Source organism: Streptomyces actuosus (genome assembly GCF_016921115.1).
In the GTDB taxonomy this organism is placed as follows: Bacteria; Actinomycetota; Actinomycetes; order Streptomycetales; family Streptomycetaceae; genus Streptomyces; species Streptomyces actuosus_A.
Genome location: NZ_JAFFZS010000028.1, coordinates 57672 through 109529, shown reverse-complemented (window position 1 = coordinate 109529; position 51858 = coordinate 57672). Strand labels below are relative to the sequence as shown.

General features: G+C 73.3%; 46 protein-coding genes, 1 pseudogene and 1 riboswitch (1 of these 48 cut by a window edge). Of the genes and pseudogenes, 39 read left to right on the top strand and 8 right to left on the bottom strand.

All coding sequences use genetic code 11. The features are described 5' to 3' along the window. The first annotated feature begins 234 nt into the window (after nt 1-234). From JS756_RS27210 to JS756_RS27175, 8 genes are all read left to right on the top strand, one after another. Nucleotides 235-1341 carry a quinone-dependent dihydroorotate dehydrogenase gene (locus JS756_RS27210; RefSeq protein WP_205385861.1) on the top strand — a complete coding sequence of 369 codons (1107 nt, stop codon included), beginning with the start codon at nt 235-237 and terminating at the stop codon, nt 1339-1341. After that, entirely contained in the window at nt 1338-2183 is an 846-nt protein-coding gene (pyrF, locus tag JS756_RS27205; RefSeq protein ID WP_205385860.1) for an orotidine-5'-phosphate decarboxylase, read from the top strand. Before JS756_RS27210 ends, pyrF begins: the two co-directional genes overlap by 4 nt. Nucleotides 2184-2460: 277 nt before the next feature. Continuing rightward, nucleotides 2461-2784, top strand: coding sequence for an integration host factor (locus JS756_RS27200; protein WP_026246651.1), 324 nt, complete (start codon nt 2461-2463; stop codon nt 2782-2784). Nucleotides 2785-2845: 61 nt separating this feature from the next. After that, nucleotides 2846-3439: a guanylate kinase gene (gmk, locus tag JS756_RS27195; RefSeq protein ID WP_205385859.1), complete on the top strand. Its 594-nt coding sequence runs from the start codon at nt 2846-2848 to the stop codon at nt 3437-3439. Nucleotides 3440-3489: 50 nt separating this feature from the next. Next, nucleotides 3490-3762: a DNA-directed RNA polymerase subunit omega gene (gene rpoZ / locus JS756_RS27190; protein ID WP_205385858.1), complete on the top strand. Its 273-nt coding sequence runs from the start codon at nt 3490-3492 to the stop codon at nt 3760-3762. A 106-nt stretch (nt 3763-3868) separates the two neighbouring features. Continuing rightward, on the top strand, nt 3869-5071 hold the full coding sequence (gene coaBC / locus JS756_RS27185) for a bifunctional phosphopantothenoylcysteine decarboxylase/phosphopantothenate--cysteine ligase CoaBC (protein WP_205385857.1): 1203 nt from the start codon (nt 3869-3871) through the stop codon (nt 5069-5071). Nucleotides 5072-5309: 238 nt separating this feature from the next. Continuing rightward, nucleotides 5310-6533 (top strand): methionine adenosyltransferase, encoded by a 1224-nt coding sequence (gene metK / locus JS756_RS27180; RefSeq protein ID WP_205385856.1) that lies wholly within the window; start codon nt 5310-5312, stop codon nt 6531-6533. Between the two features lie 277 nt (nt 6534-6810). Continuing rightward, the gene (locus JS756_RS27175; protein ID WP_205385855.1) at nt 6811-8961 is read left to right on the top strand and encodes a primosomal protein N'; all 2151 of its coding nucleotides are present in this window, start codon (nt 6811-6813) and stop codon (nt 8959-8961) included. Between the two features lie 74 nt (nt 8962-9035). Here the strand turns inward: JS756_RS27175 and JS756_RS27170 are convergent, their stop codons facing one another. Beyond that, nucleotides 9036-9578, bottom strand: coding sequence for a hypothetical protein (locus JS756_RS27170; protein ID WP_205385854.1), 543 nt, complete (start codon nt 9576-9578; stop codon nt 9036-9038). Between the two features lie 210 nt (nt 9579-9788). Between JS756_RS27170 and fmt the strand changes: the two genes are divergently transcribed. Next, a complete protein-coding gene (fmt, locus tag JS756_RS27165) occupies nt 9789-10721 on the top strand; it encodes a methionyl-tRNA formyltransferase (RefSeq protein WP_205385853.1) in 933 nt (310 codons plus the stop codon). Between the two features lie 515 nt (nt 10722-11236). Continuing rightward, a complete protein-coding gene (locus tag JS756_RS27160; RefSeq protein WP_205385852.1) occupies nt 11237-12673 on the top strand; it encodes an RsmB/NOP family class I SAM-dependent RNA methyltransferase in 1437 nt (478 codons plus the stop codon). Here the strand turns inward: JS756_RS27160 and JS756_RS27155 are convergent. Then, on the bottom strand, nt 12654-14792 hold the full coding sequence (locus JS756_RS27155) for an MMPL family transporter (RefSeq protein WP_205385851.1): 2139 nt from the start codon (nt 14790-14792) through the stop codon (nt 12654-12656). The two genes, JS756_RS27160 and JS756_RS27155, sit on opposite strands and share 20 nt — an antisense overlap. A 116-nt stretch (nt 14793-14908) precedes the next feature. Between JS756_RS27155 and rpe the strand changes: the two genes are divergently transcribed. The 5 genes and pseudogenes from rpe to JS756_RS27130 all read left to right on the top strand — a co-directional run bounded on the left by rpe (nt 14909) and on the right by JS756_RS27130 (nt 19790). Continuing rightward, entirely contained in the window at nt 14909-15595 is a 687-nt protein-coding gene (gene rpe, locus JS756_RS27150; protein WP_205385850.1) for a ribulose-phosphate 3-epimerase, read from the top strand. 113 nt (nt 15596-15708) lie between these two features. Beyond that, complete coding sequence (locus JS756_RS27145; protein WP_205385849.1) at nt 15709-16752, top strand: sugar-binding transcriptional regulator; 1044 nt, start codon at nt 15709-15711, stop codon at nt 16750-16752. 539 nt (nt 16753-17291) lie between these two features. Beyond that, nucleotides 17292-18743: a GuaB1 family IMP dehydrogenase-related protein gene (locus tag JS756_RS27140; protein WP_205385848.1), complete on the top strand. Its 1452-nt coding sequence runs from the start codon at nt 17292-17294 to the stop codon at nt 18741-18743. 392 nt (nt 18744-19135) lie between these two features. Beyond that, nucleotides 19136-19327: pseudogene (locus JS756_RS27135) on the top strand (amino acid permease C-terminal domain-containing protein); the annotation flags it as partial. A 10-nt stretch (nt 19328-19337) separates the two neighbouring features. Beyond that, complete coding sequence (locus JS756_RS27130; protein WP_205385847.1) at nt 19338-19790, top strand: Lrp/AsnC family transcriptional regulator; 453 nt, start codon at nt 19338-19340, stop codon at nt 19788-19790. A 132-nt stretch (nt 19791-19922) separates the two neighbouring features. On the opposite strand, the gene JS756_RS27125 is transcribed toward JS756_RS27130, so the two are convergent. Beyond that, on the bottom strand, nt 19923-20663 hold the full coding sequence (locus JS756_RS27125) for a GntR family transcriptional regulator (RefSeq protein WP_205385846.1): 741 nt from the start codon (nt 20661-20663) through the stop codon (nt 19923-19925). Between the two features lie 304 nt (nt 20664-20967). On the opposite strand from JS756_RS27125, the gene JS756_RS27120 reads away from it, so the two are divergent. The 12 genes from JS756_RS27120 to JS756_RS27070 all read left to right on the top strand — a co-directional run bounded on the left by JS756_RS27120 (nt 20968) and on the right by JS756_RS27070 (nt 33752). Next, nucleotides 20968-22122 (top strand): ABC transporter substrate-binding protein, encoded by a 1155-nt coding sequence (locus JS756_RS27120; RefSeq protein ID WP_205385845.1) that lies wholly within the window; start codon nt 20968-20970, stop codon nt 22120-22122. After that, the gene (locus JS756_RS27115) at nt 22119-23024 is read left to right on the top strand and encodes an ABC transporter permease (RefSeq protein ID WP_205385844.1); all 906 of its coding nucleotides are present in this window, start codon (nt 22119-22121) and stop codon (nt 23022-23024) included. Before JS756_RS27120 ends, JS756_RS27115 begins: the two co-directional genes overlap by 4 nt. Beyond that, entirely contained in the window at nt 23012-23821 is an 810-nt protein-coding gene (locus JS756_RS27110; protein WP_205385843.1) for an ABC transporter permease, read from the top strand. The genes JS756_RS27115 and JS756_RS27110 overlap by 13 nt, the downstream gene beginning before the upstream one ends. Before the next feature lie 2 nt (nt 23822-23823). Beyond that, on the top strand, nt 23824-24900 hold the full coding sequence (locus JS756_RS27105) for an ABC transporter ATP-binding protein (protein ID WP_205385842.1): 1077 nt from the start codon (nt 23824-23826) through the stop codon (nt 24898-24900). Between the two features lie 73 nt (nt 24901-24973). Beyond that, nucleotides 24974-26422: an HAD-IA family hydrolase gene (locus JS756_RS27100; RefSeq protein WP_205385841.1), complete on the top strand. Its 1449-nt coding sequence runs from the start codon at nt 24974-24976 to the stop codon at nt 26420-26422. Nucleotides 26423-26542: 120 nt separating this feature from the next. Continuing rightward, complete coding sequence (locus JS756_RS27095) at nt 26543-26809, top strand: hypothetical protein (protein ID WP_205385840.1); 267 nt, start codon at nt 26543-26545, stop codon at nt 26807-26809. Nucleotides 26810-27011: 202 nt separating this feature from the next. Continuing rightward, complete coding sequence (locus JS756_RS37615; RefSeq protein WP_275892736.1) at nt 27012-27134, top strand: hypothetical protein; 123 nt, start codon at nt 27012-27014, stop codon at nt 27132-27134. Between the two features lie 105 nt (nt 27135-27239). Next, nucleotides 27240-30029, top strand: coding sequence for a sensor histidine kinase (locus JS756_RS27090; RefSeq protein WP_205385839.1), 2790 nt, complete (start codon nt 27240-27242; stop codon nt 30027-30029). Further along, complete coding sequence (locus JS756_RS27085) at nt 30019-30438, top strand: roadblock/LC7 domain-containing protein (protein WP_205385838.1); 420 nt, start codon at nt 30019-30021, stop codon at nt 30436-30438. Before JS756_RS27090 ends, JS756_RS27085 begins: the two co-directional genes overlap by 11 nt. A 7-nt stretch (nt 30439-30445) precedes the next feature. Further along, a complete protein-coding gene (locus tag JS756_RS27080; protein WP_307791094.1) occupies nt 30446-30820 on the top strand; it encodes a DUF742 domain-containing protein in 375 nt (124 codons plus the stop codon). 363 nt (nt 30821-31183) lie between these two features. Next, entirely contained in the window at nt 31184-31972 is a 789-nt protein-coding gene (locus JS756_RS27075; protein ID WP_205385837.1) for a carbon-nitrogen hydrolase family protein, read from the top strand. 67 nt (nt 31973-32039) lie between these two features. Then, nucleotides 32040-33752 (top strand): flavin monoamine oxidase family protein, encoded by a 1713-nt coding sequence (locus JS756_RS27070; protein ID WP_205385836.1) that lies wholly within the window; start codon nt 32040-32042, stop codon nt 33750-33752. Nucleotides 33753-33758: 6 nt separating this feature from the next. Here JS756_RS27070 and JS756_RS27065 read toward each other — a convergent pair whose 3' ends face one another. Beyond that, entirely contained in the window at nt 33759-34688 is a 930-nt protein-coding gene (locus tag JS756_RS27065; protein ID WP_205385835.1) for an LLM class F420-dependent oxidoreductase, read from the bottom strand. 79 nt (nt 34689-34767) lie between these two features. Continuing rightward, the gene (locus JS756_RS27060) at nt 34768-35454 is read right to left on the bottom strand and encodes a DUF5995 family protein (protein ID WP_205385834.1); all 687 of its coding nucleotides are present in this window, start codon (nt 35452-35454) and stop codon (nt 34768-34770) included. 280 nt (nt 35455-35734) lie between these two features. Between JS756_RS27060 and JS756_RS27055 the strand changes: the two genes are divergently transcribed. Further along, complete coding sequence (locus JS756_RS27055; protein ID WP_205385866.1) at nt 35735-36865, top strand: glycoside hydrolase family 6 protein; 1131 nt, start codon at nt 35735-35737, stop codon at nt 36863-36865. Between the two features lie 174 nt (nt 36866-37039). Continuing rightward, a complete protein-coding gene (locus JS756_RS27050) occupies nt 37040-37501 on the top strand; it encodes an acyl-CoA thioesterase (protein ID WP_205385833.1) in 462 nt (153 codons plus the stop codon). Here JS756_RS27050 and JS756_RS27045 read toward each other — a convergent pair. Next, entirely contained in the window at nt 37458-38672 is a 1215-nt protein-coding gene (locus JS756_RS27045; RefSeq protein ID WP_205385832.1) for an MFS transporter, read from the bottom strand. The genes JS756_RS27050 and JS756_RS27045 overlap by 44 nt on opposite strands. Before the next feature lie 152 nt (nt 38673-38824). Between JS756_RS27045 and JS756_RS27040 the strand changes: the two genes are divergently transcribed. Continuing rightward, on the top strand, nt 38825-40144 hold the full coding sequence (locus JS756_RS27040) for an ROK family transcriptional regulator (RefSeq protein ID WP_205385831.1): 1320 nt from the start codon (nt 38825-38827) through the stop codon (nt 40142-40144). Nucleotides 40145-40552: 408 nt separating this feature from the next. On the opposite strand, the gene JS756_RS27035 is transcribed toward JS756_RS27040, so the two are convergent. Further along, the gene (locus JS756_RS27035; protein ID WP_205385830.1) at nt 40553-42934 is read right to left on the bottom strand and encodes a chitinase C-terminal domain-containing protein; all 2382 of its coding nucleotides are present in this window, start codon (nt 42932-42934) and stop codon (nt 40553-40555) included. A 214-nt stretch (nt 42935-43148) separates the two neighbouring features. Further along, nucleotides 43149-43279: riboswitch (FMN riboswitch) on the top strand. 147 nt (nt 43280-43426) lie between these two features. Here JS756_RS27035 and JS756_RS27030 point away from each other — a divergent pair. The 9 genes from JS756_RS27030 (at nt 43427) to JS756_RS26990 (ending at nt 50931) form a co-directional block, all read left to right on the top strand. Next, nucleotides 43427-44053, top strand: coding sequence for a riboflavin synthase (locus JS756_RS27030; protein WP_205385829.1), 627 nt, complete (start codon nt 43427-43429; stop codon nt 44051-44053). After that, nucleotides 44050-44691, top strand: coding sequence for a nicotinamide mononucleotide transporter family protein (locus tag JS756_RS27025; protein WP_205385828.1), 642 nt, complete (start codon nt 44050-44052; stop codon nt 44689-44691). The genes JS756_RS27030 and JS756_RS27025 overlap by 4 nt, the downstream gene beginning before the upstream one ends. After that, nucleotides 44688-46076 (top strand): bifunctional 3,4-dihydroxy-2-butanone-4-phosphate synthase/GTP cyclohydrolase II, encoded by a 1389-nt coding sequence (locus JS756_RS27020; protein WP_240204426.1) that lies wholly within the window; start codon nt 44688-44690, stop codon nt 46074-46076. The genes JS756_RS27025 and JS756_RS27020 overlap by 4 nt, the downstream gene beginning before the upstream one ends. A gap of 25 nt (nt 46077-46101) precedes the next feature. After that, complete coding sequence (gene ribH / locus JS756_RS27015; RefSeq protein ID WP_205385827.1) at nt 46102-46587, top strand: 6,7-dimethyl-8-ribityllumazine synthase; 486 nt, start codon at nt 46102-46104, stop codon at nt 46585-46587. Nucleotides 46588-46621: 34 nt separating this feature from the next. Next, complete coding sequence (locus JS756_RS27010; RefSeq protein WP_019983911.1) at nt 46622-46894, top strand: phosphoribosyl-ATP diphosphatase; 273 nt, start codon at nt 46622-46624, stop codon at nt 46892-46894. A 57-nt stretch (nt 46895-46951) separates the two neighbouring features. Further along, on the top strand, nt 46952-47800 hold the full coding sequence (hisG, locus tag JS756_RS27005) for an ATP phosphoribosyltransferase (RefSeq protein WP_205385826.1): 849 nt from the start codon (nt 46952-46954) through the stop codon (nt 47798-47800). 11 nt (nt 47801-47811) lie between these two features. Then, nucleotides 47812-48318 carry a PH domain-containing protein gene (locus JS756_RS27000; RefSeq protein ID WP_205385825.1) on the top strand — a complete coding sequence of 169 codons (507 nt, stop codon included), beginning with the start codon at nt 47812-47814 and terminating at the stop codon, nt 48316-48318. A gap of 223 nt (nt 48319-48541) precedes the next feature. Further along, the gene (locus JS756_RS26995; RefSeq protein ID WP_205385824.1) at nt 48542-49876 is read left to right on the top strand and encodes a hemolysin family protein; all 1335 of its coding nucleotides are present in this window, start codon (nt 48542-48544) and stop codon (nt 49874-49876) included. Beyond that, nucleotides 49873-50931 (top strand): hemolysin family protein, encoded by a 1059-nt coding sequence (locus JS756_RS26990; RefSeq protein WP_205385823.1) that lies wholly within the window; start codon nt 49873-49875, stop codon nt 50929-50931. Before JS756_RS26995 ends, JS756_RS26990 begins: the two co-directional genes overlap by 4 nt. 384 nt (nt 50932-51315) lie before the next feature. On the opposite strand, the gene JS756_RS26985 is transcribed toward JS756_RS26990, so the two are convergent. Continuing rightward, on the bottom strand, nt 51316-51858 hold the 3' end of the coding sequence (locus JS756_RS26985; RefSeq protein ID WP_205385822.1) for an AAA family ATPase. It continues 1314 nt past the right edge of the window; the window shows 543 of its 1857 coding nt (coding positions 1315-1857); its start codon lies off the right edge, out of view — the gene reads right to left on this strand; the stop codon is at nt 51316-51318.

The window sequence follows — 51858 nt, the reverse complement described above, 5'->3', positions numbered from 1 at the left end:
ACCGCCGCCGTCGCCCGCTCCGTCCCCTGCCTCACCACCGTCCAAGCCCTCGCCGCCGCAGTCCAGGGCATCGACGCCCTCAACCACGGCGACGTCGACGTCCGCTCCCTCCAAGAACACGCCGAGCATCTGAACGCGGCCCGCGACTAGCGGCCGTCGAGGGGGACACCGTCGGACGGTGTCCCCCTCTTCATGAGGCCCGAACCGTTCACGAGGTTTGTCGAGGACACACTGATGTACAAGCTCTTCTTCCGGCTGTTCTTCCAGCGGATGGATCCCGAGCAGGCCCACTACCTGGCCTTCCGCTGGATCCGCACGGCGGCCCGCGTCCCGGTGCTGCGCACGTTCGTGGCGGCCGTGCTCGCCCCCCGCCACGCGGAGCTGCGCACCGAGGCCCTGGGACTGCGCATGCACGGGCCCTTCGGCCTCGCCGCCGGCTTCGACAAGAACGCCGTCGCCGTCGACGGGATGTCGATGCTCGGCTTCGACCACGTCGAGATCGGCACGGTCACCGGGGAGCCGCAGCCGGGCAACCCCAGGAAGCGGCTCTTCCGCCTGGTGTCCGACCGCGCGCTGATCAACCGCATGGGCTTCAACAACGAGGGCTCGCTGGCCGTCGCCGCCCGCCTCGCCTCCCGCAGGCCGGTGTTCAGGACGGTCGTCGGCGTCAACATCGGCAAGACCAAGGTCGTCCCCGAGGACGAGGCGGTGCACGACTACGTGAAGTCGGCCGAGCGGCTCGCGCCGCACGCCGACTACCTGGTCGTGAACGTGTCGTCGCCGAACACGCCCGGCCTGCGGAACCTGCAGGCGGTCGACCACCTGCGCCCGCTGCTGACGGCCGTGCGCGAGGCCGCCGACCGCGCGGTCACCACGCGCCGCGTGCCGCTGCTGGTGAAGATCGCGCCGGACCTCGCCGACGAGGACGTCGACGCCGTCGCCGACCTGGCCGTGGAACTCGGCCTGGACGGGATCATCGCCACGAACACCACCGTCGCGCGCGAGGGACTCGGCCTGACCTCCCCGCCCGACCTGGTCCAGGAGACCGGCGGGCTCTCGGGCGCCCCCCTGAAGGAACGCTCCCTGGAGGTCCTGCGCCGCCTGTACGCGCGCGTGGGCGACCGGATCACCCTGGTGGGTGTCGGCGGCATCGGGGACGCCGAGGACGCCTGGCAGCGCATTCTCGCCGGAGCGACGCTCGTCCAGGGCTACAGCGCCTTCGTCTACGAGGGCCCGTTCTGGATGCGGGCCCTGCACAAGGGGCTCGCCGCCCGCCTGCGCACCAGCCCGTACGCCACCCTCGCCGACGCCGTCGGCGCCGACGCAAGGAAGGCCGCATGACCCCCTTCGAGCCCTTCGGAGCCCGGCTCCGCCGCGCCATGGACGAGCGGGGCCCCCTGTGCGTCGGCATCGACCCGCACGCGTCCCTGCTCGCGGAGTGGGGCCTGAACGACGACGTCGCCGGCCTGGAGCGGTTCAGCCGCACGGTCGTCGAGGCGGTCGCGGACCGCGTCGCCGTGCTGAAGCCGCAGAGCGCCTTCTTCGAGCGGTTCGGCTCCCGCGGCGTGGCCGTGCTGGAGAAGGCGGTCGAGGAGGCCCGGGCGGCCGGGGCGCTCGTCGTCATGGACGCCAAGCGCGGCGACATCGGCTCCACCATGGCCGCCTACGCCGAGGCCTTCCTGCACAAGGACTCCCCGCTGTTCTCGGACGCGCTCACCGTCTCCCCGTACCTCGGCTACGGTTCGCTCCGCCCGGCCGTCGAGCTGGCCCGCGAGACCGGCACGGGGCTGTTCGTGCTGGCGCTGACCTCCAACCCGGAGGGCGGCGAGGTGCAGCACGCGGTCCGCGCGGACGGCAGGAGCGTCGGCGCGACCGTGCTGGCCCACCTGGCGGCCGAGAACGCGGGAGAGGCGCCCCTGGGCTCCTTCGGGGCCGTCGTGGGCGCCACGCTCGGTGACCTGTCCTCCTACGACCTCGACGTCAACGGCCCGCTCCTGGCGCCCGGCATCGGCGCGCAGGGTGCGACCCCGGCGGACCTGCCGCGGGTCTTCGGCTCCGCGGTGCGCAACGTCGTGCCGAACGTCAGCCGGGGTGTGCTGATGCACGGTCCCGAGGTCGTCGCGCTGCGTGACGCCGCGGACCGCTTCACGGAGGAGGTCCGGGTCGCGGTCGCGGGCCGCTGACCGTCCGGCGGGGCTGCCTGCGGGCCTTCCGGGGCCTGATCTCGGCCGACGCGGGTCTGGATACATTCTCAAATCAAGGGCAATATGTCTTAAATGTCCGGCCTGACGGAGGCTGACCAGGACTTTTCCTCTGTTCTCGCTGACTCCGGCGGACTTGACCGCTAGTCTCCGACGTGAGTGAGCGGGCAAGCGTGTTGCTCGTGGCTCCCCTGGTGTGGGGCGACTAGGTTCCTCACCGGTCCGTATCCGACAGTTCGACATCCGAGGTGACGTAGGCGTGGCTCTTCCGCCCCTTACCCCCGAACAGCGCGCAGCCGCGCTCGAAAAGGCCGCCGCGGCTCGCCGGGAGCGGGCCGAGGTCAAGAATCGACTCAAGCACTCCGGCGCCTCCCTGCACGAGGTCATCAAGCAGGGTCAGGAGAACGACGTCATCGGTAAGATGAAGGTCTCCGCCCTGCTCGAGTCCCTGCCGGGCGTGGGCAAGGTGCGCGCCAAGCAGATCATGGAGCGACTCGGCATCTCCGAGAGCCGTCGCGTGCGCGGCCTCGGCTCCAACCAGATCGCCTCCCTGGAGCGCGAGTTCGGCAGCACCGGCGCCTGAGTCCGGGACCCTGCCGGGAAGGGAGTCCCGGGCACTCCGGGATTGCTGGAATAATCGCTGCATGGCTGTAACACCCCGGGGGACGACCCCCGAGCCCCCGGACGCACGTCCGCGGCTGACCGTGCTCTCCGGCCCCTCGGGGGTCGGCAAGAGCACGGTCGTCGCCCATATGCGCAAGGAACACCCCGAGCTGTGGCTCTCGGTGTCGGCGACGACCCGCAAGCCCCGCCCCGGTGAGAAGCACGGAGTCCACTACTTCTTCGTCACCGACGAGGAGATGGACAAGCTGATCGCCAACGGCGAGCTGCTGGAGTGGGCCGAATTCGCCGGCAACCGCTACGGCACGCCGCGCGCGGCCGTGATCGAGCGGCTGGAGTCGGGGGAGCCCGTCCTGCTGGAGATCGATCTGCAGGGCGCCCGGCAGGTCCGCGAGTCCATGCCGGAGGCCCGGCTGGTGTTCCTGGCTCCGCCCTCCTGGGAGGAGCTGGTGCGCAGGCTCACCGGCCGGGGCACCGAGCCCCCCGAGGTGATCCGGCGCCGCCTGGACGTGGCGAAGGTCGAGCTGGCAGCCGAGCCCGAGTTCGACGAGACCCTGGTCAACACCTCCGTCGAGGACGTGGCGCGCGAGCTGCTAGCCTTGACGGACGTTGTGTGATCAGAGCTGGTCACTCCGACTGTTCTTTCCCATCCATCGGAAGGTAGAGCGTGTCCTCTTCCATCTCCGCGCCCGAGGGCATCATCAACCCGCCGATCGACGAGCTCCTCGAGGCCACCGACTCGAAGTACAGCCTCGTGATCTACGCGGCCAAGCGGGCCCGCCAGATCAACGCGTACTACTCGCAGCTCGGCGAGGGCCTCCTCGAGTACGTCGGTCCGCTCGTGGACACGCACGTCCACGAGAAGCCGCTCTCGATCTCCCTGCGGGAGATCAACGCGGGGCTGCTGACCTCCGAGGCCATCGAGGGCCCGGGCCAGTAAGTCATATCTGCACATCGCAGTGGGTTTTTCCACAGGCCCGGCAGCACGACTGCCGGGCCTGTGGTGTGTCATGGGTACAGACGGTTTCCGAGGTCCGGGAGAGACGGTGGACAAGCCGAAGGTCGTTCTGGGGGTCAGCGGCGGCATCGCCGCCTACAAGGCGTGCGAGCTGCTGCGCCGGTTCACCGAGTCGGGCCACGACGTGACGGTCGTCCCCACCGCCTCCGCGCTGCATTTCGTCGGCGCCGCCACGTGGTCGGCCCTGTCCGGCAACCCCGTCTCCACCCAGGTGTGGGACGACGTCCACGAGGTCCCGCACGTCCGCATCGGCCAGCGGGCCGACCTCGTGGTGGTCGCCCCGACCACCGCGGACATGCTGGCCAAGGCGGCCCACGGCCTCGCCGACGACCTTCTCACCAACACCCTGCTCACCGCCCGCTGCCCCGTGGTCCTGGCCCCCGCCATGCACACCGAGATGTGGGAGCACCCGGCCACCCGGGAGAACGTGGCGACGCTGCGCCGCCGCGGCGTCGTCGTGATCGAGCCGGCCGTCGGCCGCCTCACCGGCGTCGACACCGGAAAGGGCCGCCTGCCCGACCCCGCCGCGATCTTCGAGGCCTGCCGACGCGTCCTGGCCCGCGGTGTACACGAGCCCGACCTCGCCGGCCGGCACGTCGTCGTCAGCGCCGGGGGCACCCGCGAGCCCCTCGACCCGGTCCGCTTCCTCGGCAACCGCTCCTCCGGCAAGCAGGGCTACGCCCTCGCCCGCACGGCAGCCGCGCGCGGCGCCCGTGTCACCCTGGTCGCCGCCGACACGGGCCTGCCGGACCCGGCCGGGGTCGACGTCGTCCCGGTCGGGACGGCCGTGCAGATGCGCGAGGCCGTGCTCAAGGCCGCCGCGGACGCCGACGCCGTGGTCATGGCCGCTGCGGTCGCCGACTTCCGCCCCGCGGCGTACGCCGCCGGAAAGATCAAGAAGAAGGACGGCCAGGAACCGGAGCCCCTGGTCCTCGTACGGAATCCGGACATTCTCGCGGAGATCTCCGCCGACCGGGCCCGCGCGGGACAGGTGATCGTCGGCTTCGCCGCCGAGACCGACGACGTCCTGTCCAACGGCCGCACCAAGCTGGCCCGCAAGGGATGCGACCTGCTCGTGGTGAACGAGGTGGGCGAGCGCAAGACCTTCGGCTCCGAGGAGAACGAGGCCGTCGTGCTCGGCGCCGACGGCAGTGAGACCCCCGTTCCGCACGGTCCCAAGGAGGCTCTGGCCGACACGGTCTGGGATCTCGTGGCCGAGCGGCTGAGCTGAATGCCTCATTCGGCTCAAGAAACGCTCGCGTCCCCCATATTGGCGCGTGGCGGCTCTGTTCAAGGCCGCTCGGCATTGGGCAGAATGCCCGTGCCGCAGGTCACAGCGCTCCCGAGAGGCGAGACAGGGGGGCCGGTGGTCTGCCGCGACCGATAAACTGTTCTCGGACGACGCCGGGTGCAGCCCCCGTCCGTCCGCCAATGATCAGCCAGCAGCCGCTGCAACCCCAGGGAGCGTTGTGTCCCGTCGCCTGTTCACCTCGGAGTCCGTGACCGAAGGTCACCCCGACAAGATCGCTGACCAGATCAGCGACACCATTCTCGACGCGCTTCTCCGCGAGGACCCGACCTCCCGGGTCGCCGTCGAGACGCTGATCACCACCGGCCTGGTCCACGTGGCCGGCGAGGTCACGACCAAGGCCTACGCGGACATCGCGACCCTGGTCCGCAACAAGATCCTGGAGATCGGGTACGACTCCTCCAAGAAGGGCTTCGACGGCGCCTCCTGCGGCGTGTCGGTGTCCATCGGCTCGCAGTCGCCGGACATCGCGCAGGGCGTCGACACCGCCTACGAGTCCCGGATCGAGGGTGCCGCCCGCACCGGCGACACGGACGAGCTGGACCGCCAGGGCGCCGGCGACCAGGGTCTGATGTTCGGGTACGCCACCGACGAGACCCCGACGCTGATGCCGCTGCCGGTCTTCCTGGCCCACCGCCTGTCGAAGCGCCTGTCCGAGGTCCGCAAGAACGGCACCATCCCCTACCTGCGCCCGGACGGCAAGACGCAGGTCACCATCGAGTACGACGGCGACAAGGCGGTCCGGCTGGACACGGTCGTGGTCTCCTCGCAGCACGCGAGCGACATCGACCTGGACTCGCTGCTCGCTCCCGACATCCGCGAGTTCGTCGTGGAGCCGGAGCTGAAGGCGCTGCTCGACGACGGCATCAAGCTGGACACCGAGGGCTACCGCCTGCTGGTCAACCCCACCGGCCGGTTCGAGATCGGCGGCCCGATGGGTGACGCGGGCCTGACCGGCCGCAAGATCATCATCGACACCTACGGCGGTATGGCCCGCCACGGCGGCGGCGCGTTCTCCGGCAAGGACCCGTCCAAGGTCGACCGCTCGGCGGCCTACGCGATGCGCTGGGTCGCCAAGAACGTGGTGGCCGCGGGCCTCGCCTCCCGCTGCGAGGTGCAGGTCGCGTACGCGATCGGCAAGGCCGAGCCGGTCGGCCTCTTCGTGGAGACGTTCGGCACCCACAAGGTGGAGCCGGAGAGGATCGAGAAGGCCATCGACGAGGTCTTCGACCTGCGCCCGGCCGCCATCATCCGCGACCTGGACCTGCTGCGCCCGATCTACGCCCAGACGGCCGCCTACGGTCACTTCGGCCGTGAGCTCGCCGACTTCACCTGGGAGCGCACCGACCGCGTGGACGCCCTGCGCGAGGCCGTCGGCCTGTAGGAACCCCGCTCTTCCCGAGGCCCGGTCCCCTTTCGGGGTGCCGGGTCTCGGCGCACGCCACGGGCTGGGCACGCCGTGGACCGGTGGCCCCCGTCGCCCGCGCGGCCGCAGGCTCGTCGCGGCCTTCCGGTGCGAAGGCCGCGGGTCCTTCGGCGGAGCGGGCCCCGGGCCGCGCGGTGGATCCGGAACGTGCGCCGCCGCCGGACAGAACGCGGGAGCCCCCCGCCGGTCCCGCGGCAGCACGGCGCTGTCGGCGGTGTTTGGTATGAATGCAGGCGTGGGCAGCGAGAACGGGACCGGCAACGGCGGCGGCGAGGGAGCGCAGCCGGAGCAGCTCGCGTTCATCCGGGAGAGCGTGCGCAAGGCCAAGGCGCCACGGGCCAAGCCGCGCACCTGGCGCGGGGCCGAGCTCGCCCCCGAGCTGCCCGTCGCGCGGGTGCTCGTCGACAAGGGCGTGCTGCACCTCGACCGCTGTTTCGACTACGCCGTCCCCGCCGAGCTGGACGCAGACGCCCAGCCCGGAGTCCGGGTCCGGGTCCGCTTCGGCGCCGGACGCCACCGGGTGCGCGAGGGGCGCCGCGAGGGCGGCGGTCTCATCGGCGGATTCCTCGTCGAGCGGCTCGCCGAGTCCGACTACTCCGGTCCGCTCGCCGCGCTCGCCCAGGTCGTCTCTCCCGAACCGGTCCTCGGTCCGGAACTGCTGGCCCTGGCCCGTTCCGTCGCCGACCGGTACGCCGGCAGCCTCGCCGACGTGCTCCAGCTCGCCGTGCCGCCCCGCAGTGCCCGCGCCGAACAGCAGACCTCGCCCGCGCCGCTGCCCGCGCCGCCGCTCCCGGAGCCCGGCTCCTGGGCGCGCTACGAGCGGGGGACCGCGTTCCTGGAAGCGCTCGCGTCGGGGGCGGCGCCGCGTGCCGTGTGGAACGCGCTGCCGGGGCCGCAGTGGAGCGAGGAGATCGCGCGCGCCGTCGCCGCCACGCTCGCCTCGGGCCGGGGGGCGCTCGTCGTCGTTCCCGACGGGCGGGCCGCCGCCCGCGTCGACACCGCCCTGACCGCGCTGCTCGGCCAGGGACGGCACGCCCTCCTCACCGCCGACGCCGGACCGGAGAAGCGGTACCGGGAGTGGCTGGCCGTACGGCGCGGATCCGTGCGGGCGGTGGTCGGAACCCGGGCCGCCATGTTCGCGCCGGTGCGGGACCTCGGGCTCGTCGTCCTCTGGGACGACGGCGACGACAGCCACAGCGAACCGCACGCCCCGCAGCCCCATGCCCGTGAGGTGCTGCTGCTGCGTGCGGCCCAGGACCGGTGCGGCTTCCTGCTGGGTGGCGTGGCCTGCACCGTGGAGGCCGCGCAACTGGTGCAGAGCGGCTGGGCGCGCCCGATCGCCGCCGTGCGGGAGCAGGTGCGCGCCGCGGCCCCGCTGGTCCGGACCGTGGGGGACGGTGACCTTGCCCGCGACGAGGCGGCCCGCGCCGCACGCCTGCCCACCCTCGCCTGGCAGGTGGCCCGGGAGGGGCTGCGGCACGGCCCGGTGCTGGTCCAGGTGCCCCGCCGCGGCTACGTCCCGCGCATGGCCTGCGCCCAGTGCCGTGCCCCGGCGCGCTGCCGCCACTGCTCGGGCCCGCTGGAGGCGCGGGACGGCGGGGCGCTGTGGTGCGGCTGGTGCGGGCGCGAGGAGAGCTCCTGGCACTGCCCGGAGTGCGGGTCGTTCCGGCTGCGCGCCCAGGTCGTCGGGGCGCGGCGCACCGCCGAGGAACTGGGGCGTGCCTTCCCCGCCGTCCCGGTGCGCACCTCCGGGCGGGAGCACGTCCTCGACACCGTGCCGGGAACGCCCGCGCTGGTGGTGAGCACCCCCGGCGCCGAGCCGGTCGCCGAGGGCGGCTACGCGGCGGCGCTGCTGCTGGACGGCTGGGCCATGCTGGGGCGGGCCGACCTGAGGGCCGGTGAGGACGCGCTGCGCCGTTGGATCGCCGCCGCCGCGCTGGTGCGGCCCCAGTCGGCGGGCGGCGCCGTGGCGGTCGTCGCCGAGGCGACGGCACGACCCGTCCAGGCACTCGTGCGGTGGGACCCCGTCGGGCACGCGGTCCGCGAGCTGTCCGAGCGGGCCGAGCTGGGTTTCCCACCCGTGTCCCGGATGGCGGCCGTGTCCGGGCCGCTGGGGGCGCCCGCGGAGTTCCTGCGCTCCGTCGAACTGCCGTCGGAGGCGGAGGTGCTGGGGCCCGTCGCGTTGCCCGTGTCGGCACCCGGCCGGGCCCGGCGGGCCGGGTCGCCGCCGCCGGGGGAGCAGTGGGAGCGGATGCTGGTGCGTGTCCCGCCGGGCCGCGGGGCCGCTCTGGCCGCCGCGCTGAAGACCGCCCAGGCCGCCCGCATGGCCCGCGGTGGGGGCGGGGAGGCGGTGCGGGTGCGGATCGATCCGCCGGACATCGGCTGACCCTGCGGCAGCGCCGCCGCGGCATGCGACCGCCCTCCCGGAGGGCGGTGCCGGGAGGGCAGGGTGAGGGGGCGTCAGCCGTTGCGGGGACCGGGGAACGCCGTGGGACGGACCTCGTCGCGCAGCGCAGGGCTGCCCGCGGTCGGCTGGGTCGGCATCGAACGGGCGGCCGGGACCGTGGGGACCGGGGGCAGGCCGGCGCCCACGTTGACCGTGCGCGTGCCGGAGGGCTCGGTCGACCGCTCGGAGTCCGCGGCGGCCTGGGCGGCGGCGCGCCGGGAGCCGTAACGACGGTGGACGGCCTGCTTGGTGACGCCGAGTGCGGAGCCCACCGCGTCCCACGAGAAGCCGAGCGAGCGGTCGAAGTCGACCGCGGCGGTCACCAGGGTCTCGACACTGTCCCGCAGCTCCTGGGCGAGACGGACGGTCGGGGCGGGGGCACGTCCGTAGACGACGAAGCCCGTGGCGGGGCCGGAGCGGCGCGGGCGGTAGACGTTGCCCAACTGCGCGGTGAGCGTGCGCAGGGCGTCCACCTGCCGGCGGACCCGCTCGATGTCCCGCACGAGCAAGTGCAGGCTCGCCCGCGCCTGGGCGTCGTGGGATGCATGGTCGGCCATGAACAAGCCTCTCGAACCGGCGTTGAAGAGAAGGGGTCAACTCTTTCTTGACCAACGCGGATCCGCTCCGCGGGTCACGCACGGGGGCGCGTGGGCATATGCCCACGCGCCCCCGTGCCCCGCGGGCCTGCCCGCGGCGGCTCCCGGGCGGTGGCCATAGACTGGTGCGCTGCCCGTTCGACATCCCCGCCGAGAGGTCCGTGCCCCCTCATGAAGCTCGTCTTCGCCGGTACCCCCGAGGTCGCCGTTCCCGCTCTGGACGCTCTGCTCGCCTCCGGGCGGCACGAGGTGGCCGCCGTCGTGACGCGGCCCGACGCGCCGGCCGGGCGAGGGCGCAGGCTGGTCGCCTCACCCGTGGCGGAGCGGGCTGCGGAGGCCGGGATCGAGGTGCTCAAGCCGGCCAGGCCGCGCGATCCCGAGTTCCTGGAGCGGCTGCGGCAGATCGCGCCCGACTGCTGTCCGGTCGTCGCCTACGGCGCCCTGCTGCCCCGTGTCGCCCTCGACATCCCCGCCCACGGCTGGGTCAATCTGCACTTCTCGCTGCTGCCCGCCTGGCGCGGTGCCGCGCCCGCGCAGCATGCCCTGATGGCGGGCGACGAGTTCACCGGAGCCTCCACCTTCCTGATCGAGGAGGGCCTCGACTCCGGACCCGTGTACGGCACGGTGACCGAGCGGATCCGGCCCACCGACACCAGCGGGGACCTGCTGACGCGGCTCGCGTTCGCCGGGAGCGGGCTGCTCGCCGCGACCATGGACGGGATCGAGGACGGCACCCTGAAGGCCGTGCCACAGCCCGCCGACGGCATCACCCTCGCCCCGAAGATCACCGTCGAGGACGCCCGGATCGACTGGGCCGCCCCGGCACTGCGCGTCGACCGCGTGGTGCGCGGCTGCACACCCGCGCCCGGCGCCTGGACGACGTTCCGCGGCGAGCGGCTCAAGCTCGTCCAGGTGGCGCTGCGACCCGAGCGCACCGACCTCGCCCCGGGCGTCCTGGAGGCCGGCAAGAACAGCGTCCTCGTCGGCACCGGCTCGCACGCCGTCGAACTGGTGTGGGTGCAGGCCCAGGGCAAGAAGCCGATGAAGGCGGCCGACTGGGCACGGGGCGTCCGCATCGGCGCGGGGGAGACGCTCGGCGCGTAGCACGTAGTCCGTGGCCGGTGGCCGGTGGCCGGTGGCCGGTGACCTCTGGACCGGCGCTTCCGGCGCTCCTCCGCCGAGGGGACTCGGCGTCGCAGGGGTCCGATGGTGGCGCCGGGTGGCGCGGGCGGGAGGTCTGCCGTCCGGCGGAGCGGGAGGCGCCGGACCCCGTGCCGCCGGCCCCACCGGTGTCCGCCGGGGCGCGCCTGCGCGGTGGCCGGTGTGACGCTGGACCGCACGGGCCCTCCGGATGTCGGGGGTACCGGCACCGGCCCCCGGCGCCCCGGGACGGCCGACGGAGGCCCCCCACCCGCAGAACCGGCGGCCCGCCGCGAGGAGAGGCAGGGAGCGGGTGGGGCGGGACCTTCCCCGCTGCGGCCGATGGGCGGGGGCCGGACCCGCTCCACCGCCGTCCCCCCGGCCCCCGCAGCTTCGCCGGGTCGGGCGGTCGTGGCCGCCGGGACGCCCGGACGTAGGCTTGGGGCAGATCCCATCCTCACCTCCGGAGCACCTTTTTCGTGAGTGACACCCCCGGCACCTCACGCCGGCCCCGCCGGCCCGGCAAGCCCTACCGCCGACCCGAGAAGGACCCCGTCCGCGTTCTCGCCTTCGAGGCGCTGCGCGCCGTGGACGAGCGGGACGCGTACGCCAACCTCGTGCTGCCGCCGCTGCTGCGCAAGGCACGCGAGAAGGAGGGCCCCGAGCGGTTCGACGGCCGGGACGCGGCACTGGCGACCGAGCTGGTGTACGGCACGCTGCGGTGGCAGGGGACGTACGACGCCGTGCTGTCCGCCTGCGTCGACCGGCCGCTGCGCGAGGTCGATCCGCCGGTGCTCGACGTGCTCAGCCTCGGTGCGCACCAGCTGCTCGGGACGCGGATCCCGACCCACGCCGCCGTGTCCGCCACCGTCGAGCTGGCCCGCGTGGTGCTGGGCGACGGACGCGCCAAGTTCGTCAACGCCGTGCTCCGCAAGGTCGCGCAGGACGACCTCGACGGATGGATCGCGCGGGTCGCCCCGCCCTACGACGAGGACCCCGAGGACCATCTGGCGGTCGTGCACTCGCACCCGCGCTGGGTCGTCTCCGCCCTGTGGGACTCCCTGGGCGGTGGACGCGAGGGCATCGAGCGGCTGCTGGCCGCCGACAACGAGCGGCCCGAGGTGACCCTGGTGGCCCGGCCCGGCCGTGCCACCACCGAGGAACTGCTGGCCGAGCAGGCCGCCGAGCCGGGGCGCTGGTCGCCGTATGCGGTGCGGCTCGCCGAGGGCGGGGAGCCCGGTGCCGTCGAGGCGGTCCGCGAGGGGCGCGCCGGTGTGCAGGACGAGGGCAGCCAGCTCGTCGCGCTCGCCCTGGCGGCCGCCCCGGTCGAAGGCGGCGACCGGCTGTGGCTCGACGGCTGCGCCGGGCCGGGCGGCAAGGCGGCGCTGCTCGGGGCGCTCGCCGCCGAGCGGGGTGCGATGCTGCTGGCCTCCGAGAAGCAGCCGCACCGGGCCGGGCTGGTCGCCAAGGCGCTGGCCGGGAACCCGGGGCCGTACCAGGTCGTCACCGCCGACGGCACACGGCCGGCATGGCGTCCCGGCACCTTCGACCGGGTGCTGGTGGACGTGCCCTGCACCGGTCTGGGCGCCCTGCGCCGGCGCCCCGAGGCACGGTGGCGGCGCCGCCCCGAGGACCTGGACGGCTTCGCGCCCCTCCAGCGCGGACTGCTGCGCATGGCGCTGCAGTCCGTGCGCGTCGGCGGCGTCGTCGGCTACGCCACCTGCTCGCCCCACCTGGCCGAGACCCGGGCGGTCGTCGCCGACGTCCTCAAGCAGACGCCGGACGCCGACCTCGTCGACGCCCGCCCGCTGCTGCCCGGCGTGCCCGACCTCGGCGACGGACCCGACGTGCAGCTGTGGCCGCACCTGCACGGCACCGACGCGATGTACCTCGCGCTCATCCGGCGGACCGGCTGACCTCCGAGGGCTCGGCCGCGGCCGTACCGTCCTCGCGTGCGAGCCGGTGCGGCCACCAGACCTTGGGCCCCGCGTCCAGGAAGAGCGCCGTCACCAGCACCGACCGCACCACGAAGGTGTCCAGCAGCACGCCGAGGGCGACCGTGAAGCCGATCTCCGCGAAGGCGACCATGGGCAGCGTGCCGAGCGCGGCGAACGTTCCCGCCAGCACCAGACCGGCCGAGGTGATCACCGCGCCGGTCGCCGCGAGGCCGGTGACCACGCCCGGACGTGTGCCCCGGCGGGCGGCCTCCTCGCGGATGCGCGTGGTGAGGAAGATGTTGTAGTCGATGCCGAGCGCGACCAGGAACACGAAGACGAACAGGGGGAAGTCCGTGCCCTCCCCGGCGTAGTCGAAGAAGTACCGGAACGCCATGGCGCTCAGCCCCAGCGCCGCCGTGAACGACAGGACGACCGTGCCGATCAGCAGCAGCGGCGCGACCACGGCACGCAGCAGCACCGACAGGATCAGCAGGACGACCAGCAGCACCAGCGGGATGATCACCACGTCGTCGTGGGTGGTCGCCGCGTCCATGTCCAACAGGGCCGCCGTACCGCCGCCGACCTTGGCGTCGGCGGCGGGCACGGCGTGCACGGCGTCCCGCACCCGCTCCACGGTCTGCTTCGCCGCGTCACTGTCCGCCGGGGCGCTCATCGTGGCCTCGAACAGCACCCGGCCCTCGTACGACGGTTTCGTGCCCGGTGGCAGACCGAGCGAGGTCGGGACCACGCCCGGGGTGCCGGCGACCGCCCTGCCGACCTCCCGGGCCTGCGCCTGGTTGCTCACGATGACGAGCGGGCTGCCGCTGCCGGCGGGGAAGTAGCGGGCCGACACGTCCTGCCCGACGACCGAGTCCGGCCTGCCGGTGAAGGCATCCGCGTTGCTGATGCCCGCCGCACGCAGCTGGATCAGCCCCAGCGAGCAGATCGCCAGCGCCACCGCGGTCGCGACCCACACCGCGCGCGGGGTGCGGGCGATGCGGCGGCCGGTGCGCGCCCACACGCCCCGCTCGGTCGGGTCGGCGTCACCGAAGTGCGGGACGGCCGGCCAGAAGATCCACCGGCCGAAGACGACCAGCAGGGCGGGGAAGAGGGTGAGCATGGCGAGCAGAGCGACCGCGACGCCGATCGCGGCGACCGGTCCGAGGCCGCGGGTGGAGTTCATCTCGGCCGCCAGCAGCACCAGCATGCTGAGCACCACCGTCGCGCCGGAGGCGAGCACCGCCGGGCCCGCCCGGTGCAGGGCCAGCGCCATCGCCTCGTGCCGGTCCTCGTGCCGGCGCAGCTCCTCCCGGTAGCGGGCGACGAGCAGCAGCGCGTAGTCCGTGCCGGCGCCGAAGACGAGGACCGTGAGGATGCCCGCGCTCTGGCCGTTGACGGTCAGGCCCCCCTGGGTGGCGAGGAAGTAGATCAGGGCCTGCGCGGCGAACAGCGCGGCGGTCACCGACAGCAGCGGCACCAGCAGCAGTGTGGGGCTGCGGTAGGTGATCAGCAGCATGACGACGACGACGCCCATCGCCGCCAGCAGCAGCGTGGAGTCGATGCCCTCGAAGGCCTCGGCGAAGTCCGCGGACGTTCCGCCGGGCCCGGTGATGTGCACGGCCAGGCCGCTCTCGCCGGTGCCGACGACGCCGCGGATGGAGTCGACCGCCGGCCCGATCCGCTCCCACCCCTTCTCGTCCATCGTGATCGGCACGTAGATCTGCGCCGCGCGCGGATCGGCCGGCCGGTCGTAGACCGGGCCGTGTGTCTCCGCACCCCGGATGCCGTGGTCGTGCAGCCCCTTCAGATCGCTCGCGTCCTGCTGGATCCGCGCCCGGTCCGCGGCGGTGAGACCGCCCTCGCGGGCGTACACGACGACGGCGGGGATCTGCTCGGGCCGGAAGTCCTGGGAGATCTCCAGCACCTGCGTCGACTCGGCGGAGCCCGGCAGCCACGACTGGGCGTCGTTGTCCTGGGCGTCGGACAGCTTCTGCGCGAAGGGCACGGTGACCAGCAGCGCCAGCACCCACAGACCCAGGACCACCCACTTCGCGCGCCGCCCGCAGACGAGATGAGCGACGCCTCTGTTCCCTCTCATGGCCACCCCCAACACCCGTTGCAGCATGGCACCGCGACCGGTATCGCGTAAGGGCCGGGGGAACTCCCTGCGGGACCGATGCGGCTCACCCGCGCGAGGCATGGGAGGCTTGGCCCATGGCCGCGCAGATCAACCCCAGCATCCTGTCCGCCGACTTCGCCCGCCTCGCGGACGAGGCCAAGGCGGTCGAGGGAGCCGACTGGCTTCACGTCGACGTCATGGACAACCATTTCGTCCCGAACCTCACGCTCGGTGTGCCGGTCGTAGAGTCCCTGGCCCGTGCGACGGACACCCCGCTGGACTGTCATCTGATGATCGAGGCGCCCGACCGCTGGGCGCCCCAGTACGTCGAAGCGGGTGCCGGTTCCGTCACCTTCCACGTGGAGGCGGCGACCGCTCCTGTGCGGCTGGCCAGGGAGATCCGTGCCAAGGGCGCCCGCGCCTCCATGGCGCTGCGGCCCGCGACGCCGATCGAGCCCTACGAGGACCTGCTCCCGGAGCTCGACATGTTGCTGATCATGACGGTTGAACCCGGCTTCGGTGGGCAGGCGTTCCTCGACATCATGCTTCCCAAGATTCGGCGGACCCGCGAGTTGATCAGCAAGCACGGCCTCGAACTGTGGCTCCAGGTCGACGGCGGAGTGTCGGCCTCGACCATCGAGCGGTGCGCCGACGCCGGCGCGGACGTGTTCGTCGCCGGCTCGGCGGTCTACGGCGCGTCCGACCCCGCCGAGGCGGTCCGTGCTCTGCGCACCCAGGCGGACGCGGCCACTGCCAAGGCATCCTGGGTATGCGCCCACTGACCCCGCGCACGGGTCCCCGGCCGGGCGACGACTGGGCCAAGGAAACGTGAACGGCGGCCAGCAGGGCTGATCAAGCGCGCCGGATCTGCAAGGATGAACGGCGAATCCAGAGTGTGAACAGAAGTGAGGAGATCGCCGTGTCGGGTATGTCGGCGGGCCGGTCAGCCATGCGGATGGGACCCGCTGAGCTGGTGCAGGCGGCGGCCATGGCCCGCCGCTTCTACCTCGAGGGCAAGTCCAAGATCCAGATCGCGGAGGAGTTCGGCGTCAGCCGCTTCAAGGTGGCCCGGGTCCTGGAGACCGCCCTCGAACGGGATCTCGTACGGATCGAGATCCGCGTGCCGGCCGAACTGGACGCCGAGCGCTCCGACGCGCTCCGCGCCCGCTACGGCCTCAGGCACGCCGTCGTGGTGGAGTCCCCGGCGGACGCCGAGGAGACCCCGGACCCGGAGAACCTCGGCGAGGTCGCGGCCGATCTGCTCGGGGAACTGGTGAACGAGGGCGATGTCCTCGGCCTCGCCTGGGGCCGGTCCACCATCCACATGGCGGCGGCGCTGGACCGGCTGCCGCCCTGCACGGTCGTGCAGCTGACGGGCGTGTACGACGCCGGGACCGCCGAGCGCGGCTCGGTGGAGGCCGTGCGCCGCGCCGCCCAGGTGTCCGGCGGCGACGCCCACCCCATCTACGCGCCGATGCTGCTGCCGGACGCCGCCACCGCGGCGGCGCTGCGCAACCAGACCGGGATCGCCCGGGCCTTCGAGTACTTCGACAAGGTCACGGTCGCCTGCGTCTCCATCGGCTCCTGGGAGCCGGGCATCTCCACGGTGCACGACATGCTCAGCGCCGAGGAACGCGCGCACTACGCCTCCCTCGGTGTCGCCGCCGAGATGTCCGCGCACCTCTTCGACGCCGAGGGCCGGCGGGTCGGCCGGGACCTGGGGGAGCGGTGCATCACGGTGAAGGCCGACCAGCTCCGCCGTATCCCGGAGGTCGTCGCGATCGCGGGCGGGCAGCGCAAGGCGTCGGCCATCGACGCGGTGCTGCGCTCCGGACTCGTCACCAGCCTGGTGACGGACACGTCCGCGGCGGACTACCTGATGACGGCGGGCCCGGCCCCGCGTCCGGCCCTGAACCGGGCCGACCCGGACGGAGTCTGACCCGCCCTGCCGGCGTGTCCCGGCGGCGGGGACGGCCGGTGGACGTGCGGACCGGGGAAGGGCCGCCACGGCTACGGGCCTGCTGCGGCTGCTCGTCCCCGCAGGCCCGTCGGCCTGCTCCCGCGGCGCGCCCCGCCGGTCTCCTCCCCGGCGCCCGGCGACTCCTCCCGAGGCCGTTCGGCACCGCCGGGCGCCGGCCCGGGCGCGGCGGGCGGCGTCTCCCGGCTGCCGCCGGGACGCGGCACACCGTCGCCCCCTCAGGCTCCGCCGACCGCGGCGGGCCCTCCCGTACGCCGGGGACCGGGACCCGGAGAGCTGTCCCGGGGGCTCCGGGTCCTGCGGCGGGCCGCCCTCGGCGCGGAGCGTCGAGGGCGGCCGAAGGACACCGGCCGAGTCGCCTCGTCGGATCCTCCAAGTGGTCGCTGACGGTTCCTGGACGTTACGACCAGGCGGCGCGTTCACCCGGACATGGGACAATGAAGTACGTGCTCTTTCCCCCTGGCTGACCTGTCCGGGGGCCACCTCTGAACGACTGGGATGTGCAGCACGTGCGTTTCCTCAATGACATCCGGCCCGCCTACGACCTCACGTACGACGACGTGTTCATGGTGCCGAGCCGCAGCGCGGTCGGCTCCCGTCAGGGCGTGGACCTCGGCTCCCCGGACGGCACGGGCACCACGATCCCGCTGGTCGTCGCCAACATGACCGCCATCGCCGGCCGCCGCATGGCGGAGACCGTGGCCCGTCGCGGCGGCCTCGTCGTGATTCCGCAGGACACCCCGATCGACGTCGTCACGGACGTCGTCTCCTGGGTGAAGAGCCGCCACCTGGTGCTGGACACCCCGATCGTGCTGGCCCCGCACCAGACCGTCGCCGACGCGCTGGCCCTGCTGCCCAAGCGGGCCCACAACGCCGGTGTCGTCGTCGACGAGGAGAACCGCCCCGTCGGTGTCGTCACCGACCGCGACCTGACCGGCGTCGACCGCTTCACCCAGCTCGAGGTCGTCATGTCCAAGGACCTCCTCCTGCTCGACGCGGACATCGACCCGGGTGAGGCGTTCAACACCCTCGACACCCACAACCGGCGCTATGCCCCGGCCGTCGACAAGGACGGCAGGCTCGCCGGCATCCTCACCCGCAAGGGAGCCCTGCGCGCCACGCTGTACACGCCGGCCGTCGACGGCCGCGGCAGGCTGCGCATCGCCGCCGCCGTCGGCATCAACGGAGACGTGGCCGGCAAGGCCAAGCAGCTGCTGGACGCGGGTGTCGACACGCTCGTCATCGACACCGCGCACGGCCACCAGGAGTCGATGATCGCCGCGATCAGGACGGTCCGCGCCCTCGACCCGCAGATCCCGATCGCGGCCGGCAACATCGTCTCCGCCGAGGGCGTCAAGGACCTGATCGACGCGGGCGCCGACATCATCAAGGTGGGTGTCGGCCCGGGTGCGATGTGCACCACCCGCATGATGACCGGCGTCGGTCGGCCGCAGTTCTCCGCCGTGCTGGAGTGCGCCGCCGAGGCCCGGAAGCACGGCAAGCACGTGTGGGCCGACGGCGGTGTCCGCCACCCGCGCGACGTCGCCATGGCGCTCGCCGCCGGCGCGTCCAACGTCATGATCGGCTCCTGGTTCGCCGGCACCTTCGAGTCGCCGGGCGACCTCCAGCAGGACGCCGACGGCCGCCTCTACAAGGAGTCCTTCGGCATGGCCTCCGCGCGTGCGGTGCGCAACCGCACCTCCGAGGAGTCGGCGTACGACCGCGCCCGCAAGACGCTGTTCGAGGAGGGCATCTCCACCTCCCGCATGTTCCTCGACCCGGGCCGCCCGGGCGTCGAGGACCTGATCGACTCGATCATCGCGGGCGTCCGCTCCTCCTGCACCTACGCCGGTGCCTCCAACCTGGAGGAGTTCTCCGACCGCGCCATCATCGGCATCCAGAGCGCGGCCGGCTACGCCGAGGGCAAGCCCCTGCACGCCAGCTGGAGTTGATCCCGCAGCAGCCTCCCACGGCCCCCGCCGCCCGCTCCCGCGGGAGGGCGGGGGCCGTTCGCACTCCCGCGCCGCCAAGGTCTCCGGCCCCGGCCGGACGCCGGGCGAAAGGGTGCATCTGCAACGCTCGAAACTCGCCGCGCAACGCATGCCCGGGTGACCGCGAGCAACGCCATGATCTTGCGGAAGTGCGCAGGGTTGCTGCATTACACCGGCAACGCGTGGGCTCATGAAGTGCTGCGCTGTACGTGGCGGGGACCCGCTCGGTGGGTCCCCGCCGGACGGGGTCCCCGCCGGACGGGGTCCCCGCCGGTCTCCGCCACCCTGACCGGCAGCGACAGGGAGCCGCGCGTGCTCGACCGAGGCGCACCCCCGCAGAACCCCACCCGGACCGCCCCGACGTCCCTCCTGGGCGACCTGATGCGCCGCAAGCCCGTGGAACGTTCTGCGTGCGGATGATGGGCAGCCTGTCCACCGTCACCTGGGTGGTCTTCGGAGTCTGGCTGACCGTCGGGCTCGTGTTCTACTTCGTATACGGCTACCGCCGGTCCCGACCTGACGCACCCGAACCATCCGAGAAGTGATCGACCCACTGTGCTGAACGATCTCGACGAACGCATCGTGCACGCCCTCGCCGAGGACGCCCGCCGCTCCTACGCGGACATCGGGCAGCTCGTCGGCCTGTCCGCGCCCGCCGTGAAACGGCGCGTGGACCGATTGCGTGCCACCGGAGCCATCACCGGCTTCACCGTCCGGGTGGACCCGGCCGCGCTCGGCTGGGAGACCGAGGGATTCGTCGAGATCTACTGCCGCCGCAACACCTCGCCGGAGACCATCCAGCGGGGCCTGGAGCGCTACCAGGAGGTCGTGGCCGCCTCGACCGTCACCGGCGAGGCGGACGCGGTCGCCCAGGTCTTCGCCTCCGACATGCGCCACTTCGAACGGGTTCTGGAGCGGATCGCCGGGGAGCCGTTCGTGGAGCGCACCAAGTCGGTGCTGGTGCTCTCGCCCCTGCTGCGGCGGTTCTCCTCCGGCTCGCCGACCTGATCCCCCGTCCCGCACCGGCGGTGCCGCGCCGGTGCGGGAGGGCCCCGGGTACGCCGACGCCCGGTGATCGGCGGTCGCCCCCGCCCCGTCCTGTGGACGGGCGCACCCCGCTGTGGGCCCGTCCGGGCTGCGTCAGCCGGCCGTCGTGCGGGCCAGCGCGTTGTGGTCCATCGAGTTGTGCACGCTGAAGCTCACCGCGTCGGAGCGGTAGCGGTCGTCCGACCACTCCACCGGTCGCCCCTCACGGGTCGTGGTCACCCGGCGGACCCGCAGCAGCGGGCTGGTCCTGCGGACGCCCAGCAGGTCGGCGTCCCGGGCTCCTGCCGCCACCGCGTCGATCACGTGCTCGCCGTAGGCGAAGACCAACCCCGTGTCGTCGTAGAGCCGTTGGGTCACGGACGGGCAGTCGGGCTCGATCGCCTCGACCGCGGGCGCGATCCAGTCGGCGTACACGGTCCGCTCCAGCAGCACCGGCTCACCGTCCAGGCCGCGTACCCGCAGGACGTGCAGCACCAGTGTGCCGGACTCCAGTTGGAGACGCACCGCGTCCTCGCCCGTGGCCGGGCGGTACTCCTGCGCGACCACCCGCCCCGTGGCCTCCCGCCCCATCGCGCGCGCCCACTTGGCGAAGCTGCGCAGCTCGGCGAAGCTCTGACTGCGGCGGCTGGCCAGCACCACCCGGCGGGCGCCCTGGCGCGAGCCGATGAGGCCCTCGGCGCTCAGCGCCGCCACGGCCTGGCGGACCGTGCCGCGTGAGACGCCGAACCGGGCCGCGAGCTCCGTCTCGGTCGGCAGCAGGCTGCCGACCGTGTACTCCTCGCGGCCGATCGCCCGGCGCAGTGCGTCGGCGATCTCCTCGTGTCGCGCCGTCATGCTTCCCCTTCGGCTCCGTCGCTGTGCACAGCGTGACCAGCGTAATCGAGGTCCGGCGGTGATCCGTTTCAATTCGGACTGTGCACGCATTCAGGGCTCGGCGTTTGACGGCCGTTCATGGTGGGGACATCTGCGACGGGCGTACTGAGGTCAACTTGTTCAGACAAGTTGGCCACCTCGGGTGGACGGGGCCCGGTGCGCCCGCGTGTGCTCCGACGCGCCTCCGCCGCCGGAGGCGCGTGCCCCCCGGTCCCCGATGTCCGTCCGCCCTCCCCGCACCCCGCGTGTCCTCCTGGAGAAAGCCGTGACCGTGTCCCTGTCCAGAACAGCCGTCCCCGGTGCCCTCGCCCTCCTCGCCGCCCTCGCGCTCAGCGCCTGCGGCGCCGCCCCCGACGACGCGTCGACCAGCGCGGGAGGCAAGAACCCCGCCACCGCGACCTCCGCCGCCGACGTCGGCGGCATGGACGCCCTCGTGGCGGCGGCCAAGAAGGAGGGCACGCTCAACGCCATCGCCCTGCCGCGCGACTGGGCCAACTACGGCGCACTGATCGACGGGTTCGAGAAGAAGTACGGCATCCACATCGCGGTCGAGAACCCGGACGGCTCCAGCCAGGACGAGATCAACGCCGTGACCTCCCGCAAGGGCCAGGACCGGGCCCCCGACGTCCTCGACCTCGGCAGCTCCTTCGCGCTCAGCGCGGCCCAGCAGAACCTCCTCGCACCGTACGAGGTGCAGGGCTTCGCGGACATCCCCGAGGGACAGAAGGACGCGCAGGGCCGCTGGTACAACGACTACGGCGGCTACATCTCCATCGGCTGCGACGCCAAGCGGGTCAAGGAGTGCCCCCAGACCTTCGCCGACCTGCTCAAGCCGCAGTACAAGGGCCAGGTCGCCCTCAACGGGAACCCCACCAAGTCGGGATCGGCCTTCGGCGGCGTCTGGGCCGCGTCCCTCGCCAACGGCGGCTCCTTCGACGACATCCGGCCCGGCCTCGACTTCTTCACCAAGCTGAAGAAGAGCGGCAACTACACGCCCGTCGAGTCCACACCCGCCACCGTCGAGAAGGGCGAGACGCCGATCAGCATCGACTGGGACTACCTCAACGCCGGGTACGCCGACGAGTTCCGGTCCAAGGGCGTCGACTGGAAGGTCGCCGTCCCCGCCGACGGCAAGTTCTCCCAGTACTACTCGCAGGCCGTCAACAAGGACGCCCCGCACCCCGCCGCCGCCCGCCTGTGGCAGGAGTACCTGTACAGCGCCGAGGGCCAGAACCTGTGGCTCAAGGGATACGCCCGCCCGGCCCTGATGACGGCCATGGAGAAGGCCGGCACCCTCGACAGCTCCGCCGCGGCCAAGCTGCCCGAGGTGTCGGGGACGCCCTCCTTCCCGACCGAGGCCCAGCAGGGCAAGGCCAAGACGGCTGTCGCCGCGGGCTGGGCGAAGGCCATCTCCGGATGACGGCCGCCCTCACCGAGGCCGCCCAGGCGCCCGCCGCTGCCGCCCACCGGCAGCAGCGGCGGCGCCGCGCCACGGGGACGCTCGCCGTCGTCCCACTGCTCGTCCTCGCCTCCGTCGCGTTCGGGATCCCCGCCCTGGCGATGCTGAACGGCGCCTTCACCGTCCGGGACCCCGCCACCGGCGGCACCTCCTACACCGCCGCCAACCTCACCACCTCCCTGCACGGCGCCTACCTGACGGCCCTGCTCGGCAGCGTCAAGCTGTCCGCCGTGTCCGCCGCGCTCGGGACCGTGCTCGGCCTGCTGCTCGCCCAGGCCGTGGTGACGTCCCGGTTCCGGGCACTGCGCGAGGCCGTGCTGACCGCCTCCGGCGTGCTCGCCAACTTCGGCGGGGTGCCCCTCGCCTTCGCGTTCGTCGCCACCCTCGGCAACGCCGGTGTCCTCACCCGGAGCCTCGGCCTGAGGGACACCGGCTGGAGCCTGTACAGCTTCTCCGGACTGACCCTCGTCTACCTGTACTTCCTCGTCCCGCTGATGGTCCTCACCATCACGCCCGCCCTGGAGGGCCTGCGCGTGCAGTGGCGGGAGGCCGCCGAGAACAACGGCGCCACCCCGGCGCAGTACTGGCGGCACGTGGCCCTGCCGGTGCTGGCGCCGTCCCTGCTCGGCGGATTCGTGCTGCTCTTCGGCAGCGCGTTCGCCGCCTACGCCACCGCCGCCGCCATGGTCGGCAGCTCCGTCCCGCTGGTCACCCTCCAGATCGCCGACGCCCTGTCCGGGAACGTCCTGGTCGGACAGGAGAACGTGGCGCTCGCCCTCAGCCTCGACATGGTGGTGGTCGCGGGGCTGGTCATGGCCGTGTACCTGCCCCTGCAACGACGGAGCGCACGATGGCTCGCCTGAACCCCTGGCGCTGGGCCGTGCTCGGCCTCGCCGCCCTGTACTTCCTCGTCCCGCTCGGCGCGTCCGTCGTGTTCTCCGTCGACGTGGGCGACCGCGTCACCTTCGACGCGTACAGCAGGATCCTCGGCACGGACGGATTCGGCGACAGCCTGCTGCTCGCCCTCGAACTGGCCGCCGCCACCATCGCCCTGGTGCTGCTGGTCATGGTCCCCGCCTCGGTCGCGCTCCGACTCGGCGCGCCCCGGCTGCGCCCGGTCGTCGAGATCGTCTGCTCGCTGCCGCTGGTCGTGCCGCCGATCGCGTTCGTCGCCGGGATCAGCACGGTGCTCAAGTGGGGGCCCGAGCACCTCGCCCGCACCCCCTTCTTCCGGACGATGGTGGCGATCCAGAACCCGGACTTCCCCGTCGTGCTGGTCCTCGCCTACGCCGTGATGGCCCTGCCGTTCGTCCACCAGGCCCTGGACGCCGGACTGCGCGCCGTCGACGTGCCCACCCTCGTCGAGGCCGCCCGCAGCTGCGGCGCGAACCGGACGCAGGCACTGCTCCGGGCCGTGCTGCCCAACCTGCGCGGGGCGCTGCTGAACGCCTCGTTCCTCACCCTGGCCCTGGTCCTCGGCGAGTACACCGTCGCCCACCTGCTGGGCTTCCGGCCCTTCGCCGTGTGGATCGTGGACATCTCCGGTGCCCAGGCGCAGATGTCCGTCGCCGTCTCCGTGCTCAGCCTGCTCGTGACCTGGGTGATGCTCCTCGCCCTCGCCGCCGCCGGCGGCCGAACCCGAACCACCTCCCGGGGATGAACATGACCGTCACCACCACCGAGAAGGCGACCGCCGAGAAGGCCGCCTCCGTCGAGTTCCGCGGCCTGCGCCGGCAGTTCGGAACCACCACGGCCCTGGACGGCCTCGACCTCGCCGTCCAGCCCGGTGAGTTCCTCGCCCTGCTCGGCCCCTCCGGCTGCGGCAAGACCACCGCGCTGCGCATGCTCGCCGGGTTCGAACACCCCGACTCCGGCGAGGTGCTGGTCGACGGCGAGGACGTCACCCGTGTTCCGGCACACCGCCGCGACGCCGGGATGGTCTTCCAGTCGTACAGTCTCTTCCCCCATCTCGACGCGGTCGGCAACGTGGCCTTCGGGCTGCGCATGCGCGGGGTCCGTACGACCGAACGCCGCACCCGGGCCACCGAACTGCTGGAACTCGTCGGCCTCGCCGACAAGGGCCGGCGGTTCCCGCACCAGCTCTCCGGCGGTCAGCAGCAGCGCATCGCCCTCGCGCGGGCCCTGGCCCTGCGTCCGCGCGTGCTGCTCCTCGACGAACCGCTGTCGGCGCTCGACGCCAAGGTGCGCCTCACGCTCCGCGAGGAGATCCGCCGCCTCCAGCAGGAACTCGGCATCACCACCCTGTTCGTCACCCACGACCAGGAGGAGGCGCTGTCGCTGGCCGACCGGGTCGCCGTGATGCACGCCGGGCGGCTGGAGCAGTGCGCGGCGCCCGCCGAGCTGTACGGCCGGCCGGCCACGGCCTTCGTCGCAGAGTTCGTCGGCACGATGAGCCGGATCCCCGGGCGGTTCACCGACGGGCTCGTCGAGGTCCTCGGCCGACGGCTGCCCGTCGACGGCCCGCCGCCCTCGGCGGCCGACGTGGACGTGCTCGTGCGCCCCGAGGCCGTCGGCGTCCGCGCCGACGCGGGCTCCGGCGCACGCGTGGCCGCCACGGCGTTCCTCGGCGCCGCCACCCGTGTCACGGTGCGGCTGGCCGACGGCACCGAGGTCAAGGCCGACCTGCCCACGCACGAGGCGGCCGCCCTCGGCGCCGGCACCGAGGTGAGCGTGTCGTTGCCGGACCGCCCCGTGCTCGTGGCGGACCGCGGCCGCTGACCCCGCCCGCCCGCCCCGCGCCCCGTCCTGTACACCGTCCTCGACGGTCCCCCCACGTACGAAAGAGACCACCGTGCCCCGACTCCCGCTGCAAGCCGTGCTGTTCGACATGGACGGCACGCTCGTCGACACCGAGCGGCTGTGGTGGGAGGTGGTGGAGCACGTCGCCGGCCGGGCGCTGACCGAGGCCGACCGTCCGCAGGTCCTCGGCCGCCCCGTCGAGCACACCGCGGCATGGCTCGCCGAGGCCGCGAGGACACCGGCCGCCCGGCTCGCCGAGACGCTGCACCGGGAGTTCGCGGACCGCGTCCGCGCCGGTGCCGCACCGCGCCCCGGCGCCCTGGAACTGCTCGACGCCCTCGCCCGCGACGGCGTCCCCACCGCCCTGGTGACCGCCTCCCCCCGAGCCGTCGCCGACACCGTCCTCGCGGTACTCGGCCCCCACCGCTTCGCCGTGTCCGTCACCGCCGACGACACCGGACGCACCAAGCCCGAGCCCGACCCCTACCTGGCCGCCTGCCGAGCCCTCGGCGTCGACCCGGCCCACTGCGTGGCCGTCGAGGACACCGCGACGGGCGTCGCCTCCGCCGAGGCGGCCGGCTGCGCCGTGCTCGCCGTGCCGTCGCTCGCCCCGATCGCCCCGGCACCGGGAAGGACCGTCCTGGACGGCCTGGACGGCGTCACCCCCGAGCGCCTGCGCGGGCTGCTGCCCCACCGGCTGCGGATCATGACCTGGAACCTGTGGTACGGCGGCACCAAGGTCCGCGACCACCGGGCCAAGCAGGTCAAGGCCATCGCGGAGTGCGGCGCCGACGTGGTCGGCCTCCAGGAGACGTACGGCACCGCCGCCGAGGAGCTCGCCGACGCCCTGGGCTGGCACCACCACCGCGCCGGCGAGAACCTCGGTGTCATCAGCCGCCACCCGATCACGCACCGCCTCGGCGACCCGGACGTCGGCTTCTACGGCGCCGCCGGGGTCCGCATCCGGGTCGAGGACCGCGCGGCCGACGTCTGGACCGCCCACCTCGCCCCCACGCCCTACGGACCCTACGGCGCCGCCTTCGACCGGCTGCCCGCGCAGGGCCTCGTCGCGGGGGAGGAGGAGCGGCTCGCCCAGATGCGGGACACCCTGCGGCGGATCGACCGGTCGCAGGCCCCCGGGGTCCCCGTCGTCCTGGTCGGCGACCTCAACTGCCCCTCCCACCTGGACCGGCAGGACGCCGTGTGGCCGGTGACCCGGGCCGCCGAGGGCGCGGGGCTGAGCGACTCCTACCGGCAGGCCCACCCCGACCCCGCCCGGGATCCCGGGCCCACCTGGTCGCCGGTGCACGCGGAGCACGAGGACGGCAGCGGGCGCCCCGAGCCGCAGGACCGGATCGACTTCGTGCTGCATCGCGGGCTCACCGTGCTGGACTCCCGCACGCTCGTCTCCGGGCGCCCGCGGCCCTGGCCGCACGTCGAGGACAACGACTGGCCGTCCGACCACGCGGCGGTGGTCACCACATTCTCCCTGCACGGGTGAGCGGGGCCGGTCTGCCATCGGTGCCATGACCTGGCGACATTGATCCCATCGCAGGGCCTCCCGAGGACCGCCCCGGACGCCGCGACTCCGGCGTCCGAGACGTCCTTCCGGGAAGGCCTCATGACACTCACACCCACCCGTGCGCCCGCGACCGCCGGGCGACGGCTCGCGGCCACGCTGTACGGTTACAGCTCCCACCTGGACACCTGCCCGTGGTGCGAACGGGCGGCGCTCACCGGCCAAGACCTCTTCAACCCTCCCCAGGCCCTCCCGCAGTACCCCGGTGCCCCCGACGCGCACGACGGGGTGCGACGGACAACTCTGATCGTGGCAATCGCCGCCGCCCTGATCCTCCTGGTGGTCCTGATCGCGGTGGCGGCCGGGTGAGCCCGGGCACCGGTAGGGCAACGGAGTTTGCTACGGATCGTGAGCACGTGTCCTGTGGGCCCAGTGCTCCTATCCGTGACCCCAGGGGCAAACTGAGGTCGATTGCGCAGGTCATCGACGTGGCTGGCTCTGTTGGGGTGATGGTGAGAAGTGCGTCATCAGCCACAGGTCCCGGACTGTCGCCCACCTGGCCGCGTACGGCGTGTACGCCGCGGTCGACGTGCGCGGCGGGCACGGCACCGCCTTCGAGGTGTTCGCGGTGCCGTACCTGCTGACGGCACTCCTGGTCACCGCGCCGCGGCTGCGCGCGCGGCGCGCGTCGTGACGTCGCGGTGTCACCGGCGGTAACCATTGCGGGAGCTGCTGGGCATCCCGTAGGTTGTGCCGGACTTCCGCGACCTTACTGACTGGTAACACCGGCAGGTACCTCATGCGTTGGCCCCCAGGCCGCCCCACCACGGTCCGCGCTCGTATCGTGGCGCTCGCCCTCGCCCCGGCGGTCGCCCTGATGGGCCTGTGGGCCTTCGCCATGGTCTCGGTCACCGGTGAACTGCGCTCCCTCGTCCGGCTCCAGGGCGTGTACGAGGACTTCGGCACCCCCGTGGACACCGCGATCGGGCAGATCCAGATCGAACGGCGCCTGTCGGCCGCCTACCTCGGCGAGGACCCCCGCACCGCGTCGCCCACGGGGCTCCTGGCGCAGCAGCGGCACACCGACCGCGCGGTCGACGCCATGCGGCAGGCGATCGGCGAGGGCGACCGCAGCCGCCTCAGCGGCCGGCAGCGGCAGGTGCTCGACGCGATGACCGCCGCCGCCGGCCGGCTGGACGAGCTGCGCGCACGCGTCCTGGCCCGCACCGTCACCTGGGACGGCGCCGTGGACGACTACAACGACCTGGTGGAACCCGGCTTCGACGTCCAGTCCTCGCTCACCGCGCTCCAGGCCGGGCAGCTGGCGCGCGAGGCGCAGGTGGTGATCGAGCTGGTGCGGGTCCGCGAGTTCGTCTCCCGCGAGGATGCGCTGGTCGCCGGAGCCCGGGCCGCCGGCGGCCTCACCGACCGGCAGTACGGCGCGCTCACCGCGACCATCGAGGACCGCCGCGTCTTCGAGCGGACGTACGTGTCCGACCTGCCGGCCGACTCCCGCGGCCTGTTCGAGGACTTCCAGCGCGACGACCTCCACCGCAGCCTCGTCCGCAGCGAGGACGCCCTGCTGAGGGCGGGCGCCCGCGGGGCGGGTGACGCCGTGACGGCCGGCAGCTGGCGCAGCACCACCGACCGGGCCGTCCAGCGGTACATGGAGCTGTGCACGCAGTCGGCCGAGAACTCCGCGGCGCGCGGCCGGGCCTTCGCCTACCGGGAGCTGGCCAAGGCCGTCGTGGTGGGGGTGGTGGGCCTGACCGCGGTCGGCCTGTCGCTGTGGTTCGCCGTGCGCGGCGCCCGCCGAATCTCCCGCCGTCTGGAGGCCCTCCGGGACGCTGCCGACCTCCTGGCGTCCCGTCAGCTCCCGGACGTGATGAGCAGGTTGAGCGCGGGCGAGGAGGTGGACGCGGTCGCCGAGGCACCGCCGCTGGCCGGCACCGGCGCCGGCGCCGACGAGATCGGGCAGGTCGGCAGGTCCTTCAACGCCGCCCGGCTGGCCGCGGTCGAGGCCGCCGTGCGGCAGGCCGCGCTGCGGCGCGGGCTTTCGGCCGTGCTGCTGAACATCGCGCGCCGCAACCAGGCCCTGGTGCATCGGCAGCTCAAACTCGTCGACACCCTGGAACGCCGCGCCGAGGACCCCGACATGCTGCGCGAGCTGTTCCGCATCGACCACCTCACCACCCGCATGCGGCGGCACGCGGAGAGCCTGATCATCCTCTCCGGTGCCGTGCCCGGGCGGCGGTGGCGGCGCCCGGTGCCCGTCGCGGAGGTGGTCGCCGCGGCCGTCAGCGAGATCGAGGACTACGCGCGCGTCCAGGTCCCGCCGATGGACCCGGTCGGGGTCGCGGCCGACGCCGTCGCGGACGTCGTCCATCTGATCGCCGAGCTCCTGGAGAACGCCACCGCGTTCTCACCGCCGCGCACGGAGGTCACCCTGCGCAGCGGGCGGGTCGGTGCCGGCTTCGTCCTGGAGATCGACGACCGAGGGCTCGGCCTCGACGCCGACCAGCTCGACGAGGCCACGCGCACGCTGACGCGGCCCGACGATTTCGACCCCACCCGCCACGACCGCCTCGGCCTGTACGTGGTCGGCCGCCTCGCCGCCCGCCACGCCATCGAGGTCACCCTCCGCCGTTCCCCCTACGGCGGCACGACGGCGGTGGTGCTGCTGCCGGCCACCGTGCTCGCGGAGCCCGCCCCGGGGGGACCCGGCGAGCCGAGCGGGCCGGGGGAGCCCGGGCGGGCGGGATCCGGTGCGCCGGCGGAGCCCGGGCGGCCGGAGCCGAGCGAGCCGGTGGAGCCGGAGTCCGGCGACCCGGAGGGCCGGTCGCGGGTGAGGACGGCGCCCGCAGTCCCAGCGCCGGACACGTCGGCGCGGGAGGGCGCTGCCCGGCCCGCCTTCGCGCCCGCCGACCCGAAGCCTCCGTCGAACGGCAGCTCACCCGAACCGTCGGCGGCCCCGCACCCCCCGGGCCCGGTCCTGCCCCAGCGCCGCAGGACCGCCCGGGCGGCCCGGGACACGGCGCCGGACGGAGCGCGGGCCGCTGCGGGACCGCGGCGCACGGACGTCGCGCACGCCGCGAGCACCCCGCAGGCCGGCAGCGATCCCGAGGACGTGAGGTCTCTTGAGGCCGCCGAAGGCGCCGGCGGCGTGCGTGCGGTGACCGGGGGCGGTCCGGACGTGGCCGGAACGGCCGGAACCGGGGATCGGCTCCGGCCGGGCGTGCCCGGTGCCGCGGACGGCGGTCGGGAGGCCGTGCCCGGGGCCGGGCAGGGCGATCGGGCGGCGGGGAGCCGGCGCCAGGACACGGTCGCCGGCCCCGAGGGAGACGCGGGCGCCGGTGCACCCGTGCTGCCCACCCGGGTCCGGCAGGCCTCGCTCGTCGCCGAACTGCGGACCGATCCGCCGCCCGCCGACCCGGGCCCGGGTCGCGAGCGCAGCGCCGAGGACATGCGGGCGATCTTCGGGGCGTTCCAGCGCGGTCTGGGCCGGGACCGCGGCGACGCGACCGCCGGCACCGCGACCGAGGGGCCCGCGCACACCGAGAGAGAGACGGACAGCGACCATGCGCCCTGACCAGAGCGACCAGCAGCCCGGCACCGACCTGGGCTGGCTGCTCGACGACCTCGTGGCCCGGACCGGCCATGTCCGCCACGCCCTGCTGCTCACCGCCGACGGACTGCCGCTGAGCTGGTCGGAGGGCATGCGCAGGCAGGACATCGAGCACCTGGCCGCGGTCTGTTCCGGCTTCCACTCCCTCGCCCGCTCGGCCGGCGACCGCTTCGACGCCGGCGGGGTGCGCCAGACCATGGTCATGCTCGACGACGCCTACCTCTTCGTCAGCCCGGCCGGCGACGGCAGCCGGCTGGCCGTGCTCAGCGAGGGGCAGACCGACGTGGGCCAGCTGGTCCACGAGATGGCCCTGCTGGTGCGCCGCCTCGGCAGCCACCTGAACGCCGCCGCCCGCTCGGCCCCAGGGGCCTGAGCCGGCCGTGAGCGACGAGCACTGGTACGAGGACGAGACCGGGCCGATGGTCCGCCCGTACGCCGTGACCGGCGGCCGCACCCGTCCCTCGACCCGGCTCACACTCGACCTGATGTCGTACGTCACGGCCGTCGACGCGGACTGCGCGCCGGCCGTCGACCATGCCCGGGCCCGTGTGCTGGCGCTGCTGCGCGGCGGGTCCCGCCCCGTCGCCGAGCTCGCCGCGGACGCCGATCTGCCCCTGACCGTCGTCCGTGTGCTCCTCGGGGACCTGGCCGAGGCCGGCCTGGTGCGCATCGACCCGCCGCGCCGCGCGCCGGTGGGCCCGCACGCCGATCCCGAGCTGCTGCGGGAGATCGCGGCACGCCTGCGGGAGCTGTAGGGCCTGCGGCGGACGTCCGTCACCGGCATGCCCGGCCCACGTCACCGGGCCCGGGATGCCCGGACCGCCCCGCTCGCCGCGCGGTCGGCATCGCCCGCGCAGGCCCCGCACCGGAGGCGAGCCCCCGGCGTGCGATCGCCTCCGCCGGACGCTGCGGGATCCGCCTTCCCGGCTCGGCGCCCCAGCCGGACCGCGGCCCCGGAACCCCAGGCCGGGGCCGCGCAACGAATCGCCGCCCGACCCGGCAGGGACGCAACGAACCGCTCACCGGTGTGCAACGGCTCCTCCTTGTCCGGCCGAGCCGGCCGACCGTACCGTCTAGGAGATCCCCCGAACCCCCTCCGCCACCGGTGAGGAACACGCATGCGCACCGCCCTGCTCCAGAGCTCCGGCCGCCCCGGCTCGACCGCCGAGAACCTCAAGGTCCTCGACGACGCCGCGGGCCGGGCCGCCGCCGCGGGTGCCGGGCTGCTGGTCGCTCCGGAGATGTTCCTGACCGGCTACGCGATCGGCGACGACATCGCCCGCCTCGCCGAGCCCGCCGACGGCGCCGCAGCCGACACGGTCGCCGGGATCGCCGCCCGCCACGGCCTCGCGGTCGCCTACGGCTACCCCGAGCGCGACGGCGACACGGTCCACAACTCCGCCCAGCTGATCTCCCCCGACGGCAGCCGCCTGGCGAACTACCGCAAGACCCACCTCTTCGGCGGGTTCGAGCGCGACCACTTCACCCCGGGCGAGCAGCCGGTCGTCCAGGCCGAGCTGAACGGCCTCACGATCGGGATCATCATCTGCTACGACGTCGAGTTCCCGGAGAACGTCCGCGCCCACGCCCTGGCCGGTACCGACCTCCTCCTCGTGCCGACGGCGCAGATGCATCCCTTCCAGTTCGTCGCCGAATCCCTCGTCCCGGTCCGGGCCTTCGAGAACCAGATGTACGTCGCGTACGTCAACCGGGTCGGCCACGAGGGTGAGTTCGAGTTCGTCGGCCTCTCCACCCTCGTGGGCCCCGACGGGATCGCCCGCGCCCGGGCCGGCCGGTCCGAGGAACTCGCCCTCGCCGACGTCGACCCGGTGTTCCTGGCCGCCTCCCGGGAGGCGAACCCGTATCTGCACGACCGCCGCCCCGGCCTGTACGGCTCCCTCCTCTGAGCCGCCGACCGGTCCGAGCCGCCCCCAGCCTCCCCCCGTTCCACCTCGCGCAAGGAGTCCGTACCCCATGACGTCCACGGTGCCCAACGCCGTCGAGCACACCGACGAGCAGCAGCCGCCGATCACCATGTTCGGCCCGGACTTCCCCTACGCCTACGACGACTTCCTCGCCCACCCCGCGGGCCTGGGCCAGGTCCCCGCGACCGAGCACGGCACCGAGGTCGCCGTCATCGGCGGCGGTCTGTCCGGCATCGTCGCCGCCTACGAGCTGATGAAGATGGGCCTCAAGCCCGTCGTCTACGAGGCCGACCAGATCGGCGGCCGGCTGCGCACGGTCGGCTTCGAGGGCTGCGACGACTCCCTGACCGCAGAGATGGGCGCGATGCGCTTCCCGCCGTCCTCCACGGCGCTCCAGCACTACATCGACCTGGTCGGACTGGAGACCAGGCCGTTCCCGAACCCGCTCGCCGAGGCCACCCCGTCGACCGTCGTCGACCTCAAGGGCGAGTCGCACTACGCCGAGTCCATCGACGACCTGCCGCAGGTCTACCGGGACGTGGCCGAGGCCTGGAACCGGTGCCTGGAGGAGGGCGCCGACTTCTCCGACATGAACCGCGCCCTGCGCGAGCGGGACGTCCCGCGCATCCGGGAGATCTGGGCACGGCTCGTCGAGAAGCTCGACAACCAGACCTTCTACGGGTTCCTCTGCGACTCCGAGGCGTTCACGTCCTTCCGGCACCGGGAGATCTTCGGCCAGGTCGGCTTCGGCACCGGCGGCTGGGACACCGACTTCCCCAACTCCATCCTGGAGATCCTCCGCGTCGTCTACACCGAGGCCGACGACCACCACCGCGGCATCGTCGGCGGCTCCCAGCAACTGCCGCTGCGCCTGTGGGAGCGCGAGCCGGAGAAGATCGTCCACTGGGCGTACGGCACCTCGCTCGCCGGGCTCCACGAGGGCGGCAAGCCGCTGCCCGCCGTGACGCGCCTGAACCGCACCGCCGGCAACCGCATCACCGTGACGGACGCGCGCGGCGACATCCGCACCTACCAGGCGGCGATCTTCACCGCTCAGTCCTGGATGCTGCTGTCGAAGATCGAGTGCGACGACTCGCTGTTCCCGATCGACCACTGGACCGCCATCGAGCGCACCCACTACATGGAGTCCTCGAAGCTGTTCGTCCCCGTCGACCGGCCGTTCTGGCTGGACGAGGCCGTCGACGGCCAGGGCAACCCGACCGGCAGGGACGTCATGTCGATGACCCTGACGGACCGCATGACCCGCGGCACCTACCTCCTCGACGACGGCCCGGACCGGCCCGCCGTGATGTGCCTCTCCTACACCTGGTGCGACGACAGCCTCAAGTGGCTGCCGCTGTCGGCGAACGAGCGGATGGAGGTCATGCTCAAGTCGCTGTCGGAGATCTATCCGAACGTCGACATCCGCAAGCACGTCATCGGCAACCCGGTGACGGTCTCCTGGGAGAACGAGCCCTACTTCATGGGCGCGTTCAAGGCCAACCTGCCCGGCCACTACCGCTACCAGCGGCGCCTGTTCACCCACTTCATGCAGGACCGGCTGCCCGCGGACAAGCGGGGCGTCTACCTCGCCGGCGACGACATCTCCTGGACGGCCGGCTGGGCCGAGGGCGCCGTGCAGACCGCCCTGAACGCGGTGTGGGGCGTCATGCACCAGCTGGGCGGGCAGACCGACGCGACCAACCCCGGCCCCGGTGACGTGTACGACGAGATCGCGCCGGTGGAACTGCCGGAGGACTGAGCACGCTCACAGTCCGGCGGCCCGCGCCTTCTCGTAGACCTCCGCTGCGGCGTCCTTGAGCTCGCGGACGTCGCGGGGGGCGGTCTGGAGGTCGACGAGGACCTCGTCCATGCCGACCTCGGCGTAGGCCGCGAGGTCCTCGACGATCTGGTCGGCGCTGCCTTGGAAGGGCTGCCGGTCACTGCCGTCGTAGGCCTTCGCCGAGTACCGGGTGTTCACCCGCACCACCCGCTCGATCGGCCGGCTGCGGCCCCGCTCGGCGGCGATGTCCTGCAGCCGGCGCCACCCGGCGGCGTACGCCCGGGCTCCCATGGCGACCGGGATCCAGCCGTCGGCCCGGTCCACCACCCGCGTCAGCGCCTTGGTGCTGCCCGCGGCCAGCAGCACGGGGATCGGGCGCACCGGCTTGGGACCGACCACGGCCGGCGCGATCGTGCTGACCCGGCCCTCGTAGGAGACCGGGTCCGGGCCCCAGACCGCCCGGCACACGCCGAGCACCTCGTCCAGCGCCGCGCCGCGCTCCTCGTACGGCAGGAACGAGGCGGCAGCGAACTCGTCCGTCGACCAGCCCGTGCCCAGGCCCGCGACCACCCGCCCACCGCTTGCGGCGTCCAGCGTGGCCAGGGCCTTGGCGAACTGGAACGGCCCGTGCAGCGGCGCGACCACGATGCCGGTGCCGAGCCGGACCCGCTCGGTGACCGCCGCGGCCAGGGTCAGCGTGACCAGGGGATGGGCCATGCCGCGGTACCAGTCCGGCCACGGCAGGCCGGGGATGCCGTACAGACCCTGGTCCGGGGCGGTCGGAACCAGGGCCCGCTCGTACACCCACACGCTGTCGTAGCCGATCTGTTCGGCGGTGCGCGCCACGTCGGTGACGTCCTGGGCGAGGTCGTACTGCCGCAACTGGGGAAGACCGAGTCCGAGGCGGATGGCCATGACGGATTGCTCCTTCGCGTTCGGTATGCCCCGTCGGCCAACGTACCGCGCGCCTCGCGGCGCGCCAGTCGGGCCCGGATCAGTCCGGCAGCGGCGTGAGCAGCATGCGCCCCGCGAAACCGACCGCGGCGTCCAGCCGTTCGGTGAACTCCACGGCGATGTCCTCCAGTTCGCGCAGCGCCCACAGGGCCCGCGCCCCGGCCCAGGCGGCGTCCCGGGCCCGCTCCAGGCTCCACGAGGCGAGCAGATGGGTGAGCGGGTCGGCGATCTGCAGCAGGTCGGGCCCCGGCATCAGATCGTCGCGGACGCGTTCCTCCATCGACAGCAGCAGATCGCCCACCCGGTCGAACTCGTCCTCCAGGTCCGCGGGGGCGCAGCCGAGGCCATGGCAGGCGTCCACGACCGCGAGCGCCAGGTCGTGTCCGATGTGCGCGTTGATCCCGGCGAGTGCGAACTGCACCGGCCGTACCCCGGGATGGCGGCGGAACTGCAGCAGGGGCCGCCAGCAGGCCGGCGGCCGGTGATCGTGCCGGGCCGCGTCCACCGCCGTCAGGTACCGCTCCGCGAATCGCACGTCCAGTGCGATCGCGGCCCGAGTGTCGGGGAAGTCGCCCGCGTCGATGCGCCGGTCCACCTCCCGCGTCACGGCGAGGTAGACACGGTTGAAGACGGCGATACCGTCCCGTGCCGGAAGAGCGGCGTCCAGGGCGCGCATCCGCGCGATCACCGCGTCGACGGGAGTGGTGAACTGTTCCAACTGCGCCATGCCGGAAGGGTCCCAGCCCTAGGCTTGCCGGCGTGGCGGCCGGCCGGCGCTTCCCCAGAACGGGGGAACCCGCCCGTCGCACGGGAGAGTGATGCACCGGGAGGGGGGTCCGGGGACCGACGGCCGGAGGCCGGGATCCGGCGGGAACGAACGGGAACGCGCCAGGTGGAGCCTGGAACGGTCCGGGGCAGGAGGAGGGGATGCGACCGTGCCAGGCTCGCGTGGTGTGCGGCTGACCGCCCGGCGGGCGCAGCGCAGGAGGGCCGGTCGGCGCAACGCCATGGTCGCGGCGGCCTCCGTCGTGGTGGCGGTGGGCACCGCGACCGGGATGATGTCCGCGCTCGACGAGCGGCGCGGTGCGGACGAGGCCCGGCCCCGGGTCACCGACTCGCCGCGCCCCGGCACGAAGCCCGTGACACCACCGCCGTCCTCGGCCCCGGCTTCCGCCGCGGCGAGCGCGACGGCCTCGGTGCCGCCCACGCCGAAGAAGGGCCCCGCGACGCCGTCGGCGACCCGGGCGACGAACGGGCAGCGCCGCGCCGCCCCGTCCGGCCGGCTCTACCGCCACCCCGACTCGCAGGTCCTCGAATGGGTCCGCGCCCACCCGGACGACCCGCGGGCGGCACTGATCGAGTCCCGGATCGCCGACCAGCCGGCCGCGGTGTGGTTCGCCGACCACGACGGGGCGACCATCGCCTCGCGGGTGCGCGTGGTCACCGCGGGCGCCGCCGCGCAGGGCCGGGTTCCGGTCCTCGTCGCGTACGCCGTCCCCGGCCGCGACTGCGGCGGCTCCTCCGAGGGCGGCGCGCCCGACCTCGCCGCTTACGACGCCTGGATCGACGGCTTCGCCGCCGGGCTCGGCTCCGGCGAGGTCGTGGTGATCCTGGAACCCGACTCGATCGCCCAGGCCGACTGCCTGTCCGCCGTCGAGCGCGCCGGCCGCTTCGCTTCGCTGGCGCGGGCCGGGCGCGTGCTGAAGGCCGCCGACCGGCGGGCACGGGTCTACTTCGACGCCGGCCACTCGGCCTGGAACCCGGCCGCCCGGCAGGCGTCGCTGCTGCGCCAGGCCGGTGCCGCCTCGGCCGCCTCCTCCGACGGCATCTTCAGCAACGTCTCCAACTTCCACCGCACGGCCGACGAGATCGCCTACGACCGGGACGTCCTCGCCGCCCTCGGCGGCCCCGCCGGGCTCGGAGCGGTGATCGACACCAGCCGCAACGGCAACGGCGCCCCGCCGGACGGCGCATGGTGCGACCCGGCGGGCCGCAGTCTCGGCCGCACGCCGACGCTGGACACCGGTGAGGAGCGCATCGACGCCTACCTGTGGGTGAAGCCGCCGGGGGAGTCGGACGGCTGCCGGGGCGAGCCGGGCACGTTCACCGCGTCGTACGCCTACGACCTGGCACGCTGAGCCGGCCTGCGGCTCCGGCGCACCGCCGGGAGATCGCGGTCCGCGGCGGTGCCCGGTGCCGTCACCGAGCCCGGGGGTGCCCCGTCACCGCGCCCGTGCCGTCCCTGCCGAAAGCCGTGCTGAGCGTCCGCTTAGGATGAGGTGGTTGAACCGTCCACAGCAGGAGAGCCACCCGTGACCGCCCAAGCCCCGATCGCCCCCGCCCTGTCGTACGGCCGGTTGATCCCCGTCACCGTCCACTTCGACGACCTCGACGCGCTCGGACTGCTCCACAACGCCCGCTACCCGCTGATGGTCGAGCGGGCCTGGGTCCGGCTCTGGCAGGACCAGGGCTTCGGATTCGAGGGCGACTGGGCCGCCGCCGGGGACGCCTGCAACGCCGTCAAGGAACTGCGGATCACCTACGAGGCGCCGGTGACCCGGCCCGGCGGGCACGCCGTCCACCTGTGGCTGGAGCGGCTGGGCACCACCGGGCTCACCTACGGCTTCCGGTTCTGCTCGCCCGACGGCGCCACCACCTACGCCCGCGGCACCCGGGTGCTGGTCCGGCTCGACCCGGCCACGCTGCGCCCGGCGCCGTGGAGCGAGGAGTTCAGGGCCGCGGGTCGGGCACTGCTGCGTCCGTCGGACGGCTGACCTTGGGCCGGTCCCGGTCACCCGCCCCCAGCACGCCCGCGAAACCGGCGACGCCGCAGGCCAGCACCGTCACCAGGCCGAAGGAGACCACCAGGTTCGTCGCCTGGGCGAGCCCGCCGACGGCGCCCGGGGCGACCAGGCCCGAGGTGTAGGTGATGGTGGCGACGCCCGCGATGGCCTGACTGGGGTTCGGGCCGCTGCGGCCCGCCGCGGCGAAGCACAGCGGTACGACGACCGCGATGCCGAGACCCACCAGCGCGAAGCCGGTCATCGCCACCGCCGGATGGCGCGAGACGACGATCAGCAGCCCGCCGAGCACGGCGAGGACACCGCCCGCGCGCACGGTGCGCACCGACCCGTAGCGGTCCACCACCCTGTCGCCCGCGATCCGGGCCACGGCCATGGTGAGGGTGAAGCCCGTGGTGCATGCCGCGGCGAGACCCGCCGAGGTCGCCAGCCGGTCGCGCAGATAGACCGCCGACCAGTCCAGGCTCGCGCCCTCGGCGAACACCGCGCAGAACCCGACCGCGCCGATCAGCAGCGCGGACCTGGGCGGCAGTGCGAACCGCGGCGGCGGCTCCGCGTCCTCGGCGGGCTGCAGGTCCAGCACCCAGGTGCAGGCCCCCACCCCGAGGACGGTCAGCACCGCGGCCGCCAGCGCGTGGTGCAGCCGGGCGTCGGATCCCAGGTGCGCGGCGAGCGTCCCCGCGGCCGAACCGATCAGGGCGCCGGCACTCCACATGCCGTGCAGCCCCGACATGATCGAGCGGCCGAGGCGGTTCTCGACCTCGACGCCGAGCGCGTTCATCGCCACGTCCGCCATGCCCGCGGTGGCCCCGAAGGTGAACAGGGCCACGCACAGGGCGAGCAGATCGGGAGAGAGGGCCGGCAGGGCCAGCGACAGCGTCCACAGGGCGATCAGGCCGCGCAGCGCGTTCCGGGCCCCGAACGTGTGGCTGATCCGCCCCGCCAGCGGCATCGCCAGGGACGCGCCGAGTGCCGGGCACGCCAGAGCCAGCCCCAGCTGCCCCGCGCTCACCCCGGCGTGGTCCTGGATCCACGGCACCCGCGTCGCGAACGACCCGGTCACGGCGCCGTGCACGGCGAACACGGCGGCCACGGCGTACCGGGCCCGCCGCACGTCGCGCAGTTCGTAGGGCACTGCTTCCATCTTCCCCCCTCCCCGGACCGTGCAGTCCGGGTCGCCGTGCCGACCCGCGCCGCCGGCGATCCGGCCTCGTGGTCCCTGTACCGGCTTCTGTGCCGGTGCCGACGTAAATTATCAGGATCCCTGCCTGATGGATAGCGGATATCATCCGCCCCATGCCCGCATCACCGAGCACGGCCCGCGCCATCAACGACCGGCTGGCCCTACGGCTGCTGCAACGCGACGGCCCCCTGACGGCGGGTCAACTGAAGCAGCAGACCGGCCTGTCCCGGCCGACGGTCGCCGACCTCGTCGAGCGGCTGACGGATGCCGGGCTCATCACGGTGGTGGGGGAGGCCGGCGAGCAGCGCCGCGGACCCAACGCCAAGCTGTACGGCATCGTCGCCGACCGGGCCCACCTCGCGGCCCTGGACGTCCGTACCGAGGGCGTCGCCGTCGTCGTCTGCGACCTGGTCGGCCAGGTCCTCGCCGAGGCGTCCGCGCCGATCGGCGGCGAGACGGGGACCGGTCCCGCGGTGGAGCAGTCGGTCGCCCTGGTGGAACGGGTCGCCAAGGAGGCCGGCGCGGAGGAGCTGCACACGGTCGGCATCGGCGCGCCCGGCCTCGTCGACCCCGCGTCCGGCGAGCTCCGCGACTCCACCGGGCTGCCCGAGTGGCACCGCCGTCTGGTGGCCGCCGTCCAGGAGCGGCTGCCTGCGGCCCGCGTCCACGTCGAGAACGAGACCAACCTCGCCGCTCTGGCCGAGCAGCGCGACGGCGTCGCCCGCGACCGTGACACCTTCGTCCTGCTGTGGCTCGGCGGCGGCACCGGCGCGGCCGTGGTCCTCGACGGCCGTCTGCGCCGGGGCGCGTCGGGCGGCACCGGCGAGATCGGCTTCCTCCCCGTGCCGGGCACGGGCACGCTGCCCACGGCCACGGACTGCGGCGGCGGCTTCCACTCCCTGGCCGGGGCGCAGGCCGTGGCCGACCTCGCCGCCGCGTACGGGCTCCACGCCCGCGCCACCGGAGGAGAGCCGCACGCCGCAACGCTCGTCCGCCGCGCGGCGGACGACGTGGCCGTGGACGGCACGCACCTCCCCGTGCCCGGGTCGGGCCCCGGACCCGGCCCGGGCACGGCGGCGGACCGCCGGGAGGCTCCGGGAGGTCCCGGCCGCGGCGGGGAAGAGCCCGCCGGGCACGGCCCGCAGGTGGTGGACGCCGCCGGCTTCCTCGACGCACTCGCCGACCGCGTCGCCCTGGGCGCCGCCTCGGTGGTGGCCGTCCTCGACCCGGGCTGCGTGGTGCTCGGCGGCGAGGTGGGACAGGCGGGCGGAAGCGCGCTCGCGGAGCGTGTCGAGCAGCGGCTGCGCCGCCTGTCACCGCTGCCCACCGAGGTCCGGCCGTCCGCCCTGGGCGGCACGGCCGTCCTGCGCGGCGCCCTGCTGACCGCACGGGACCGCGCCCAGGACGAACTGTTCACCACCGGCGAGCGCTGACGCCCCGACCGGCGAGACCCTGTGGCCGGGCTCCGGCCCGTCCGCCGCATCGGGCCCGGCGGGCACCGCCCGGCGGTCCGGAGGACGGCACTCCACCCGTCCGGCGGTCGGCGCTCCTTCGGCCCGGGCCGCAGTCCGGTGCCGTGATCGGACAGGCCTACCGGGCGCGCGGCACACCTCTCCGGGCGCGGCACCCACCCTCCCTGACAGCCGTCCCGTTCACGTCCGCGGAGCGTGGGACTGACGGTGGGGACGGCCCGGGCGGCCGGGAGCGACGGGCCGCACATGCGCCGGTCGGGGGGCGATCGCCGTGCCCTCACCCCGCCACGGGCGGGCCGTGGCGGGGTGGAGGGCCCGGCGGCGGGCAAGGGCCGTCGTCACCGCCGCCGGGCCGGTCCTCAGGCGTGGTCAGCAGGCCCCGAGGTCCTGCCACACGCCCCATTCACCGGTGGTACCGGGTTCCTCGCCCTTCGTCCACCACTTGGCCTTCCAGGTGTGCCCCTGGTGCGACACGATGCTGCCGCCCGTGTACTCCGTGGTCGACGACCACGCCGCGTCGGTGCAACTCCCCGTCCCGCCCGTCGGCGTCGGGGTCGCCGTCGTCGTGGGTGTCGGGCTCGGGCCCGCCGTGGTGCTGGGCGAGGGGGTCGGCATCGGTGCGGCCGTCCCCGGGTCCACCACGGTCGTCCCGCGTGCCAGGTCGCCGGCCAGTGCGTAGGTCTTTCCGTCGAACGTCACCGTCCAGTTCGACGGCGTCGACACCGGCAGGTAGTAGACGAAGTCCACGACCACCGACGCGCCGGGCGCCAGCGTCTGCCAGCTCGGCAGCTTCAGCGACACGCGGTGGTAGTCGCCCTTCAGGCCGCCGACGTCGTCCCCGGTGTGGTCGCTGCGGACGACCGTGGTGCCCCATCCCGACTGGTCCTTGGCGTTGCCGGGCGCCGAGGTGCCGTAGTCGAACTGGAACTGGGTGCCGCCCGGCAGGGTCACCGAGGTGTTGTTGGTGATCGTCAGCTTGGGGCTGATGGGGTAGTTGGAGTCGCCGAGCGGGAACTGCCCGAAGCCCACATCGATGTCCAGCGCCTCGCTCGGCAGGTCGATCGTCGAGCGCTTCGCGCCGTACGGGGAGGCCGACTTGAACTTCTCGTACATCGCGGAGGTCAGCGTCGAGCCCGGCTCGTACTGTCCCTCGGCCGCGTTCCAGGCGTAGTCGCCGGCCAGCTCCCACACCATCGTGCCGCCGATGCCCTGCGCGACGACGTAGTCGGCCTTGGCGTTCACCGACTGCTCGTCCTCGGTGGACAGGAACACCTTCTTCTCGGCGTTCCACAGCCAGGGCGCGACCAGCGTGGCGTCGTACTTGCGGGCGTACGTGCCGGTCAGCGTGGTGTCCGCGGGGAAGCCGTACCGGGTGACATAGTCGCCGACGATGCCCTTCTCCAGGTTCTTGGCGTGCCACATCGGGTTCGAACCAGCCGGCGCCTCCTGGCCGTCGGCGTCCAGGTCGTGCCACAGGTCGTCGATGCCGGTGGCGCCGTCGCCGCACTCGGTCAGCCCCGAGCCGGCCGGGCAGGTGGTGGTGGCCGCCCTGCCCCACAGGCCGTCGGTGCCGCCGGTGACGTTCTTGAAACCGCGCGTGTAGTACGGCAGGCCGATGTTGATCCGGCCCGCGGGCATCGACCCGCGGAAGTAGTGGTAGGCCCAGTCCGCGTTGAGGTAGCCGATTCCGCCGTACTGGGACGTGGAGTACACGCCCGCCGCGGCGAGCTCGGCGTCCTTCCCGTCGTCGAAGAGGGAGGCGTTCGGACCGACGTACTCGTTCCAGGCGCCGTGCAGGTCGTAGGACATGATGTTGACGTAGTCCAGGTACTTCTGCACCTGGAAGGTCTCCATGCCGCGCAGCAGGTATCCCGAGGAGGGGGCCGCCACCGACAGCAGGTAGTGCCTGCCGTCCGCCGCACCCGCCCGGTCCAGCCGCTCGCGCAGCGTCATCATCAGCGCCGCGTAGCCCTTGACCAGGCCGGCCCGGCGGGCGTTGGACAGGGACCGGTCGAGCGGGTTGCCCGCGTCCTTCATGGACGTCGGGTACTCGTAGTCGATGTCGACGCCGTTGAAGCCGTAGCGGCGCACGAAGTCCACCGCGGAGTCGGCGAAGGTGTCGATGCCGGCCTGGTCGACCGAACCGTCGGCGTTCGTCGCCATGGAGTAGAAGCCGCCGGAGCCGACCCGGTTTCCGCTGTCGTCGAAGTAGCCGCCGGTCTCCGCCCAGCCGCCGACGGAGATCAGCGTCTTGACGTCCGGGTGCTGCTTCTTGAACTTGTTCAGCAGGTTGAAGTGGCCCTGGTACGGATAGGCCGGGTCCATCTCCGCCCCCGCCACGCCCGGCCACGTCATCCCGGTGGCCGCGTTCGTGGGGCCGTCGGTGCCGACGGAGATCCTGTCGTCCGCGTCGACGTGCGCGAACGCGTAGTTGATGTGGGTGACCTTGTCCCACGGGATGTCCGGGGCCAGATAGGCGGGCGTGCCGTCCTTGCCGGTACGCCATCCGGTGAAGTAACCGATCACCCGGCGTTGGTGGTCGGCCCCCATCTTCTCGCGGCCGGACTCGTCGTAGACCGAGCAGTACGGCACATCGACACCCGGCGTCTCGTACAGCCCGTCAGGGCGGCAGGAGTCCTGGTCGGCCGCGTGCGACACGGTCGCCGGGAGGCCGGCGAGCAGCAGACCGGCGACAGCCGCTGCGGCCGTGAGCAGGGCGGGTCTGAGGCGATGGCGTGAGGGGGACAGCACAGTCGGTTCCTCTCCACGGAAGTTGCGCAGACCCTAGAGAGGACTAGACCAGTTGGTCAATAGGTCTGTACCAATTTCAACGGCGGCTCCCCGGACCCCAGTTGCCCGGAGGGGTCACGTGAGGGGATGTCGCCGCCACGGGCTGTGAGCCACTCCACACCCTGCCCCCGCATGCGTCCCGACCGGGCGTGGCACACTGGCCCTGTAGCTAAAGCAGCGCACTCCGGGGTCGGTGAAAGTCCGAACCGGCGGTTACAGTCCGCGACCCGGTCGCTTCCAGCGGCCGGTTGACCAGGTGAAATTCCTGGACCGACGGTTAAAGTCCGGATGGGAGGCAGTGCGCGGCGGGCGGGCATGTGTGCGCGCCGCCGAAACGGCTCGTCCCCTCGGGACGGGTCTGTCCGGCGTCGTCCCCCGTGTCCTCGTCCGTACTTCCTGTCATCGCGACAGGCCCCGGAGTCCGTGCCCGACAGAGGCAGGAGGACCCGGGAAGTGTTCACCGGAATCGTCGAAGAGCTGGGCGAGGTCACGGCCGTCGAGACCCTCGACGACGCCTGTCGGTTCCGCCTGCGCGGCCCCGTCGTCACCGACGGCGCGAAGCACGGCGACTCCATCGCCGTCAACGGCGTCTGCCTCACCGTCGTCGAGCACGAGGGCGACGAGTTCACCGCGGACGTCATGGCGGAGACCCTCGAGCGCTCCAGCCTCGGCGCGCTCGGCGCGGGCTCCCGCGTCAACCTCGAACGCCCCATGGCCGTCGGCGAGCGCCTCGGCGGGCACATCGTCCAGGGCCACGTCGACGGCACCGGCGAGATCCTCGACCGCAAGCCCTCCGACAACTGGGAGATCGTGACGATCTCCCTCCCCGAGGACCTCGCCCGCTACGTCGTCGAGAAGGGCTCCATCACCGTCGACGGCATCAGCCTCACCGTCGTCGACGCGGGCCCCGACCACTTCACCGTCAGCCTCATCCCCACCACCCTCGCGTTGACCACGCTCGGCCTGAAGCAGCCCGGCGACCGGGTCAACCTGGAGGTCGACGTCGTGGCGAAGTACGTCGAGCGCCTGCTCGGCGACCGCGCGCAGGCCCCGCGGCGCGGCGAGGAGGCGGCCCGGTGAACTGGCTCGACTCCGAGGCCTTCGTCCTGTTCGGCCAGCACATCATCTGGTCCGACATGGCCGGCAACATCCTCGGCCTGATCGCGCTCGCCCTCGGCTGGCGCCGCGCCCTGTGGACCTGGCCCGTGCAGTTCCTCTCCGGCCTGGTGCTGTTCACCGCCTTCTACGGCCACCTAGCCGGCAGCGCCGGCAAGCAGGTCGTCGTCATGACCGTCGCGCTGTACGGCTGGTGGCAGTGGCGCCGGGGCGAGGAAGGGGCCGACGACGGCCGGATCGCCGTCCGTTTCGCCTCCTGGCCCGAGCGCGCCGCGATGCTCTCCGCCGCAGCCGGCGGCACCGTCGCGGTGGCCCTGCTCTTCACCGCCTACCCGTCCCTGTCCTGGGACCCCTGGCCGGACGCCTACATCTTCGTCGGCACCGTCGTCGCCATGTACGCCCAGGCCCGCGGCATGGTCGAGTTCTGGTTCGCCTGGCTGCTCGTCGACCTCGTCGGCGTGCCCCTGAACTTCGCCAACGGCTACGCCTTCTCCGGCTTCGTCTACGTCGTCTACGGCGCGCTCGTCCTGTGGGGCATGCGCGACTGGTGGCTGCGCTCCCGCCGGACCCCGCAGCCCGTCCTGGAAGGAGCGCCGGCATGACCGCCCGCCCGTCATCCGCCACCCTGAACGAGGCACCCGCCACCGTCCCCGCGGTCCCGCCGATCCTCTACGGCGCCGAGGCCGTCGAGGACCTCACGCTCGATCCCGTGGCGCAGGCCGTCGCCGACATCGCCGCGGGCCGCCCGGTCGTGGTCGTCGACGACGAGGACCGCGAGAACGAGGGCGACCTCGTCATCGCAGCGGAAAAGGCGACCGAGGAGATCGTCGCCTTCATGATGAGCGAGTGCCGCGGCCTGATCTGCGCCCCCATGGAGGGACCGGAGCTGGACCGGCTGCGGCTGCCGCAGATGGTCGAGGACAACACCGAGTCCATGAAGACCGCGTTCACCGTGTCCGTGGACGCCGGCGCCGCCCACGGCGTCACCACCGGCATCTCCGCCTCCGACCGGGCCACCACCCTCCAGCTCCTGGCGAGCGGCACCGCCGAGCCGACCGACTTCGTCCGGCCCGGCCACGTGTTCCCGCTGCGCGCCCAGCCCGGCGGGGTCCTGGTCCGCAACGGCCACACCGAGGCAGCCGTCGACCTCGCCCGCCTCGCAGGCCTGCGCCCCGCCGGCGCCATCGTCGAGATCGCCGGCGAGGACGGCCGCATGCTGCGCCTTCCCGAGCTGGTCCCGTTCGCCCGCAAGCACGGCCTGACGATCATCTCCATCGAGGACCTGATCGCCTACCGCCGCTCCCCCCGGCTCCCGGCCCCTCTCGTCGAGCCGGCGGTGACCCCGAGCGAGCCCACCGTCCGCCGCGAGGCCGAGGTCACCCTGCCCACCGCCCACGGCCCCTTCCGGGCCCACGGCTACCGCTCCACCCTGGACGGCGTCGAACACGTCGCCCTCGTCCACGGCGAGATCGGCGACGGCGAGGACGTCCTCGTCCGCGTCCACTCCGAATGCCTCACCGGCGACGTCTTCGGATCCCAGCGCTGCGACTGCGGCCCCCAGCTCGACACCGCCCTGGACCGCATCCAGGCCGAGGGCCGCGGCGTCGTCGTCTACCTGCGCGGCCATGAGGGACGCGGCATCGGACTGCTGTCCAAGCTGCGCGCCTACGAGCTCCAGGAGCGTGGCCGCGACACCCTGGACGCCAACCTGGAACTCGGCCTTCCCGCGGACGCCCGCGACTACGGCGCCGGCGCTCAGATCCTGGCCGACCTCGGCGTGCGCAGCGTCCGCCTGATGACCAACAACCCCGACAAGAGCGACGCGCTGCTGCGCCACGGCATCGAGGTCATCGGCCGTGAGCCGATGCCCGTCACGGCCGGCGAGCACAACCTCCGCTACCTGCGTACCAAGCGGGACCGGATGGGACACGACCTGCCGTGGCTCGACGCGGCCCCCGCGGTCGCCGGCACCTGCGGCAACCAGTAACACACCAGCGAGGAGACACACGAACGTGAGCGGCAAGGGCGCACCGGAACTGTCCGTACGCAATGCGGGTGACCTGCGGGTCGCCGTGATCGCGGCGCAGTGGCACGAGAAGGTGATGGACGGTCTGGTGGACGGCGCCCTGCGCGCCCTGCACGAGATGGGCATCGACGAGCCGACCCTGCTGCGGGTCCCCGGCAGCTGGGAACTCCCGGTGGCCGCCAAGGCCATGGCCGACCGCGGCTACGACGCCGTCGTCACCCTCGGCGTCGTCATCCGCGGCGGCACCCCGCACTTCGACTACGTGTGCCAGGGCGTCACCCAGGGACTCACCCGGGTGTCCGTCGAGACCGGGGTGCCGGTCGGCTTCGGCGTGCTGACGTGCGACACCGAGGAGCAGGCCCTGGACCGGGCCGGCCTGGAGGGCTCCAGCGAGGACAAGGGGCACGAGGCCGTGACGGCGGCGGTCGCCACCGCGGCCACCCTGCGCTCGGTATCCGAACCCTGGCACTGAGGAGTCGCCCGAACCGCGTAGGGTAAGGACCACCATGTCCAAGAAGACGTTCGAGGAGCTCTTCACCGAGCTCCAGCACAAGGCCGCCCAGGGCGATCCCGCCACCTCCCGCACTGCCGAACTGGTGGGCAAGGGCGTCCATGCCATCGGCAAGAAGGTCGTCGAGGAGGCCGCCGAGGTCTGGATGGCCGCCGAGTACGAGGGCAAGGAGGCGGCAGCCGAGGAGATCTCGCAGCTGCTGTACCACGTGCAGGTGATGATGGTCGCCCGCGGGATCTCCCTCGACGACGTCTACGCCCACCTGTAAGCCGCCCGCCGTCACAGCCGTCAGAACACCCCCCTTCACGCAAAGGAAGCCGACCTCATGCTGCGCATCGCCGTCCCCAACAAGGGTTCACTGTCCGGCCCTGCGGCGGAGATGCTGCATGAGGCCGGCTACCAGCAGCGCCGCGAGTCCAAGGAACTGCGGATCGTCGACCCGGAGAACGAGGTCGAGTTCTTCTACCTCCGCCCCCGCGACATCGCGATCTACGTCTCCTCCGGCCGCCTCGACATCGGTATCACCGGCCGCGACCTGCTCGTCGACTCGGGCGCCAACGCCGAGGAGATCCTCCCGCTCGGCTTCGCCCGCTCCACCTTCCGCTTCGCCGCCAAACCGGGCGCCGTCGCCGGCGTCGAGGACCTCAAGGGCAAGACCGTCGCCACCTCCTACGAGGGGATCGTCGCCAAGCACCTCGCCGACCGCGGCATCGACGCCTCCGTCGTGCACCTCGACGGCGCCGTCGAGACCGCCATCGAGCTCGGTGTCGCCGAGGTCATCGCCGACGTCGTCGAGACCGGCACCTCGCTGCGCAACGCCGGCCTGGAGGTCTTCGGCGAGCCCATCATGACGTCCGAGGCCCTGGTGATCCGCCGCACCGGCGCGGACACCGAGGAGCCCAAGGTGCAGCAGTTCCTGCGCCGCCTGCAGGGGGTCCTGGTCGCCCGGACGTACGTGATGATGGACTACGACATCCGCGCCGAGCACCTGGAGGAGGCCGTCGCCATCACTCCGGGCCTCGAAGGACCGACGGTCTCACCGCTCCACAACGAGGGCTGGGTCGCGGTCCGCGCCATGGTGCCCACCAAGGAGGCCCAGCGGATCATGGACGACCTGTACGCGATCGGCGCCCGGGCCATCCTGACCACGGCCATCCACGCCTGCCGTCTGTGAGCAGCCCCGCCATGCCCGATCCCCGCGACACCTCCGACCGGCCCGGCCCGCCCGCCCTTCCGGTCACGTTCCGGCCCGCCCGCACCCGGGCCGTCCTGGTCACCGCCGGAGTGGTGATCTTCGTGGTGATCTCCGCCGTCGGGCTGCTCCTGGAGCAGCTCGGCCCGGGGGAGAAGCTCAGCTTCGTCCTCACCGGCGCCCTGGTCCTCGGCGTCCTGCTGTGGCTCTCCCGGCCGAAGGTCGTCGCGGACGACGACGGTGTCACCGTGGTGAACTTCGCCGGCACCCGCCGCCTGGCCTGGGCGGAGATCCTCAAGGTGAACCTGCGGGTCGGGGACCCCTGGGTCTTCCTCAACCTCAGTGACGGCACCAGCCTGCCCGCGCTCGGCATCCAGCCCGGCATCGACAGGCAGCGCGCCATCGCCGACGCGCGCGCCCTGAGCGCGCTGGTCGAGGCACGGTCGATCGCGGAGCCCGACACGGGCGCAGAGGCCGGCCCGGAACAGGATCAGGGCTGACTCGGGGGCGCCGGCCCTGCCGCACGCGGCGGAATCTTGACTAATCTGGGGGCAGAGGCCTTTCGCTGTGCCTCCGCCCCTGAGCGCCGCCCGGCACCCAGGGGCTCCTTCTACCCGAGGAGTGACCCTCTCCGGCGATGGACGGATCGTCCTGCAGTACCTGCGCCACCCCCTCCCGGCATAACGCGGACCCGCTCCGCGGACATGCGGAGGCGGTGGCATCGTGACCCTCTCCCTGCTGCTCCTGACAGCCGCATTCCTGCTCATCCTCGCCAACGGCTTCTTCGTCGCCGCCGAGTTCGGCCTCGTCACGGTCGAGCGTCCGGAGGCCGAACAGGCCGCAGCCGAGGGCGACCCCCGCGCCCGTTCGGTCGTCGAGTCGCTCAAGGAGCTCTCCTTCCAGCTCTCCGGCACCCAGCTCGGCATCACCATCACCTCCCTCGTCGTCGGCATGCTCGCCGAACCGGCGCTCGCCGGGCTGCTGCACGGCCCGTTCGCCGCGATCGGCATACCCGGGGGCGCGGTCGGTGGTGTGGCGGTGGTCGTCGGGATGCTGCTGGCCTCCGCCGTGCAGATGGTGATCGGCGAACTCGTGCCGAAGAACTGGGCGGTCTCCAAGCCGCTCCAGGTCGCACGTTTCGTCGCCGGCCCGCAGCGGATCTTCTCGCGTCTGTTCCGGCCGGTCATCGCCGGCCTCAACGCCGTCGCCAACCGGCTGGTCCGTGCGCTCGGCGTCGAGCCCGCCGAGGAGCTGGCCTCCGCCCGCACGCCCGGCGAGCTGGTCTCCCTGGCCCGCCACTCGGCCCGGGCCGGTGCCCTGGAGCAGGACACCGCCGACCTGTTCGTCCGGACCCTGTCGCTGGGCGAACTGACCGCCCAGCACGTGATGACCCCGCGGGTGAAGGTCAGCGCGCTCCAGTCGTCCGCCACGGCTGAGGACGTGGTCAACCTGACCCGGGCCACCGGCCTCTCCCGCTTCCCCGTCTACCGGGACAAGATCGACGAGATCGTCGGCATGGTCCACCTCAAGGACGCGCTCGCCGTCCCGGTCCACGACCGGCTGCGGACGCCCGTGGTCCGGATCGCCCGCCGCGCCCTGCTCGTCCCCGAGACCCTGCCCGTTCAGCCGCTGCTGGCACGGCTGCGCAGCGAGCAGCCCATCGCCGTCGTGGTCGACGAGTACGGTGGGACGGCCGGCGTGGTCACCCTGGAGGACATCGTCGAGGAACTCGTCGGTGAGGTCCGTGACGAGCACGACGGGCACGACCTGCCCGAGCTCGCGGCCGTCCCGCCCGAGGACGGCCGGCCCGCCTGGGACGTGGACGGCAGCTGCCGTGTCGACATCCTCCGGCGCATAGGACTCCACGTGCCCGAGGGCCCCTACGAGACGGTCGCCGGGCTCGTCGCCGACCTGCTGGGCCGTATCCCCGCCCCCGGCGACCGGGCCGAGCTGCCCGGCTGGCGGCTCTCCGTGCGCCAGGTCGGCCACTACCGCGCGGAGCGCGTCCGCCTGGTGCGCACCGCCCCGGTCGTGAGCGTCATGGAGGTCGCCCGGTGAGCGCCTTCCAACTCGTCTTCGCCGCGCTCCTCGTCCTCGCCAACGGTTTCTTCGTCGGCGCCGAGTTCGCGCTGGTCTCCGTCCGGCGCAGCCAGATCGAACCGCTTGGCACCGCCCGGGCCCGCCAGGTGCTGTACGGCCTGGAACGGCTTCCGCAGATGATGGCCGCCGCCCAGTTCGGCATCACCGTCTGCTCGCTGACGCTCGGCGCGGTCGCCGAGCCGACGGTGGCCCGCCTGCTGGAGCCGGTGTTCGAGTGGATCCACCTGCCGCACGGTGTGATCCATCCGCTCGGCTACGTCATCGCCCTGGCGGCCGTCGTCTTCTTCCACCTCGTCATCGGCGAGATGGTCCCGAAGAACCTCGCCATGGCCGCTCCCGAGAAGGCCGCGCTGTGGCTCAGCCCCGGCCTGGTCGCCTTCGCCCGCCTGTGCAGGCCGATCACCGTCGCGCTCGGTGCCTGCGCCCAGGCGATCCTCCGCCTGTTCCGCGTCGAGCCCAAGGACGAGGTCGAGGCCGTGGTCACCAGCGAGCAGCTCAACCGCCTGCTGGAGGACTCCGGCCAGGCCGGCCTCCTCGGCCCCGAGGAGCGCGAGCGGCTGGAGGACGCCCTGGAGCTGGGCTCCCGCCCGGTGACGGACGTCCTGCTGCGCCGAGAGTCGCTGATCACGGTCGGTCCGTCGGTCACCCCGGGCGAGATCGTCGATCTGACCGCCCGCACGGGCTACTCCCGGTTCCCGGTCGCCGCGGAGAACGGCGCCGCCTTCATGGGATACCTGCACGTCAAGGACGTCCTCGACCTGGAGGACTCGGACCGGGCGGTACCGCAGCAGATCTGGCGGCCCATGACGACCCTGCGGGCCGAGCTGCCGCTCGACGACGCGCTCACCGTGATGCGCCGCGCCGCCACCCATCTGGCCCAGGTGGCCGATGCGAGTGGCAAGGTGCTCGGTCTGGTCGCGCTGGAGGACGTCCTGGAGCTGCTGGTCGGCGAGGTGCGGGACCCTGCGCACCGCGAGGCACCGGAGGAGCAGGAGCAGGTCCTGGCGAGCTAGGGCGTCGTTCGAAGGTCCCCGCCTGCCCCGGGACGTCCGGGGCGTCCTTCTGCTCGGCTCCGGTCGAGCCGGGGGAGGCGCCGTGCCGTCGTCGGAGGGGCGCCGTCGTACGCCGCGTACGAGGGCGGCCCTCCACCCTGCGGTCGCACGGACCGGGCTCCGCGGGGCGGGCCTTCCGCCCGCCGTGGCACTCCTTTCGCACCCCGGCGGGCCGCTGGGCCGGGCCTGCCACAGTTCTCGCGGACGCGCGGGTCCGGCCCGAAAGCCCGGTCCCCGGGGCGTCCGTGTCGTGGCGCGCCGGGACGGCACCCGCTCCCCGGCCCGGCTGCCGGCAGCTCCGCCACCGGTTCTCTGCGCGGTGCACCGGCTTCGGGGGAGAGGACGTCACGCCGGATCCTGCGGTCCCCGCCCCGACAGCACCTCACCGTACGCCTGCATCAGATCCGGCAGCCGCAGCGTGGCCAGGTCGTCCCGGGACAGCGGTCCCGCGTAGCCGGACAGCCGCAGATCGCGGTAGGCGCAGCTCTTCTCGTACAGGGTGCGCAGGAACCGCCCGTTGCCCAGCTCGTCGATCCATCCCTGGTCGACGACGTGACCGGCGATCGAGAGCAGTTCCTCCAGCGCCTCGTCGTCCCACTGGTCGCCGTTGTCCGCGGCGAGCACCTTGCCGATCTCGGCCAGTTCCAGGGGCCGGTAGGAGGGGAAGTCGACGCGGGTGGTGAAACGGGAGGACAACCCGGGGTTCGCGGCGAGGAGGCGGTCCATGCCCTCGGGGTAGCCGGCCAGTATCACCACGAGGTGGTCGCGGTTGTCCTCCGCCCGCTTCAGCAGCACCTGGAGGGCCTCGTCGCCGTAGGCATCGCCCTTGCCGTAGCCGGAGTTGGACAGGGAGTAGGCCTCGTCGACGAACAGGACGCCCCCGAGCGC

What these genes read in the sequence shown, in the direction of transcription:
- rpe (WP_205385850.1), top strand. Translation starts at nt 14,909, where the DNA reads ATGGCCGCGCAGATCAACCCCAGCATCCTGTCCGCCGACTTCGCCCGC.
- JS756_RS27065 (WP_205385835.1), bottom strand. Translation starts at nt 34,688, where the DNA reads ATGGCCATCCGCCTCGGACTCGGTCTTCCCCAGTTGCGGCAGTACGAC.
- JS756_RS27010 (WP_019983911.1), top strand. Translation starts at nt 46,622, where the DNA reads ATGTCCAAGAAGACGTTCGAGGAGCTCTTCACCGAGCTCCAGCACAAG.
- JS756_RS27210 (WP_205385861.1), top strand. Translation starts at nt 235, where the DNA reads ATGTACAAGCTCTTCTTCCGGCTGTTCTTCCAGCGGATGGATCCCGAG.
- JS756_RS27105 (WP_205385842.1), top strand. Translation starts at nt 23,824, where the DNA reads ATGACCGTCACCACCACCGAGAAGGCGACCGCCGAGAAGGCCGCCTCC.
- JS756_RS27095 (WP_205385840.1), top strand. Translation starts at nt 26,543, where the DNA reads ATGACACTCACACCCACCCGTGCGCCCGCGACCGCCGGGCGACGGCTC.
- JS756_RS27045 (WP_205385832.1), bottom strand. Translation starts at nt 38,672, where the DNA reads ATGGAAGCAGTGCCCTACGAACTGCGCGACGTGCGGCGGGCCCGGTAC.
- JS756_RS27060 (WP_205385834.1), bottom strand. Translation starts at nt 35,454, where the DNA reads ATGGCGCAGTTGGAACAGTTCACCACTCCCGTCGACGCGGTGATCGCG.
- gmk (WP_205385859.1), top strand. Translation starts at nt 2,846, where the DNA reads ATGGCTGTAACACCCCGGGGGACGACCCCCGAGCCCCCGGACGCACGT.
- pyrF (WP_205385860.1), top strand. Translation starts at nt 1,338, where the DNA reads ATGACCCCCTTCGAGCCCTTCGGAGCCCGGCTCCGCCGCGCCATGGAC.
- fmt (WP_205385853.1), top strand. Translation starts at nt 9,789, where the DNA reads ATGAAGCTCGTCTTCGCCGGTACCCCCGAGGTCGCCGTTCCCGCTCTG.
- JS756_RS27110 (WP_205385843.1), top strand. Translation starts at nt 23,012, where the DNA reads ATGGCTCGCCTGAACCCCTGGCGCTGGGCCGTGCTCGGCCTCGCCGCC.
- JS756_RS27020 (WP_240204426.1), top strand. Translation starts at nt 44,688, where the DNA reads ATGACCGCCCGCCCGTCATCCGCCACCCTGAACGAGGCACCCGCCACC.
- JS756_RS27075 (WP_205385837.1), top strand. Translation starts at nt 31,184, where the DNA reads ATGCGCACCGCCCTGCTCCAGAGCTCCGGCCGCCCCGGCTCGACCGCC.
- JS756_RS27085 (WP_205385838.1), top strand. Translation starts at nt 30,019, where the DNA reads ATGCGCCCTGACCAGAGCGACCAGCAGCCCGGCACCGACCTGGGCTGG.
- JS756_RS27115 (WP_205385844.1), top strand. Translation starts at nt 22,119, where the DNA reads ATGACGGCCGCCCTCACCGAGGCCGCCCAGGCGCCCGCCGCTGCCGCC.
- hisG (WP_205385826.1), top strand. Translation starts at nt 46,952, where the DNA reads ATGCTGCGCATCGCCGTCCCCAACAAGGGTTCACTGTCCGGCCCTGCG.
- JS756_RS27040 (WP_205385831.1), top strand. Translation starts at nt 38,825, where the DNA reads ATGCCCGCATCACCGAGCACGGCCCGCGCCATCAACGACCGGCTGGCC.
- JS756_RS27070 (WP_205385836.1), top strand. Translation starts at nt 32,040, where the DNA reads ATGACGTCCACGGTGCCCAACGCCGTCGAGCACACCGACGAGCAGCAG.
- JS756_RS27155 (WP_205385851.1), bottom strand. Translation starts at nt 14,792, where the DNA reads ATGAGAGGGAACAGAGGCGTCGCTCATCTCGTCTGCGGGCGGCGCGCG.
- JS756_RS27000 (WP_205385825.1), top strand. Translation starts at nt 47,812, where the DNA reads ATGCCCGATCCCCGCGACACCTCCGACCGGCCCGGCCCGCCCGCCCTT.
- JS756_RS27090 (WP_205385839.1), top strand. Translation starts at nt 27,240, where the DNA reads ATGCGTTGGCCCCCAGGCCGCCCCACCACGGTCCGCGCTCGTATCGTG.
- JS756_RS27170 (WP_205385854.1), bottom strand. Translation starts at nt 9,578, where the DNA reads ATGGCCGACCATGCATCCCACGACGCCCAGGCGCGGGCGAGCCTGCAC.
- JS756_RS27125 (WP_205385846.1), bottom strand. Translation starts at nt 20,663, where the DNA reads ATGACGGCGCGACACGAGGAGATCGCCGACGCACTGCGCCGGGCGATC.
- JS756_RS27055 (WP_205385866.1), top strand. Translation starts at nt 35,735, where the DNA reads ATGGTCGCGGCGGCCTCCGTCGTGGTGGCGGTGGGCACCGCGACCGGG.